This window comes from Lysobacter sp. 1R34A, assembly GCF_051217035.1.
Taxonomy (GTDB): domain Bacteria; phylum Pseudomonadota; class Gammaproteobacteria; order Xanthomonadales; family Xanthomonadaceae; genus Lysobacter.
This window is the reverse complement of the sequence record NZ_JBPKJP010000001.1, coordinates 113,633-171,303: the sequence shown is the minus strand read 5'-3', so window position 1 is coordinate 171,303 and position 57,671 is coordinate 113,633. Positions and strand designations below refer to the sequence as shown.

The window sequence follows — 57,671 nt, the reverse complement described above, 5'->3', positions numbered from 1 at the left end:
GCCGCCCTGCACGCGCGCCTGGCCGCGCTCGCCGCACGCCACGGCGCGACTGTGTTCATGGTCCTGCAGGCCGCGCTCGCCGCGACCCTGAGCCGGCTCGGCGCCGGCGACGACATCGCCATCGGTACGCCGGTCGCCGGCCGCTCCGACGCCGCCCTCGACGACCTGGTCGGTGTGTTCCTCAATACCCTGGTGCTGCGCAACGACACCTCCGGCAACCCGAGCTTCGCGGCCTTGCTCGGCCGCGTGCGCGAGACCGACCTAGCCGCCTACGAACACCAGGATCTGCCGTTCGAGCGCCTGGTCGACGCGATCAAGCCGGTGCGTTCGATGGCCCATCACCCGCTGTTCCAGGTGATGCTGTCGCTGCAGAACCACGCCCAGGCCGAGCTGGAGTTGCCCGGCCTGCGCAGCCGCACCGCCGAGTTCGATCTCGACATCGCCCAATTCGACCTGAGCTTCGACTTCACCGAGTTGCACGACGAGCGCGGCGCGCCGGCCGGCCTGCACGGTCTGATCGAATTCGCGGTCGACCTGTTCGACCCCGACACCGCGCGACGCATCGGTGCCTATCTCGAACGCATGCTGCGGGCGGTCGCCGACGATGCCAGCTGCGCCATCGGCGAGGTCGAGCTGCTCGATGCCGACGAGCGCGAATGCGTGCTGGCCGGCTGGAACGGCGCCCGGGTCGCATCCTCCGGCCGCAGCCTGCCGCAATGGTTCGAAGCCCAAGTCCGGCACACGCCGGACGCCGTCGCGGTGGTCTGCGGCGACGACGCGCTGAGCTATGCCGCACTCAACCGCCGCGCCAACCGCATCGCCCACGGCCTGATCGCCGCCGGCATCGGCGCCGAGGACCGGATCGCCCTGGCCCTGCCGCGTTCGCTCGACACCGTCGTCGCCATGCTCGGCGTGCTCAAGGCCGGCGCGGCCTATCTGCCGATGGACACCGAACACCTCGGCCCGCGTCTGCGCGAGCTCCTCGCCGAAGCCGCGCCGCGGATGCTGCTGGCCCACAGCGCCATCGCCGACGCGCTCGCGGTCGACCTGCCGACCTGGCGACTCGACGATGGCGAAGGGCAGCGACGCCTGGTCGAGGCGCCCGAGCACGATCCGGACGATGCCGAGCGTCGCCAGCCGCTGCATCCGCTGCACCCGGCCTACGTCATCCACACCTCGGGCTCGACCGGCAAACCCAAGGGCGTGGTCGTGACCCACGCCGGCGTCGCCAACCTGTTCGAGGAGCATCGCGAGCGCCTGTTTGCCGAGGTCGTGCGTCATTCCGGCGAAGCCCGCATCCGCTTCGCCCTGACCGCGACCTTCGCCTTCGACACCTCGCTGGAAGGTCTGCTGTGGCTGTGCGCCGGCCAGGAACTGCATCTGATCGACGACGACACCCGCCGCGAAGGCGAGGCCCTGCTCGACTACATCGTCAGCCGGCGCATCGACGCGGTCGACCTGACCCCGGCGCATTTCGAGCAATTGCGCGCGATCGGCCTGCTCGACGAAGGCCGCACTCACCCGAGCACGGTCGTGCTCGGCGGCGAAACGGTCGGCGAATCGCAGTGGAAGGTGCTGCGCGAGCACCCGGTGCGCGGCTACAACTGCTACGGCCCGACCGAGTGCACGGTCGACGCCAGTTATGTCGCCATCGACGAGATCGAGGAAGGCGACCGGCCCAGCATCGGCACGGCCCTGCGCAATACCCGCTTGTACGTGCTCGATGCGCGTCTGCGGCCGGTGCCGGTCGGCGTGGCCGGCGAGCTGTATATCGGCGGCGCCGGCCTGGCCCGCGGTTATCTCGGCCGTCCCGACCTCAGCGCCGAGCGCTTCGTCGCCGATCCTTACCTCGTCGGCGAACGCATGTACCGCTCCGGCGACCTGGTGCGCTGGCATCGCGACGGCCGCCTCGAACACCTCGGCCGCGCCGATCACCAGCTCAAGATCCGCGGTTTCCGCATCGAACCGGGCGAGATCGAAACCGCACTCGCCGCGCTCGGCTATGCCGGCAACGCGGTGATCGCCCGCGAAGACCGGCCCGGCCAGCGCCAATTGGTCGCGTACGTCGTGGCGCCGCAGCTCGATGCCGCGCAACTGCGGCGCGAACTCGCCGAGCGGCTGCCCGAGTACATGTTGCCGGGGGCCTTCGTCGCCGTGCCCGCCCTGCCCTTGACCGCCAACGGCAAGCTCGACCGCAAGGCGCTGCCGGCGCCTCAGGTGCAGGTCGATGTCTCCGCCGCGCCCGGCAGCGAACTCGAACAGCGCCTGGCGGCGTTGTTCGCCGAAGTGCTGGGGCTGGCCGCGGTCGGCATCGACGATGGCTTCTTCGCCCTCGGCGGCGACAGCATCAGTTCGATCCAGTTGGTCGGCCGCGCCCGCCAGGCCGGCCTGCGCCTGAGCGCGCGCGAGGTGTTCCAGCACCAGACCGTGCGCGCACTCGCCACTGTCGCCACTGCGCTCGAACAAGCCGTTCGACTGCCGGCGGTGTCCGCGACCGGGCCGTTGCCGGCGACGCCGATCCTGCGCGACCTGTTCGAACAGCCGGGGCCGTTCAAGCAGTATCAACAGTCGATGCTGCTGCGGGTGCCTGCGCTCGACGCCGCGCCCTTGCTGCACGCGATCCAGGCCCTGCTCGATCATCACGACGCCTTGCGTCTGACCGTGTCGCCGGCGCACGAACTGGAGATCGCCGAGCGCGGCCGCGTCCGCGCCGACGACTGCGTGTTCGCGGTGTCCCTGCATGGGCTCGACACGACCGCGCGAGAGGCCGAAATCGCCGCCCAGACCCGGGCCGCACAGGAACGCCTCGACCCGCAGGCCGGGCGCCTGCTGCAGGTCGTCTGGTTCGACCATGGCGAACACTCGCGGCTGTTGCTGGTCGTGCATCACCTGGTGGTCGACGGCGTATCCTGGCGCATCCTCGTGCCCGACCTGCGCGCGGCTTACGAACAGGCCGCGACCGGCGTCGACACGATCGCGCTGGAACCGGTGCCGACCTCGTTGCGCGAATGGGCGTTGGCGCTGCCCCAGGCGGCGCAACGGCGCAGCGCGGAACTGCCGTTCTGGCGTTCGATGCTCGAACACGCGTCGCCCGACGGGTTCGCGCGTCCACTCGATCCGCGACGCGACACCCACGCCAGCCTGCGCAGTCTCAGTCTCAGCCTCGATGTCGCCACCACCCAGCGTCTGTTGATCGAGGCGCCGGAACGCATCAACGGCCGGGTCAACGACGTGCTGCTGACCGGCTTCGCCCTGGCCGCGTTCGCCTGGCGGCGCCAGCGTCGCGGCGACGACGGGCTCGACGCGAGCAGCCTGCGTTTCGACCTCGAAGGCCACGGCCGCGAGACCGCGATCGTCGACGGCCTGATCGACGATGCCGACCTGTCGCGCACCGTCGGCTGGTTCACCAGCCTGTTCCCGGTATGCCTGCAGGCCGCCGAATTCGACCCGGCCGAGGCCCTGGCCGGCGGCAAGGCCCTGGAACGCGCGCTCAAGTCGGTCAAGGAACAGCTGCGGCAAGTGCCCGACCAGGGCATCGGCTACGGCCTGTTGCGGCATCTGCATGACGAGGCCGGCAGCGAACTCGCCGCATACCCGCCGCCCAGTCTCGGCTTCAACTACCTCGGCCGCTTCGCGGTCGGCGGCGCCGACGACGGCGCGGTGTGGAACGTCGCCGACGACCCCGGCGCCTTCGGCGGCGGCAGCGACGAGGCCCAGCCCTTGCCGCATGCGATCGACCTCAACGCCCTGGTCCAGGACGGCCCCGACGGTCCGCGCCTGTGCGCGAACTGGAGCTGGGCCGGCGAACTGCTCGACGAAAGCGAGGTGCGTGCCTTTGCCGAGGCCTGGTTCGACGCGCTGCGCCGCATCGCCGACTTCGCCGCGGCCGCCGACGCCTCGGCCCTGACCCCTTCGGACGTCCCCATGGTCGCGCTCGACCAGTCCGACATCGAACTCCTGGAATCGATTTATGCGCAACTCTCAGATTGAAGACCTGCTGCCGCTGTCGCCGCTGCAGCACGGATTTCTGTTCCACGCCCTCTACGACCATGAGGTGCAGGACAGCTATGTGGTGCAGATGGTGTTCGCGCTCGACGGCGCGCTCGATGCGGTGGCGTTGCAGGCAGCGGCGCAAGCGCTGTTGCGGCGCCATGCCAGCCTGCGCGCGGCCTTCGTCCACCACAAGATCAAGGAGCCGGTGCAGGTCATCCAGCGCGAGGTCGAACTGCCCTGGCGCGCGATCGATCTCAGTGGCTTGCCTGCGGATAAGCGCGCCGATGCACTGGCGCAGACGATCGCCGACGACCGGCAACAACGCTTCGAACTGACCCGTGCACCGCTTTTGCGCTTCGTGCTGGTGCGCGAGTCCGCGACCCGGCATTACCTGTTGTTCACCAGCCACCACATCCTGCTCGACGGTTGGTCCTCGCCGATCCTGCTGCAAGAGTTATTCGCGCTGTACCGCAACGGCGCCGACGCGCAGGCGCTGCCGCGGGTCACGCCGTATCGCGACTACATGCGCTGGCTGACCTCGCGCGACGCCGCCGCGGCACGCACGGCCTGGCGCGACGCCTTCGCCGGCTTCGAGGAGCCGAGCCGGATCGCCCCGGCGACCACCGCGCCGGCGGTGCCCGACACCTTGCGCATCGACCTGCCCGACGAACTCGTGCAGGCGCTGACCCGGCTCACCCGCGGCATCGGCGTGACCCTCAACACCGTGGTGCAGGCGGCCTGGGGCCTGTTGCTCGGTCGCCTGACCCATCGCCGCGATGTCGCCTTCGGCACCACCGTGTCGGGGCGGCCGCCGGAACTGGCCGGCGTCGAGCAGATGGTCGGTTTGTTCATCAACACCTTGCCGCTGCGCCTCCAATGGCGGCCGGACGAATCGGTGCGCGACCTGCTGCTGCGTCTGCAGCGCGAGCAATCGGCGCTGCTCGATCACCAGCACCTCGGCCTGACCGAGATCCAGCGCCTGGCCGGTCACGGCGAGCTGTTCGACACCTTGGTGGTGTTCGAGAACTTCCCGGTCGGCCAAGGCGACGACGACGCGCCCGACGCGTTGCGCATCGCCCTGCACAGCCATCACGGCGGCGACACTTCGCACTACCCGGTCGGCCTGGCCTTGATTCCGGGCCGGCCGTACCAGCTCAAGCTCAGCTACCGCCCCGATCTGTTCGCGCGCGACGAGGTGCTGCGTCTGGGCCGCCGTTATCAGCGTCTGCTGGAAGCCTTCGTCGCCGAGGCCGGGCAGCCGGTCGGCCGCATCGAGCTGCTCGATGCCGCGGAATCGACACAGGTGCTGCGCGAGTGGAATGCGACCGAGCATGCGGTGCCGGCACACACCTTGGCCGAGCTATTGACCGCGCAAGCCGCGCGCACACCCGACGCCATCGCGGTGGTGTTCGAAGGCGAGAGCTTGAGCTATGCCGAACTCGACGCGCGCGCCAACCGCCTCGCCCGTCGCTTGATCGCCGACGGCATCGGCCCGGAGGATTTGGTCGGCGTGGCCCTGCCGCGTTCGCTGGAACTGGTCGTGGCGTTGTGCGCGGTGCTCAAGAGCGGCGCGGCCTATCTGCCGCTCGACACCGATTACCCGAGCGACCGCCTCGCCCACATGATCGCCGACGCCGCGCCGGCGCGGATCCTGGCGCGCGGCGACGTGGTCGAGCGCTTGCCGGCGCACGACGGGCTGTGGCGCCTCGACGAGGCCGGCTTCGTCGCCTCGCTGGAGGGTTTCGCCAGCGCCACGCCCACCGACGCCGATCGCACCCGCCCGCTGCGGCTCGACCATCCCGCCTACGTCATCTACACCTCCGGCTCGACCGGCACGCCGAAGGGCGCGGTGATCCCGCACCGCGGCATCGTCAACCGCCTGGCCTGGATGCAGCACGAGTACGCCTTGCAGGCCGACGACGCGGTGCTGCAGAAGACCCCGACCAGCTTCGACGTGTCGGTGTGGGAATTTTTCTGGCCGCTGCTGCACGGCGCCCGCCTGGTCGTCGCCCGCCCCGACGGCCACCGCGACCCGGCCTATCTCGCCGGGCTGATCCAGCGCGAGCGCGTCACCACCGTGCACTTCGTCGCCTCGATGCTCGAGATGTTCGTGCAGGAACCGGGCGCGGCGGGCTGCAGCAGCCTGCGCCGCATCGTCTGCGGCGGCGAGGCGCTGTCGGCCGATCTGCGCCGCCGCGTCGCCGAACGCATCGGCCGGCCGCTGCATCATTCCTACGGCCCGACCGAGGTTTCGATCGGCGTCACCGCCTGGCCCTGCCGGGAACTCGAAGAAGGCCCGATTCCGATCGGCGGGCCGATCTGGAATACCCGCTTGTACGTGCTCGACGATGCGCTGCGGCCGGTGCCGGCCGGCGTCACCGGCGAGCTGTACATCGCCGGCTACGGCCTGGCGCGCGGCTACCTGCGCCGCGCCGCGCTCAGCGCCGAACGCTTCGTCGCCGACCCCTTCGTGGCCGGCCAGCGCATGTACCGCTCCGGCGACCTCGCCAGCTGGCGCGAGGACGGCGTCATCGTCCACCGCGGCCGCGTCGATCATCAGGTCAAGGTGCGCGGCTTCCGCATCGAGCTCGGCGAGATCGAGGCCGAACTCGCGCGCGCGGGCTACCCGCGCAACAGCGTAATCGTGCGCGAGGACCGGCCGGGGCAGAAGCAGATCGTCGCCTACGTCGTGTCCGGCCCAGACCTGGATCGAGAGGCCTTGCGCGAACGCGTGGGCGGGCGCCTGCCCGAGTACATGATTCCCGCCGCCATCGTCGTTCTCGACACGCTGCCGCAGCTGCCGAACGGCAAGCTCGACCGCAAGGCCTTGCCGGCTCCGGACTTCGTCCCGGCCAGCCAGCGCGCCCCGCGCAATCCTCGCGAACAGACCCTGTGCGCGCTGTTCGCCGAAGTGCTGGGCCTGTCCGACGAACACGCCGCCCAACTCGGCATCGACGACAGCTTCTTCGTCCTCGGCGGCCACTCGCTGCTGGCGATCCGCCTGATCAGCCGGATCCGCGCCGAACTCGACGTCGAGCTGTCGATCCGCGTCCTGTTCGAAACCCCGACCGTCGCCGGCCTGGCGGCCGCGCTCGATCCGAATCAAGACCGGCGCCTGGCGCTGCGGCCGATGCCGCGCCCGGAGGCCTTGCCGCTGTCGTTCGCGCAACGCAGGCTGTGGTTCCTACACCAGTTCGAAGGCCCCAGTGCGACCTACAACATGCCGCTGGCCTTGCGCCTGGACGGCGAGTTGAACGTCGATGCGCTGCGCGCCGCGCTCGCCGACCTGTGCGAGCGCCACGAAAGCCTGCGCACGGTATTTCCGGCCGGCGATGTGCCGTGCCAGCGAGTGCTCGAACACGCGGCGCCGGCCCTGGATCTCGTCGACAGCGACGAATCCGGTCTCGCCGCCGCTTTGTCGCAGGCCGCCTCCTACGCTTTCGACCTGCGCCGCGAGATTCCGCTGCGCGCCACCCTGGTCCGGCTCGGTCCGCAGCGGCACGCCCTGCTGCTGTTGCTGCACCACATCGCCGGCGACGGCGCCTCGCTGGCGCCGCTGGCGCGCGACCTGGCCGAGGCCTATGCCGCGCGGCTGGCCGGCCAGGCCCCGATCCGCGCACCGCTGCCGGTGCAGTACGCCGACTACACCCTGTGGCAGCAACAGTTGCTCGGCGACGAATCCGACCCCGCCAGCCTGATCGCGGCGCAGATCGCCTACTGGCGCGACGCGCTGGCCGGCTTGCCCGAGCAGATCGAACTGCCGAGCGACCGGCCGCGACCGCCACGCGCGAGTTATCGCGGCGGCCAATGCGGCTTCGCCCTCGATGCAGACACCCATGCGCGGCTACGCGCGGTCGCGCGCCGCCATCGCGCGACCTTGTTCATGGTCCTGCAGGCCGCGCTCGCCGCGACCCTGACCCGCCTGGGCGCCGGCACCGACCTGGCCATCGGCACGCCGGTCGCCGGCCGCCAGGACACCGCCCTGCACGAGCTCGTCGGCTTGTTCCTCAATACCCTGGTGTTGCGCACCGACACGAGTGGCAATCCGCGCTTCGGCGAATTGCTGGCGCGGGTGCGCGCGACCGATCTGGCCGCATTCGAGCACCAGGACCTGCCGTTCGAGCAACTGGTCGATACGCTCAAACCCGAGCGTTCCTCGAGCCATCATCCGCTGTTCCAGGTGCTGCTGGTGCTGCAGAACACCGAGCAGGCCGAGCTGCAGTTGCCCGGCCTGCGCGCACACGCGGCCGAGTTCGCCCTGGACGTGGCTAAGTTCGACCTCAGCGTCGCGTTCTGCGAACGCTACCACCCCACCGGGCAGGCCGGCGGCCTCGACGGCGCCCTCGAATACGCCAGCGACTTGTTCGATGCCGCCACCGCCGAAGCGATCGGACGGCGCCTGCAACGCATGCTGGTCGCCATCGCCGAGGACGACAGCCTGCCGATCGGCTCCGTTGAGTTGCTCGACGAGACCGAGCGCCAGCACCTGCTGCGCGCCTGCAACGATACGGCCCACCCGGTCGAGCTGGAGTCGGTCGCCACCGCGTTCGAACGCCAGGTCGCCGCGAGTCCGCACGCGATCGCGGTGGCCGGCGACGGCGTCGAGTGGAGCTATGCCGAGCTCGACCGCCGCGCCGAAGCGTTGGCCCACGAGCTGCGGCGCCACGGCGCCGGCGCCGAACGCGGCGTGGCCCTGTTGCTGCGGCGTTCGCCCGAGCTGATCGTGGCCGTGCTCGCGGTGCTCAAGACCGGCGCCTACTACCTGCCGCTGCACGAGCAGCATCCCGACGAGCGCCTGTCCCGGTTGCTGGCGGAAACCGAAGCCACGGTGTTGATCGCCGATGCCGGCATCGATGCACGCGACTTGAGCCATCCGAACTTGCTGCGCCTGGACCGCTTCGATTTCGACGCCCCCGCCGAAGCGCGCGCGCGCAGGCCGGCGATCCATTCCGAGCAGCTCGCCTACGTGATGTACACCTCCGGCTCGACCGGGGTACCCAAAGGCGTGGCCGTGCGCCAGCGCGACGTAGTCGAGTTCGCCCGCGACCGCCGCTTCGCCAGCGGCCACGAGACCGTCCTGCTGCATTCGACCCACGCCTTCGACGCCTCGACCTACGAGCTGTGGGTGCCGTTGTTGAACGGCGGCCGCATCGCGGTCGCGCCGGCCGAGGCCGGCGACGGCCGCGACTTCCAGCGTCTGATCGAGCGCTACGACGTGCGCAGCCTGTGGCTGACCGCCGGATTGTTCCACGAGTTCGCCGAATCCACGCCCGAGCTGTTCGCCGGCTTGCGCCAAGTGCTGGCCGGCGGCGACGTGCTCTCGACCGATGCGATCCGCCGCCTGCAGGCGCGGCATCCGCAGTTGCGCATCGTCAACGGCTACGGCCCGACCGAAACCACCACCTTCGCCCTGACCTGCGCCGTGCCGACTCTGCCGCCGGACGCGCGCTCGGTGCCGATCGGCGCGCCGCTCGACAATATGCAGGTCTACGTGCTCGACGAGGCGCTGCAACCGGTGCCGGCCGGCGTGCCCGGCGAGCTGTACATCGCCGGCGCCGGCCTGGCCCGCGGCTATCTGCGCCGCCCGGCGCTCAGCGCCGAACGCTTCGTCGCCAATCCGTTCGAGATCGGTCAGCGCATGTACCGCTCCGGCGATCGGGTGCGCTGGCGCGGCGACGGCCAGATCGATTACCTCGGCCGCGCCGACCAGCAGGTCAAGCTGCGCGGTTTCCGCATCGAACTCGGGGAGATCGAGGCCGCGCTCGCGCAAGCCGGTTACGCACGCAACGCAGTAATCGTGCGCGAAGACCGGCCCGGCCAGAAACAGCTGGTCGCCTACCTGGTCGGCGACGCCATCGACACCGACTCGCTGCGCACCGCGCTCGCCGAGCGCCTGCCCGAGTACATGCGGCCGGCCGCCTTCGTCGCATTGGCCGCGCTGCCGTTGACCGCGAACGGCAAGCTCGACCGCAAGGCCCTGCCGGCGCCCGACTTCGCCCCAAGCCGCCTGCGAGCACCGCGCAACGCCACCGAGACCGCGCTGTGCGCCTTGTTCGCGCAGGTGCTGGGGTTGGAGCGGGTCGGCATCGACGACGGCTTCTTCGCCCTCGGCGGCGACAGCATCGGCTCGATCCAGTTGGTCGCCCGCGCCCGCCGCGCCGGCCTGCGCTTCAGCGCCCGCGACGTGTTCCAGCATTCCTCGGTGCAGGCCCTGGCCCAGGTCGCGACGACGGTCGTCGAGGCCGACACGGTCGAGGTCGAAGCACCGGTCGGCGCCTTGCCGGCGACGCCGATCATGCGCTGGTTGCTCGAACGCCCGGGGCCGCTCGACCGCTTCAGCCAGTCGATGCTGCTGCGGGTGCCGGCGCTGCGCCTGCAGCCGCTGCAAGCGGCCCTGCAGGACCTGATCGATCATCACCACGCCCTGCGCCTGCGTTTGAACCGGGACGACAGTCTGGAGATCCTGCCGCTCGGCCGCATCGACGCCGCCGACTGTCTGCATCGCGTCGATCTCGCCGGCCTGGACGGCGACGCACGCGATGCCGCGATGCAGGCCGCGGCCGACGCCGCGCAGCACCGGCTCTGCCCGCGCGAGGGGCGCCTGCTGCAGGCGGTCTGGTTCGACCACGGCGACGACTCCCGCCTGTGGCTGGCGATCCACCATCTCGCGGTCGACGGCGTGTCCTGGCGCATCCTCGTGCCCGACCTGCAGGCCGCCTGGGAAGCACGCGCGGCAGGCCATGTCCCCGCCCTGGAACCGGTGCCGACCTCGCTGCGCCACTGGGCGCTGGCGCTGCCGAAGCTCGCCGCGGCGCGCCGGCACGAGTTGCCGTTCTGGCGCTCGATGCAGGACGGCCGTGATCCGCGTCTGAGTGCCCGTGCGCTCGATCCGCAACGCGACACCAGCGCGAGCCAGCGCGGCCTGTGGCTGCGTCTGGAAGCCGATACCACCCGGGTGCTGCTGACCCGCGCCAGCGAACGCATCCACGGCCGCATCAACGACGTGCTGCTGACCGCGTTCGCACTGGCGCTGGCCGACTGGCGCCAGCGCCGCGGCCTCGACGATGCCGACACGGTCCGCTTCGACCTCGAAGGCCACGGCCGCGAGGCCATCCTGGACGGCGCCGACCTGTCGCGCACGGTCGGCTGGTTCACCAGCCTGTTCCCGCTGCAACTGCGCTTGCCGCGCGGCGAACGCGAGGCCGCGCTGCGCGGCGGCGCGCCGCTGGAGCGCGCGCTCAAATCGGTCAAGGAACAACTGCGCCGCCTGCCCGACCACGGCGTCGGCTACGGCCTGCTGCGCTATCTCAGCGAGGACGGCCGCGAAGCCCTGCAGGCACTGCCCCCGTCGCAGGTCGGCTTCAATTATCTCGGCCGGTTCAGCGTCGCCGGCAACGGCGCGCAGGAGCCGCACTGGGCTCTGGCCGACGAGGCCGCGCTCGGCGGCGACGGCGACGAAGCGCGCCCGCTCGCCCATGCGCTCGACCTCAACGCCAGCACCGAGGACGGCGTCGAAGGGCCGGTGCTCTGCGCCGGCTGGAGCTGGGCCGGCGAGTTGTTCGAAGAGGAGGCGATACGCGACCTCGCCGACACCTGGTTCGCGGTGCTGCGCCGCATCGCCGAGACCGTCGCCGACACCGAGCGGCATCTGCTGACCCCGTCGGACTTGCCGCTGATCGCGCTCGACCAGACCCAAATCGAGGCCATCGAAGCCGTGCAACCGCCGCTGCTCGACCTGCTGCCGCTGTCGCCGCTGCAACACGGCTTCCTGTTCCACGCCGTCTACGACCAAGACGCGGACACGCCCGCGGCCGCGGCGAGCGACAGCTACGTCGTGCAGATGGCCTTCACCCTCGACGGCGCGCTCGACCCCGCCGCGCTGCACCGTGCCGCGCAGGCGCTGTTGCAGCGCCATCCGAACCTGCGTGCGGCCTTCGTCCATCACGACCTGCCGGCGCCGGTGCAAGCGATACCGCGCGATGCGGTGCTGCCATGGCGCGCAGTCACTCTCGAAGGCAGCGCCGAAGCGCGCCATGCCGCGCTCGACGCGCTGCTGCGCGAAGACCGCGCGCAGGGTTTCGATCTCGCCCGCGGCCCCTTGCTGCGCTTCACCCTGGTGCGCGAACACGAGCATCTGCATCGCCTGGTGCTGACCAATCATCACATCGTCTTCGACGGCTGGTCGCTGCCGATCCTGCTCGAAGAACTGTTCGCCCTGTATGCCAACGGCGGCGACATCGACGCGCTGCCGCGGGTCGCGCCGTATCGCGATTACCTGGCCTGGCTGGCGGGCCGCGACCGCGGCGCCGCGCAACGGGCTTGGCGCGACTATCTCGACGGCGTCGACGAAGCCACCCGGGTCGCCGGCGGCGCCCGCGTCGAAGCCCGCACCGAGGTGCTGACGCAGAGCCTGCCCGAAACATTGAGCCGCCAGCTCGACCTCCAGGCGCGTCGTCTCGGCCTGACCCTCAACACCCTCAGCCAGACCGCCTGGGCCGTGCTGTTGAGCCGCATCACCGGCCGCGACGACGTGGTGTTCGGCACCACCGTGTCCGGGCGCCCGCCGGAACTCGCCGGCATCGAACGCATGGTCGGTTTGTTCATCAACACCGTGCCGGTGCGGGTGCGCCTGCAGCCGCAGCAGAGCCTGGAAAGCCTGTTGCGCGCGGTGCAGGCCGAGCAAGCGGCCTTGCTCGAACATCAGCACCTCAGCCTGCCGGAGCTGCAGAAGCTGGCCGGGGTCGGCGAGCTGTTCGACACCCTGACCGTGTTCGAGAACTACCCAATCGACGAGACCGCATTCGGCGAGGACGGCGCCAGCCTGCCCGGCGCCGGCCTGCGCATCGGCCGGCACAGCCAGCACGGCGGCGACGCCTCGCATTACCCGCTCGGCCTGGCGGTGATGCCGGGCGAGACCCTGCGCCTGAGCCTGAGCTATCGCGACGACGCCTTCGACGCGGCCCAGGCGGCGCGGCTGCTCGGCGCCTATCGCTGCATCCTCGATGCGATCGCGCAGGCCCCCGAGCGCTGCCTCGGGCGCGTCGGATTGCTCGACGACGAGGCGCGCGAACGCGTGCTCGGCTTCAATGCCACCGCAGCCGAAACCACCGGCTTCGCCGGGCTGCATCAGTTGTTCGAAGCCCAGGCCGCGCGCACGCCGAGCGCGCCGGCGCTGATCGGCGACGATGGAGAACTCGACTACCTCGCCGTGGAACGACGCGCCAATCGCCTGGCCCATGTGCTGATGGCGCGCGGCATCGGCGCGGAGGATCGCGTCGCGGTGGCCCTGCCGCGTTCGCCCGAGGCGATCGTCGCCTTGCTCGCCGTGCTCAAGGCCGGAGCGGTCTATCTGCCGTTGGACCCGCAGCATCCGCCGGACCGCATCGGCCATATCCTCAACGATGCGCGGCCGGCGCTGCTGCTCGCCGACCAAGCCTTCGCCTCGCGCCTGCCGGCGCTCGGCCAGGCGATGCCGCTGCTCACGATCGACGCACCGGCGACGCGCGAGCTGATGCAGTTGGCCAGCGAACGCGCCCCGCGCGACGGCGACCGCCGCTGCGCCCTGCGCGATCACCACGGCGCCTACCTGATCTACACCTCCGGCTCGACCGGCCAGCCCAAGGGCGTGATGGTCGAGCATCGCCAGGCGCTCAATTCGATCCGCGCCCGCAGCGCACGCTATGCGCCGCACCGCAGCGCGGTGTTGCTGCCCTCGCTGGCCTTCGATGCCTCCCTCGCCGCGATCTTCGGCAGCCTCGCCATCGGCGCGAGTCTGGCGCTGCCGGCGGCCGGCCTCGAACACGAGCCGCAGGCCTTGGCCGCCCTGGTCCGGCAACACGACATCGAACAGTGGATCAGCGGCCCGAGCCTGTACGCGGCGGCGCTGGAGCATGCCGACACCCTGGCCTCGCTGCGCAGTGTGGTGCTCGGCGGAGAAGCGATTCCGCCGAGCCTGCGCCAGCGTCATGGCGAACACGCCCCGCTGGCGCGGCTGCATAACGAATACGGCCCGACCGAAGCGGCGATCTGGTGCGCCTCGGCCGACGTCACCGAGGCCGAGGGCAAGGCCCTGGCCTGCATCGGCGGGCCGATCGCCAATACCCGCTTCTACGTACTCGACGCGGCGCTGCAACCGGTCCCGGCCGGAATCGCCGGCGAGCTCTACATCGCCGGCGCCGGCATCGCCCGCGGCTACCTCGGCCGCGCCGGCCTCAGCGCCGAACGCTTCGTCGCCAACCCCTTCGAGCGCGGCACGCGCATGTACCGCTCCGGCGACCGGGTGCGCTGGCAGGAAGACGGCCGCCTGGCCTACCTGGGCCGCGCCGACCAGCAGGTCAAGATCCGCGGCTACCGCATCGAACTGGGCGAGATCGAGACTGCGCTGGCCCTGGCCGGGCATCCGCGCAACGCGGTGATCCTGCGCGAGGATCGTCCCGGGCAGAAACAGCTCGTCGCTTATCTGGCCGGCGAACGCATCGACGAGGCCGCCTTGCGCGAGTCCCTCGCCGAGCGCTTGCCCGACTACATGCTGCCGGCGGCGTTCGTGGTACTCGATCGGTTGCCGCTGACCCCGAACGGCAAGCTCGACCGCAGGGCGCTGCCCGCGCCGGACTACGCGACCGGCGCGCGCGAGCCGCGCAACGCCATGGAAACCCTGCTGTGCGAGTTGTACGCGCAGGTGCTCGGCCTGCCGCGGGTCGGCATCGACGACAGCTTCTTCGCACTCGGCGGCGACAGCATCGGTTCGATCCAACTGGTCAGCCGGGCGCGTCGCGCCGGCCTGCGCTTCAGCGCCCGCGACGTGTTCCAGCAGCAATCTGTGCAGGCCCTCGCCCGCGTCGCCGCGAGCATCGGGGGGCCGGACGCGGCGCCGGCGGAAGCGCCGGTCGGGGTGTTGCCGGCGACCCCGATCATGCGCTGGCTGTTGCAGCAGGACGGGCCGTTCGAACACTTCGCCCAATCGATGCTGCTGCAGGTGCCGCGCCTGCAGCGCGAGCCGCTGATCGCCGCGCTGCAGGACCTGATCGACCATCACGACGCGCTGCGGCTGCGCCTGAAACCCGGCGACGTCATCGAAATCGCCGTCGCCGGCAGCGTCGCCGCGGTCAGTTGCCTCAACCACGTCGAGCTGCACGGCCTCGATGCGCAGACCCGTGCCTGGACGATCAACCAGCACGCCCAGGCCGCGCAGCAGCGTCTGTCGCCGCGCGAAGGCCAGATGCTGCAGGCGGTATGGTTCGACGACGGCGACGCCTCGCTGCTGTTCCTGGCCCTGCATCACCTGGTCATCGACGGCGTGTCCTGGCGGATCCTGATCCCGGACCTGCAAGCGGCCTGGCAAGCGCGCAGCGCCGGCCGCGCCGCCGAGCTGGAAGCGGTGCCGACCTCGCTGCGCCACTGGGCGCTGGCCCTGCCGAAAGCGGCCGCCCAACGCAGCGACGAGCTGCCGTTCTGGCGTTCGATGCTGGAAGGCCAGGACCCGCCGCTGACCAGCCGCGCGCCCGATCCGCAGCCCGACAGCGCGACCGGCCGCGGCAGCCTCGGCCTGCGCCTGGAACCCGAAGTCACCCGAGTCCTGCTGACCCGCGCCACCGAACGCATCAACGGCCGCATCAACGACGTGCTGCTGTGCGCGTTCGCCCTCGCCGTGGCCGACTGGCGGCAACGCTACCTCGGCGTCGACCTCGATACGGTGCGCTTCGAGCTCGAAGGCCACGGCCGCGAGGCGATCGTCGAGGGCGCCGATCTCTCGCGCACGGTCGGTTGGTTCACCAGCCAGTTTCCGCTGCAGCTGTCCTTGGCCGAGCTCGATCGCGGCGCGGCGACGGCCGGCGGGAGCGAACTCGAACGCGCGCTCAAGTCGGTCAAGGAGCAACTGCGCCGACTGCCCGACCAGGGCATCGGCTACGGCCTGCTGCGCTATCTCGACCCGGCCGCGGGCGAGGCCTTGGCGGGCTTGCCGGCGCCGCAGATCGGCTTCAACTACCTGGGCCGTTTCGCCGTCGCCGGCGGTTGCGGGCAACAGCATTGGGCGCCGGCCGCCGACGTGCTGCTCGACGGCTCCGGCGAAGAAGCGCACGCCTTCGCCCATGCGCTGGACCTGAACGCCACCACCGAGGACGGCCCGCAAGGCCCGGTGCTGTGCGCCGGCTGGAGTTGGGACGGAGCGCGCTTCGACGAGACCGCGGTGCGCGACCTCGCAGAGACCTGGTTCGCGGTGCTGCGCCGCATCGCCGCCACCGTCGCGGCCGGCGAGCATCGCCTGCTGACCCCGGCCGACCTGCCCTTGGTCGCGCTCGACCAGCGCCAGATCGAAACCATCGAAGCGACCCAGCCGCGCCTGCTCGACGTGCTGCCGCTGTCGCCGCTGCAACACGGCTTCCTGTTCCACACCCTGTACGACGAGCAGGCGCAGGACCGCTACATCGTGCAGATGGCCTTCACCGTGAGCGGGCCGCTCGATGCCTCGCGCCTGCGCCGGGCCGCCCGGGCCTTGCTCGAACGCCATCCGAACCTGCGCGCCGCCTTCCTCCACCAGGGCCTGAGCGAACCGGTGCAGGCGATCCCCTGCGAGGTCGAACTGCCCTGGCAGGAACACGCGCTCCACGGCGGCGATGCGGCGAGCCGCGAGGCCGCCCTCGAGGCCCTGCTGCTCGACGACCAACGTCGCCGCTTCGAACTCGACCGCGGCCCGCTGCTGCGCTTCACCCTGGTACGGGATGGCGACGGCCATGCCATGCGCCACCACCTGCTGTTCACCAGCCACCACATCCTGCTCGACGGCTGGTCTTCGCCGATGCTGTTGCAGGAGTTGTTCGCGCTGTATCGCAACGACGGCGGCGGCACGGCGCTGCCGCCGGTCCCGCCGTATCGCGATTACCTGAGCTGGCTGTCGAGTCGCGACCGCGAGCGTTCGGCCGCGGCCTGGCGCGAGGCCCTGGCCGGTCTCGCCGAGCCGACCCGCCTGGTCGCGGCTTCGACCGCCGCGACGGTGCCGTCGGCGCTGTCGATGAGCCTCCCGGCGGCGCTCGGCGATGCGCTCGCGCTGCAGGCGCGGCGCCATCGGCTGACCCTCAACACCCTGGTCCAGGCGGCCTGGGCGATCGTGCTGGGGCATTTGACCCGCCGCGACGACGTGGTGTTCGGCGTCACCGTGTCGGGGCGCCCGCCGGACGTCGCCGGCATCGAACGCATGATCGGCTTGTTCATCAACACCGTGCCGCTGCGCCTGCAACTGCGACCGCAGGAAAGCCTGCTCGGCCTGTCGCAGCGCCTGCAACTGCAGCAGTCGGCCCTGCTCGAACACCAGCACGTCAGTCTGGCCGAGATCCAGCGCATCGGCGGGCTCGGCGAGTTGTTCGACAGCCTGCTGGTATTCGAGAATTTCCCGGTCGCCCCCTCCGCGGTCGGTCGCGGCGACGACGACAGCATCGAGATCGCCCTGCGCGGCAATCACGGCGCCGCGGCGACGCATTACCCGCTGGGCCTGTCGGTGACGCCGCCCGCACCGGGGCAGCCGCTGCACCTCGACCTGAGCTATCGCCCGGACCTGCTCGACGTCGCGCATGCACGCGCCATCGCCGGACGCTTCGCGCGCGTGCTCGAAGCGATCGCGCGGGCACCGGGCACCCGCGTCGCCGCGCTCGACTTGCTCGACGACGACGAACGCGAGCAGGCGCAGCGACGCAACTACACCGCGCGTGCGATACCGGCCGAAACCGCGATCGCCCTGTTCGAAGCCCAGGTCGCGCGCACCCCGGAAGCGGTCGCGTTGATGTTCGGCGAGCAGACCGTCGGCTATGCCGAACTCGACCGCCGCGCCGACCGTCTCGCCCGCCGCCTGCAGGCCGCAGGCATCGGCCCCGACAGCATCGTCGGCCTGTGCGTGGAGCGCTCGCCGGAGGCGGTGGTCGGCCTGCTCGGCATCCTCAAGGCCGGCGGCGCCTACCTCGCGCTCGATCCGGATTACCCGCCGCAACGCCTGGCCTACATGCTCGACGACGCCCGCCCGGCGGCGGTGGTCACTCAAGCGCCGCTGCGCTCGCGCCTGCCGCACTCCCCGGCGCGGCTGGTCATCATCGACGACGAAGACAGTGCGCCCGATGCGCCGGTACGCGGCACGCCGCATCCCGAGCACCTCGCGTACCTGCTCTACACCTCCGGTTCGACCGGACGGCCGAAGGCGGTGATGGGCACGCATCGCAACGTCGCCTCGCGCCTGCATTGGGACGTCGAACTCGACGGCGAGGTCGAGGAGATCTACGCGCAGAAGACCACGGTCAACTTCATCGACGTGCTGTGGGAACTGTTCATGCCGCTGATCCGCGGCCAGCGCGTGCTGATCCTGGCGCGCGAACAGGCCACCGACACCGAGCGCCTGATCGAGGCGCTGGCCGAGGCCGGCGCGACCCGCATCGTGCTGGTGCCGTCGCTGCTGCGGGCCATGCTCGATACCGGCATCGACCTCGCCGCGCGCCTGCCGAAGCTGTGCTACTGGTCGTGCAGCGGCGAAGCGCTGAGCTTCGAGTTGGCCAACCGGTTCAAGGCAGCCATGCCGCAGGCGCGCCTGCTCAACATCTACGGCACCTCCGAGTTCTGGGACGCGACCTGCTTCGAAGCCCGCGCCGACGACCGCGGCGAGCACGGCGTGCCGCTGGGGCGCCTGATCGACAATATGCGCGCCTACGTGCTCGATCCCTTCCTTCGGCCGGTTCCGGTCGGTGCGCCTGGCGAACTCTACGTAGCCGGCCTCGGCCTCAGCCGCGGCTATCTGCGCCAGGCCGGGCTCAGCGCCGAACGCTTCGTCGCCAACCCGTTCGAGCCGGGCGCGCGCATGTACCGCTCCGGCGACGTGGTGCGCTGGCGCGGGGATGGCGTACTGGAGTACCTGGGCCGCGCCGACCATCAACTCAAGATCCGCGGCTTCCGGATCGAGGCCGGTGAGATCGAGGCCCTGCTCGCAGCCGACGAGGCCGTCGCCCAGGCCACGGTCGGCGTGCGCGAGGATCGCCCCGGGCAGCGCCAACTGGTCGCTTATCTGGTGCCGGCCGCGGGCCGCAACCCGGACACGCAAGCGCTGCGCGACACCCTGGCCGCGCAGTTGCCGGGCCACATGCTGCCGTCGGCCTGGGTCGTGCTGGATCGCCTGCCGCTGCTGCCGAACGGAAAGATCGACCGCAGGGCTCTGCCCGCCGCGGAAAAGATCGACCGCAGGGCTCTGCCCGCCGCGGACGCGCCGGCACGCCGCGCCGCCGGCACGCCGCAGCAGCAGGCCTTGTGCGCGCTGTTCGCCGAAGTGCTGGAACTCGACGAGGTCGGCATCGACGACGACTTCTTCGAACTCGGCGGCCACTCGCTGCTAGCGCCGCGCCTGATCGGCCGGATCCGCAGCACGCTCGGCGCCGAGCTCTCGACCCGCATGCTGTTCGAGACGCCGACCGTCGCCGCCCTGGCGCAGCGCCTGGCCGAACCCTTGCAAGCGCTGTCGTCGCTGCAGCCGCTGTTGCCGATCCGGCCCCAGGGGTCGTTGCCGCCCCTGTTCTGCCTGCCCCCGGCCGGCGGCCTGGGCTGGTGGTACAGCGGTCTGGCGCGGCATATCGACCCGCAGCGGCCGATCTATGCCTTGCAGGGCCGTGCGCTCCTCGATGGATCGAGCGTGCCGCAGCGGCTGGAAGAGGCCGCCGAGGACTGCCTTGCGCAGATTCGTGCGGTGCAGCCGCAGGGACCGTATCACTTGCTCGGGTGGTCCTACGGCGGCGTACTGGCGTTCGAGATCGCGCAGCGCCTGCAAGAGGCCGGCGAACCGGTGGCGCTGTTGGCCTTGCTCGACAGCTACCTGCTCAGCGCCTTGCCGCAGTTCGACCCGGCCGCGAACGACAAGCCGCGCGAGCGCATCCTGCAGGAGTTCCTCGAACACAGCGGTTGCGACCTCGCCGGCTACGACGCGGCCACCCCCGACTATGCCCGCGCCGCGCAACTGCTCGACGGCAGCATCTATTCGGGCTTCGATGCCGGCCAGCTCGAGCGTTTCATCGCCGCGACCGCCAACGACGTGGCCCTGCTCGGCCGCTACGCGCCGCGCCGGCGACTGCAGGGCGAGCTGGTCTATTTCAACGCCTCCGCGGGCAAGGACGACGGCGCCCCCGGTGCGGCCGAGTTTCGCGCCCGGGTCGACGGCCGCGTCCATGTCCACGACATCGATTGTCGCCACGACGAGATGGCGCATCCGCAGCACCTGGCCCGGATCGGCCGGGTGCTCGCGCAGCGCTACCGGATCTGAGCGATGGCCTCCGCTTTCCCTGGATTTTCCCTTTGACCTGACGAGACAGCGCATCATGACGCGGTTCAATTTCAACGGTCGCAAGACCCTGCCCTCGCGCGGCCAGGCCTGGAGCGAGCTGCAGGAAGCCATGTCCGACCTGCGCAGCGGCGATGCCGACTGGCGCCACGGCCGCACGCCCCTGCACGTCTATTACGCCGGCGAGGACGTGCTCGACGTCGCCCGCCAGGCCTATGCGATGTTCATCAGTGAGAACGCATTGGCGCCGGCGGCATTCCCGAGCCTGAAGCGGATGCAGGACGACATCCTCGACATCTCGCTGTCGTTGCTCGGCGGCGGCGGCGATGCCGGCGGCACCATGACCTCGGGCGGCACCGAGAGCATCATGCTGGCGGTGCGCAGCGCCCATCGCGCCTTCCGCGCGCGGCGCCCGCAGGCGCGCCCGCACCTGCTGCTGCCGGCCAGCGCGCACCCGGCCTACGACAAGGCCGCCGACCTGATGGGCCTGGAGGTGGTGCGGGTGCCGATCGGCGTCGATTATCGCGCCTGCGCCGACATCCTCGCCCAGCACATCGACGACGACACCATGATGATCGTGGCCTCGGCGCCGTCGCTGCCGTTCGGCACCATCGACCCGATCGTCGAGATCGGCCGTCTGGCGCTGGAGCGCGGGGTCTGGCTGCACGTCGACGCCTGCATCGGCGGCTTCCTCGCCCCGCACGTGGCCAAGTTCATGAACGGCCTGCCGCGCTTCGACCTCAGCGTGCCCGGCGTGCGTTCGCTGTCGGCCGACCTGCACAAGTTCGGCTACGCCGCCAAGGGCGCCTCGGTGATCCTGTACGCCGATGCCGAAGACCAGGAGCACCAGTACTTCGAGTACTTCGACTGGCCCAAGGGCATCTACCGCACCGAAACCCTGACCGGCACCCGCCCCGGCGGCGCCGTCGCCGCGGCCTGGGCGGTGATGCACTACCTCGGCGAAGCCGGCTACCGCGCCCTCGCGCAACGCGTCATGCACATCCGCGACCGCTACATCGAAGGCATCGAGCGCATCCCCGGCCTGCACCTGCTCGGCCAGCCCGACCTCAGCGTGATCGCCTTCGCCTCCGACCGCTACGACATCCACGACGTCGGCGACGCCATGGAAGCGCGCGGCTGGTACGTCAGCCGCTTGTCCAACCCGGCCGCACTGCATATGACCGTGACTCCGGGCCACGATCAGGGCGTCGACGATTACCTGAGCGACCTGGAACGTTCGATCCCGCACGCGGACCGGCCGGCCCTGCGCTCGCAATCGCGGACCGTGGTCACGTACTGAGCAGGGCGACGCTGAGGATCATGCGCGGTCGGTCCGATCGGTAATGCAACAACGGCATCCTTCCACCCTCGGGAGCGGCGGCCCGCCCGGCTCGCCTCCCCTCATCGCAACCGCAACGCAGGAGCACGACATGAGCAATCCCTTCGACGACCCCAACGGCAGCTTCCTGGTCCTGGTCAACGACGAGAACCAGCATTCGCTGTGGCCCGAATTCGCCGAAGTCCCGGCCGGCTGGCGCAGCGTGCACGGCCCCGGCGCGCGCCAGGCCTGCCTGGACTACATCGAGACGAACTGGACCGACATGCGCCCGGCCAGCCTGATCAAGGCGCAGGAACAGCACGCGCATTGAAGCGCAGTGCGATCGGACGCTCCGGCCACCGGCCGGATGCGTCGCGATCGTGAGTGGCGAAAGAATGAAACGGCGACGGGCCGACCCGCCGGCAGGCGTTCGGCCCGCACGACACGCCCCGGACGACGTCCGGGCGGCGCGTCGGAACACGCAGCGGTTTTAGCTGCGCAGCTTCAGCGCCCGGTTGACGCCCAGCGCGGCCAGGGTGCAGATCGCGCCCGACAGCAGGTACACGCCGACGAAGGCCAGGCCGAAGTGCGCGCACAGGCCCAGCGCCACCAGCGGCGCGAACGCGGCGCCGATCAGCCAGGCCAGGTCCGAGGTCAGCGCGGCGCCGGTGTAGCGGTACTTGGAACCGAAGTTGGCGGTCACCGAGCCGGCGGCCTGGCCGTAGGACAGGCCGAGCAGGACGAAGCCGATCAGGATGAACACGTCCTGGCCCACTTCGCCGGAGCCGAGCAGGGTCGGCGCGAAGCCGCTGAACATGGCGATCGCCGCAGCCAGCGCCGCGAGCGTGCGCGGACGGCCGTAGCGGTCGGCGATCAGGCCCGAGACCACCATCGAGCCGCAGGCGAGCAGCGCGCCGACGATCTGCACGCCGAGGAACTGGCTGACCGACTGGTCCGAATACAGCAGGATCCACGACAGCGGGAAGATCGTGACGATGTGGAACAGCGCGTAGCTGGCCAGCGCGGCGAAAGCGCCGATGACGACGTGGCGGCCCTTCTCCCGGAACAGCTCGACCACGTCGGTGGGTTCGAGTTCGTGCTCGCCGAGTTCGCGTTCGTACTCGTGGGTCACGACCAGGCGCAGGCGGGCGAACAAGGCGACGACGTTGATCGCGAACGCGGCGAAGAACGGATAGCGCCAGCCCCAGTCGAGGAAGTCGCTCGGCGCCAGGCTGGTGTTGAGATAGGCGAACAGGCCGGCGGAGATGATGAAACCGGCCGGCGCACCGAGCTGGCCGAGCATCGCGTACCAGCCGCGGCGGTGCTTGGGCGCATTGAGCGCGAGCAGCGACGGCAGGCCGTCCCAGGAACCGCCCAGGGCGATGCCCTGGCCGACCCGGAACAGCGACAACAGCACGATCGACAGCACGCCGATCTTGCCGAAGCCGGGCAGGAAAGCGATGCCGGCGGTGCAGGTGCCGAGCAGGAACAGCGCGACGGTGAGCTTGGTGCTGCGGCCCCAGCGGCGCTGGATCCACATGAACACGACCGTGCCGATGGGGCGCGCGACGAAGGCCAGCGCGAACACCGCGAACGACCACAGCGTACCTTCGAGGCGGCCCAGGAACGGGAAGAACACCGTCGGGAACACCAGCGCCGAGGCGATGCCGTAAACGAAGAAGTCGAAGTACTCCGAGGCGCGTCCGATCACCACGCCGACCGCGATGTCGCCGGGCGCGACCTCGGCATGCGAACCGGTGTCGTGCACCGAAACGGTCATGGAGGAATCCGGGTTTGCGTGATTTGGCGTATGCATCGTCGATTCGGTGGTGGGCGCCGCGGCGCGGTCGTGGCGACCGGGCCGGGCACTGTGCCTAAACAGGCGGGTACGTTCAGTTAAAGCGCATCGGGCAACGACAGCACCGGAAACGACGCCCGCGGCCGCAAACGCGGCAAAGTACGGGCGCCCGGCAGCCGGGACGCCGCTAGCTTCCCACCACCGGCGCGGCGCTGCCATAGGACAAAACGTCCAATCGTCGTCACAGTCGCGCGCCACTACAGTGCGCGCATCGCCGCGACTGCCGCGGCCTCGATCGTGCAGCTGTACTGCCTAGATGACCGCCATCGAACCCCTGCCCCGCCGTGCCTCGCTCCCGAGGACTCTCCTTCGCCTGTGCCTGGCCGCGGCGCTGCTGCCGCTGGCCGGCTGCAACACGATCCTGCTGAACGCGCCCGGCGACGTCGCCGCGCAGCAGGGCGACCTGATCGTGGTGTCGACCGTGCTGATGCTGCTGATCATCGTGCCGGTGATCGCGCTGACCCTGTACTTCGCCTGGCGCTACCGCGCCGCGAACACCCAGGCCACCTACAAGCCGGACTGGGATCATTCGACCCAGCTCGAGCTGCTGATCTGGGCCGCGCCCCTGCTGATCATCATCGCGCTCGGCGCGATCACCTGGATGAGCACGCACACCCTCGACCCGTATCGCCCGCTCGACCGCATCGCCAAGAACCGCCCGGTGCCGGCGCATGTGAAGCCGCTCGTGGTCGAGGTGGTGGCGCTGGACTGGAAATGGCTGTTCCTCTATCCCGAGCAGAACATCGCCACGGTCAACGAACTCGCCGCGCCGGTCGATCGCCCGATCCAGTTCAAGATCACCGCTTCCACGGTGATGAACTCGTTCTACATCCCGGCCCTGGCCGGGCAGATCTACGCCATGCCCGGCATGGAAACCCAGTTGCACGCGGTGATGAACAAGCCCGGCAACTACGAAGGCTTCTCGGCCAACTACAGCGGCGCCGGCTTCTCGCATATGCGTTTCCGTTTCCACGGTCTCGACCAGGCCGGTTTCGACGCCTGGGTCGCCAAGAACCGCGCCAGCGGCGCGACCCTCGAGCGCGCCGGCTACCTGGAGCTGGAAAAGCCCAGCGAGAAGGAACCGGTGCGCCGCTACGGCGCGGTCGCGCCCGGGCTGTACAAGGCGATCCTCAACCGCTGCGTCGACAGCCAAAAGATGTGCATGGACGAGATGATGGCCATCGACGCCGGCGGCGGCCTCGGCCTCAACACCAACGCACTCGCGCCGCGTCGCAAGGGCGACCTGCGCGGCGGCCCGGTGGTGACCTCGGCGATGTGCCTGACCGAACCCTCGGCCGGCTCGACCCTGGGCCTGGCCACGCTCGCCCCCTGACCTCACGTAAACGCAATCACCGGGCGCGCCGAACGCGCGCCGAGTCCGCCCGCGGACTTCTGGAGTCGAGATGTCTGACCAATCCAACCTCGCCACGCTGATCTTCGGCCGGCTCACCTGGGACTCGATCCCTTTGCATGAGCCGATCCTGATCGCGACCTTCGCCATGGTCGCGCTGGGCGGCCTCGGCCTGCTCGTCGCGATCACCCGCTACAAGCTCTGGGGTTACCTCTGGAACGAGTGGTTCACCAGCATCGATCACAAGAAGATCGGCATCATGTACATCGTGCTGGGCCTGGTCATGCTGATGCGCGGCTTCGCCGACGCGATCATGATGCGCCTGCAGCAGGCGATGGCCTTCGGCGACAACGTCGGCTACCTGCCGCCGGAGCACTACGACCAGATCTTCACCGCCCACGGCGTGATCATGATCTTCTTCGTGGCGATGCCGCTGGTCACCGGCTTCATGAACTACGTGGTGCCGCTGCAGATCGGCGCGCGCGACGTCGCCTTCCCCTTCCTCAACAACTTCAGCTTCTGGATGACCGCCTGCGGCGCCGGCCTGGTGATGGCCTCGCTGTTCATCGGCGAGTTCGCCAAGACCGGCTGGCTGGCGTATCCGCCGCTGTCGGGCATCGCCTACAGCCCCGGGGTGGGCGTCGACTATTACATCTGGGCTTTGCAGATAGCCGGCGTCGGCACCTTGTTGTCGGGCATCAACCTGATCGCGACCATCGTCAAGATGCGCGCCCCGGGCATGAGCCTGATGAAGATGCCGGTGTTCACCTGGACCTCGCTGTGCACCAACGTGCTGATCGTCGCCGCCTTCCCGGTGCTGACCGCGGTGCTGTTGCTGCTCTCGCTCGACCGTTACGCCGGCACCAACTTCTTCACGAACGATCTGGGCGGCAACCCCATGATGTACGTGAACCTGATCTGGATCTGGGGCCATCCGGAGGTCTACATCCTGATCCTGCCGTGCTTCGGCATCTTCTCCGAGATCGTCTCGACCTACAGCGGCAAGCGCCTGTTCGGCTATGCCTCGATGGTCTACGCGACGGTGGTCATCACCATCCTGTCCTACCTGGTGTGGCTGCATCACTTCTTCACCATGGGCTCGGGCGCCAGCGTCAACTCGTTCTTCGGCATCACCACGATGATCATCTCGATCCCGACCGGGGCGAAGATCTTCAACTGGCTGTTCACCATGTACCGCGGCCGCATCCGCTTCGAAGTACCGATGCTGTGGACGGTCGGCTTCATGGTCACCTTCACCATCGGCGGCATGACCGGCGTGCTGCTGGCGGTGCCGCCGGCCGACTTCGTCCTGCACAACAGCCTGTTCCTGATCGCCCACTTCCATAACGTGATCATCGGCGGCGTGCTGTTCGGCCTGTTCGCCGGCATCAACTTCTGGTGGCCCAAGGCCTTCGGCTTCAAGCTCGATCCGTTCTGGGGCAAGTGCTCGTTCTGGTTCTGGATCACCGGCTTCTTCTTCGCCTTCATGCCGCTGTACGTACTCGGCCTGATGGGCGTGACCCGGCGCATGAACCACTTCGAGGACCCGTCGCTGCAGATCTGGTTCGTCATCGCCGCATTCGGCGCGGTGCTGATCGCCATCGGCATCGCCTGCATGCTGATCCAGTTCGTGGTCAGCATCCGCCGCCGCGAATCGCTGCGCGACCGCACCGGCGACCCCTGGCAGGGCCGCACCCTGGAATGGTCGACGTCGTCGCCGCCGCCGGACTACAACTTCGCCTTCACCCCGGTGGTGCACGACAACGACGCCTGGCACGACATGAAGCAACGCGGCTTCCAGCGCCCGACCGGCGGTTTCAAACCGATCCACATGCCGAAGAACACCGCCGCGGGCCTGGTCATCGCCCTGCTCAGCACCGTCTGCGCCTTCGCCCTGATCTGGCAGATGTGGCTGGTCGCCGGGGTCTTCTTCGCCGCCATGCTGATCGCCGCGATCGTCCACACCTTCAACTACAAGCGCGACTACTACATCCCGGCCGAGCAAGTGGCCGCGACCGAGTCCAAGCGCACGCAACAACTGGCCGCCGCCCATGTCTGACGCTCACGCCATCGCCACCCACTCGCCCGACGGGCGTCCGGTCTTCCTCGACCTGCAGGGCAAGCACCATCCGCAGAACGGCACCCTGCTCGGGTTCTGGCTCTACCTGATGAGCGACTGCCTGGTGTTCGCCTGCCTGTTCGCGGTCTACGGCGTGCTCGGACGCAGCTACGCCGCCGGGCCCTCGGGCGCGGACCTGTTCGACCTCCAACTGGTCGCGATCAACACCTCGATGCTGTTGCTGTCGTCGATCACCTATGGCTTTGCGATGATCGCGATGCAGAAGCGCAAGATCGCCGCGGTGCAGGGCTGGCTGGCGGTCACCGGCCTGTTCGGCCTGGCCTTCATCGGCCTGGAACTGTACGAGTTCGCCCACCTGATCCACGAGGGCGCCGGCCCGCAGCGCAGTGCGTTCCTGTCCTCGTTCTTCGCCCTGGTCGGCACCCACGGCCTGCACGTCACCTTCGGCATCGTTTGGCTGGTCACCTTGATGGTCCAGGTCGGCAAGCACGGCCTGACCGTCGAGAACCGCCGCCGCCTGCTGTGCCTGTCGATGTTCTGGCATTTCCTCGACGTCGTCTGGATCGGCGTCTTCACCTTCGTTTACCTGATGGGAGTGCTGCCGTGACCCAGCCCGCCACGCATGCCGCGCACGAGCACGGCCACGATCACGGCCACGACGAACACGACGACGGCGCCCACGGCAGCGTCGGCAGCTACACCATCGGCTTCCTGCTGTCGGTGGTGCTGACCGCGATCCCGTTCTGGCTGATCATGGCCAAGGTGATCCCGAACTCCGGCACCGCCGCGTTCGTGGTGCTGGCCTTCGCCGTGGTCCAGATCGTCGTGCACATGGTCTATTTCCTGCACATGAACACGAAGTCGGAGGGCGGCTGGAACATGCTCGCGCTGATCTTCACCCTGGTGCTGGTGGTGATCCTGCTGGCCGGTTCCTTGTGGGTCATGCACCACCTCAACGTCAACATGATGCCGATGGCTCCGCACGATATGCGCAACATGCCTTGACTCGGGACTCGGGACTCGGGACTCGGGACTCGGGACTCGGGACTCGGGAACAGCGTAAGCATCACCCGTCATCCCCGCGAAGGCGGGGATGACGAATGAAAGAGTCGTTGCGATCTTGCCTACCGTCGTTCCAGCGAGGGCGGGCTCCGCTTTACTTCGACGAAGCCGAACAACCAGGGCCCCAACGCGACATCGCTATGAACTCTCCGCGGTCCGTCAGGACGCATGGCGCCCTGGCGTTCATGGATACGCGAGCCAGCGCATCCACTCACCCCCGCCTTCGCGGGGATGCGAGCTGAGGAGTAGCGTAAGCCTCTGCACGAGCTTGAAATCGAGCAACACCGAACGCCCTATCGGCGATTCATGAAAAGGCCCCGACCATGACGAACACCGCCAAGCGCCCGCGCAGCCGTTTCGCCCTGGCGGCGCTGTCCTTGCTGTTCCTGACCGCCTTCCTCGGCCTGATCGCCCTCGGCAGCTGGCAGGTGCAGCGGCGGGCCTGGAAGCTCGACCTGATCGAGCGGGTCGACGCGCGCGTGCATGCGCCCCCCGGCGCCGCGCCCGGGCCGGCCGACTGGGCCGGGGTCAGCGCCGCCCGCGACGAATACCGCCATGTCCGGCTCGAAGGCCGTTACCTGCGCGGAAAAGACAGCCTGGTCCAGGCCGTGACCGCGATCGGCCCCGGGTTCTGGCTGCTGAGCCCGTTCCAGACCACCGGCGGCGATATCGTCCTGATCAACCGCGGCTACGTGCCGGGCCGGCGCGAAGCCGCCGCCGCGACTGCCTCGCTGTCGGATACCCAGGTCACCGGTCTGCTGCGCCTCAGCGAGCCCGGCGGCGGCTTCCTGCGCAAGAACGCGCCGCAGCAGGACCGCTGGTACTCGCGCGACGTCGAAGCCATCGCTGCCGCCCGCGGCCTGCAGCGAGTCGCGCCCTATTTCGTCGATGCCGACCGTCGCGATGGTGCGGCCGCGCCCGGCGCCGAGCCGGCCTGGCCGGTCGGCGGACTGACGGTGATAAAGTTTCCCAACAGCCATCTGGTCTACGCATTGACCTGGTTCGGGCTGGCCCTGATGGTCGCCGCCGCCGCATGGCGGGTGGCTCTGGAAGAACGTCGGCGCCGCCGCGCCGCCGCATCGCTCGACGAACCCCGCTGAGGAGCGCCGATGCAGGACCTGCCGCTGCCGCGCACGATCGACTCCCAGGCGCCCGCGTCGGCGGCCTCGCGCGACAGCGCCGGGGTCAAGAACATGCACCAGCTGATCCAGTTGCGCTGGATCGCGGTGATCGGACAGGTCGCGACCATCGTCTTCGTCCATTTCGCCTTCGGCATCGCCCTGCCGCTGGCGCCGATGGCGATCGTCCTGGCCTGCCTGGCCGCGTTCAACCTGGTCAGCCTGCTGCGTTGGCGGCACCGCGAGAAAGTCACCAACGGCGCGCTGTTCCTGGCCTTGCTGGTCGACGTGGTCACCCTGACCGCGCAGCTGTATCTCAGCGGCGGCGCGGCCAATCCGTTCGTGTTCCTGTACCTGCTGCAGGTCGCGCTGGCGGCGGTGCTGCTGCGCGCGTGGGCGAGCTGGGCGGTGGTGTTCGCGACCAGCGCCTGCTTCATCGCCCTGACCATGTTCGCCGGGCCCGTGGTGATTCCGGCCGACCCGACCCGCGGCCTCGCCGACCCCTATGTGCAGGGCATGCTGCTGTGTTTCGTCCTCAACGCCACCTTGCTGGTGGTGTTCATCACCCGCATCGGCCGCATCCTGCGCGCCCGCGACGCGCGCCTGGCCGACCTGCGCCAACGCGCGGCCGAGGAAGAGCACATCGTGCGCATGGGCCTGCTGGCCTCCGGCGCCGCGCACGAACTCGGCACGCCGCTCGCGACCTTGTCGGTGATCCTCGGCGACTGGCGGCGCATGGCGCCGTTCACCGAACAGCCCGAGCTGCTGCAGGAGCTCGACGAGATGCAGACCCAACTGCATCGCTGCAAGACCATCGTCACCGGCATCCTGCTCTCGGCCGGCGAGACCCGCGGCGAAGCGCCGGCGGAAACCACGGTCGGCGCCTTCCTCGACGACCTAGTCGAGGAATGGCGCGGCACCCGCCCGGTGCGCGGATTCGATTACGCCAACGGTTTCGGCGAAGATCTGCCGATCGTCTCCGATTCGGGCCTCAAGCAGATGATCTGCAACGTGCTCGACAACGCCCTGGAAGCCTCGCCCGACTGGATCGGCCTGGAAGCCTCGCGCGAAGACGACCGCCTGGTGCTCAAGGTCAGCGACATCGGCCCCGGCTTCGCCCCGGCCATGCTCTCGCACTTCGGCAAACCGTATCAGTCGAGTAAGGGCCGCCCCGGCGGCGGCCTCGGCCTGTTTTTGGCCCTCAACGTCGCCCGCACCCTCGGCGGCAGCATCACCGCGCACAACCGCAGCCCGCGCGGCGCGGTCGTCGCCATGACCCTGCCGCTGTCGGCGCTGACCCTGGTCGAGGCCGCCGATGAGCCCTGATCTCAAAAGTGAAGATCCCGGCCCACCCCGGGACGCGCCGCGCGAACTGCTGATCGTCGAAGACGACGCCGCCTTCGCCCGCACCCTGACCCGCTCGTTCGAGCGCCGCGGTTATCTGGTGCGCAATGCGACCGACCTCAGCGAAGTCGATGCCTTGCTGCGCGAACACTCGCCCGGTTTTGCGGTGGTCGATCTCAAACTGGCCGGCGGCGACTCCGGCCTGGCCTGCGTGCAGGCCCTGCACGCCCACGACCCCGACATGCTGATCGTGGTCCTGACCGGTTACGCCAGCATCGCCACTGCGGTCGAAGCGATCAAACTCGGCGCCTGCCACTACCTGGCCAAGCCCTCCAACACCGACGACATCGAAGCCGCCTTCGGCCGCGCCGGCGGCGACGCCACGGTCGAACTGACCGAACGCCAGACCTCGATCAAGACCCTCGAATGGGAGCGCATCCACGAGATGCTCGCCGAAACCGACTTCAACATCTCCGAGACCGCCAGGCGGCTCGGGATGCATCGAAGGACCTTGGCCCGGAAGCTGGGGAAGCATCGGGTGAAGTGAGTGCGCTTTCGAGATGCGCCCCGGCCGAGCGCCCTCCGCCATCGGGTAGCCCTCCCTCGCCTGCCCAGACCACCCAGACGCAGGCCCCCGCGAGACGCCCGACCGCCGGTCGGATTTTCCGCGATGTTGCGTCAACGAACACCCCGGCGGTGACCGGCGCCGGGATGGCGCCCCGTTGATCGTCGTGCAACACCTCGAAAAAACTCCGACCCGGCTTGGCGCCGCGATGGCGCCGCGCCGCGGCCGGCTGCGCAGGTCGAACGGACTTTCCCTGTCATGGAGGCGCGCGCGATGGAAGTCCCCCGTTGGGCCGTGGTTCCGCTCGGAAGCGCGCCTGCGGAGCTGCGCGAGGTGCTTGCGGCCTTGTCGGGTTGCGCCTCCATCGAGCTGTCGCCTTCGGGCTACCTGCAGGCCGCGATCCAGGGCGCCGACGGCATCGTCCTGGTGCCGGGCCTGGATGGGCGGGCCGCGATCGCCGAGTCGATCGCGGCGATCCGCCACGAACGGCCGCAGTTGGCGATCGTGGTCGCGACCCGCGACGCCGGCGACAACGAACTCGATGCGTCGGCCCTGGCCGGTGCCTCCGACTTCGTGTCCCTGCCCGCGACCGGGTCGGAATGGCGAGTGCGGCTGCATCGTGCGCTGCACGCCGCGGCGGCGCCGTGCCGCAGCGAACCGGCCCCGGAAGCCGAGCCGCATATCCGCGGTTTCGTCCACGCCAGCAAGGCCTGCGCGATGATCGCGGCGCGCCTGCCGACCCTGGCCCGCTGCGACGCCAGCGTACTGATCACCGGCGAGACCGGCACCGGCAAAGAGGTGTGCGCGCAGGCGATCCATTATCTGTCGATGCGCGCCGACCGGCCGTGGGTCGCGGTCAATTGCGGCGCGATACCGGTCGAACTGGTCGAGAACGAGTTGTTCGGCCACGTCAAAGGCGCCTACACCCATGCCCACAGCGCCTGCCCGGGGCTGGTGCGCGAAGCCGAGGGCGGCACCCTGTTTCTCGACGACGTCGACTGCCTGCCGCTGTCGGCGCAAGCCAAGCTGCTGCGCTTCCTGCAGGAACGCGAGTATCGGCCGGTCGGTTCCAACACCGTGCATCGCGCCGACCTGCGGGTGATCGCCGCGAGCAACTGCAACCTGTGCACGCTCTCGCAGAGCGGCGGTTTCCGCCAGGACCTGTATTACCGTCTCAACGTCCTCAACATCACTCTGCCGCCGTTGCGGCAGCGGTCGGAGGACGTGCCGATCCTGGCCCGGCACTTCGCCGCCCACTTCGCCCGCGAGTTCGGCCGCGCCCCGGCCGGCTTCGCTTACGGCGCGCTCGAACGCTTGCTGCGCCACGACTGGCCCGGCAACGTGCGCGAGCTCAAGCATGTGATCGAGCGCGCGGTCCTGCTGTCGAGCGGCAACGTGCTCATCGCCGAGGACATCGAGATCGAACCGACCTCGCCCGACCTGTCCCTGCCGCCCTCGTTCGACCTGGCCGCCGATTCGTTCCGGGCCGCCAAGCAGCGGGTGGTGGAGGATTTCGAGCGCGGCTATGTCGAGCACCTGCTCGCCACGCATGCCGGCAACGTCACCCATGCCGCCATCGCCGCGAAAAAGGACCGCCGCGCCTTCTTCGAGCTGATGCGCAAGCACCGCATCGAACCCAAGCGCTTTCGCGCCTACGAACCCCAGCTCGGCTGATCGCCTTCGCCTCTCACGACCGGGACGGCGCGGGCCGTGCCCGCGGCATCGCCGTGTCCGAGTCCGGGGCTGAAAACCCGATGCGGCCCGTCCGCATCGACAGCGCGGCGACTGTATCCGCTCGCCCGCAGGACAAAGCCGCGCACTGCAGGGACAAAAACATCCTGGTTGCGCAGCCTTGAAAACACGGCGTTTGCGCCCGCCGATGTGACCGCCGCCGGAGTCCTGCCCGGATCAAAACATCCGGCCTCGTTCGCTTCGATGCCTCTCAAAAGCCCGTCGTCGCAAGGATTCGCCTCGTCCGCCGCGGTTGGCACCGCTCTTGCATCGATCTGATGCGCAGAGGGTCGATCGCGATGGACGAAAGCTCCGCGGTATCGGCATGTGTCAAGGCATTGGCCAGCTATATGCGTGCCAATCCGCACGCGTGCGATACCGCTGAAGGCATCCATCGCTGGTGGTTCGGAACCGAGCACGAGGTCGCCATGGACGAATTGCAGGAGGCGCTGGACTGGATGAAACGCTGCGGCGTAATCGAAGAGACCGTGGCGGCCGACGGCCGCCGGCGCTATCGGCGGCTCGCCGGCGATGCACTGCTCGGCGCCTTGCTGACGCAGCGGCGCGAGGACTGAATCCGTGGCGAACTACCGCGCCATCGCCGCCACCAGTACCGCACTGGCCGGCCTGCTGCGCGATCGCTACCCGCGCGACGAATTCGGCGCCGGCCTCGACATCAGCCTGTATCAGGCGCGCGACTTCGAGTCGCCGATGCAGGACGGCTTCTCGATCTACCTGTTCCGGGTCGCGGTCAACGGCGCCATGCGCAACCTGACCCTGCGCCGTTCGCCCGACGGCCGCCGCTATCGGCCCTCGCTGCCGCTCGACCTGCACTACATGATCACCCCCTGGGCGCAGGACACCGAACGCCAGCAGCGCATGCTCGGCTGGGTGATGCGGCTGATGGAAGACACCAGCGTGCTCAGCGCCGGCCACCTCAACCACTACATGCCGGAGACCGACACCTTCGGCGCGCACGAAGGCATCGAAGTGGTCTGCGATCCGCTCTCGCTCAACGACTACCTGACCCTGTGGGACCGCCTGCGGCGCCTGCCGTCCTCGGCGACCTATGCCCTGCGCATGGTCCTGATCGACTCCGACGTCCACGTCGACGACGGCGCCGCGGTGCAGAGCCGCCGTTTCGAAGTGCACGAGGCGACGACGTGAGCGCGGTCCTGTTCGAACTCGAAGTGCTGCAGCGCAATGCCGCGCTCGGCCTGCGCTTCTGGGATATGGCGACCGCCAGCTCGGTGATCGACGGTCTGGCGGTCGAGGTCTACCCGCGCAACGCCCCGAATGCGCGCAAACGCGCCCTGCCCAATCCCAGCGGCATCTACGTCGCGCATCGGGTCGGCGGCTTGGTCGATTTCGAGTTCGACGCGCGCGAACCGCTCGAGCGACCCTGGACCGAGGCGCAGAACGCGTCGCCGCCGGCCTCCGGCTACCGCATCGAGGTCAGCGACCCGTTCGGACGCTTCCTGCCGCTGGCCTTCGATGCCGAGCTGCCGGCGCGCGGATTGTTCACCTGGCTGGCGCCGTGGATCTCGCCGCCGCAGCCGCTGGCCCTGCCCGGCACCGCCGGCTCGCCGCCGCAGTGGCTGATCGAACGCATTCCGCTGTTCTCGGCGCCGAGCCGCCCGCTGCCTCAGCCGCTCGCGGTGACCTATGCGCAGCTGCGCGAGGCCGGCACCCAGCGCGTGCCGGCCTGGAGCCTGCTCGCGGTCGACATCGACGGCGCGCCGCGCGGCATCGGCATGGCCGACCGCGACGGCCGGGTCGCGGTGATCTATCCCTATCCCGAACCGCCGCGCACGCCGCTGTCCTCGCCGCCGGAAGCGCGCAGCGATTTCCGCTGGACGGTCGAGCTCAGCGCGTTCTGGTCGCCGGGCTCGCCGCCGAGCGAACCGCCCGCCGTGCCCGACCTCGCACAGGTGCTGGCGCAACTGGCCACGCCATGCGCGGTGATCGATTCGTTGTCGTCGCCCGCGCCGCCCCGGCGCCTGGAGTACCGCCGGCCGATGACGGCCAGAACCGAAGGACAGCCGGCGGCGGACGCTTCCTGGCTGTTGGTATCCACCGCATGACCGCGCCGCGCGCCAGTACATGCGCCGTCTTAGGCAAGGAGAACTGCTATGTCTGAGTACCTGGCTCCCGGTGTCTTCGTCGAGGAAGTCTCCTTCCGCGCGAAATCGATCGAGGGCGTGAGCACCACCACCACCGGCCTCGTCGGTCCCGCCCGCTACGGTCCGCTCGACATCGAGCCGGAAATCGTCACCAGCCTGGTCGAGTTCGAGCGTACCTACGGCGGCCGCGACAAGCTGGTGTTCCAGGACGCCGGCGAGGTCGACAATTATCTCTGGCATGGCGTGCGCGCGTTCTTCGAGGAAGGCGGCAAGCGCCTCTACGTCAGCCGTGTGTTCACCCCGGTCGACGCCACCGACGAACGTCCCGGCTGCGCCCGCGGCGGCCTGCCCGGCAGCCCCTCGTCGATGATGGTCTACGCACGCTTTCCCGGCCGCGCCGGCAATGCGCGGGTCGGCTTCACCTTCAACGTCGGCCAGAGCCTGCTCTCCGACGTCGACGGCGTCACCTTCGCCAACTCGCTGCAATCGCGCGACGTGGTGTGGATCCGGCCGCGTCCGGGCGCGCCCTCGCCCGGCGTCGAGGACGGTTATTACCTCGCCCTGTGGGATGCAGGCAACGAAAGCTGGGCGTTCGTATCCAGCGGCGACGACATCGGCACCGCGCAGGCCAGCCTGACCGATCTGAGCGCCGCCAATTACGAGCTGCGCGTGATCAGCGTGACCGTGGTGGTGCAGCCGCTCGGCGGCGGCGATGCCTTCGTCGCCCCGGACCTGCCGCTGGACCCGCTGCATCAGCGCGCCGGCTCGCCGGACTCGCTGTTCGCCTACTTCGCCGAGTTTCCGGCCAGCCTCAGCCGCGCCCGCACGTTGCCGATCGTGATCCGCGGCGAAGACGTCGCCGCGATCGGCACCGGCACCGAATTGCTCGGCGCCTTTTTCGATGCCGACCCGAACGCCTCGATGTCGCCGCCGGCGGGGTTGCGCGCGGCCATGCAGGACTCGCAGAGCACACCGGCCGAACGCAGCCTCGCGATCCTGATCGAAGACGGCAACGACGGTCTGCGCCCGTTCGCTTCCGCTTACGAGGGCGAGGTCGACAGCGCCGACCGCAAGACCGGCCTGCGCCAGTTCGAGGATCTGGAAGACATCTCGATCGTCGCCGCGCCGGGCTCGACCTTCGGCTACGAATCGGGCTATGCGACGCATGCGCCGTCGATCGTGCGTGCGCTGATCCGCCATGCCGAACGCATGAAGTACTGCATCGCCGTGCTCGACAGCGGCGACAACCAGGCGATCAGCGAAGTGCGGGCGATGCGCGCCCAGCTCGATTCCAAGCACGCCGCGCTGTACTACCCCTGGGTGCGCGTACTCGACCCGCTGACCCAGCGCGAGACCCACATGCCGCCGTCGGGCTTCGTCGCCGGCATCTATGCGCGCAACGACGTCAACCGCGCGGTCTACAAGGCCCCCGCCAACGAGGTCGTCAACCTGGCCCTGGGCTTCGAGCGCTTCCTCAACAAGGCCCAGCAGGAAGTGCTGAACCCGGAAGGGATCAACTGCTTCCGATACTTCGAAGGCCGCGGCATGCGCCTGTGGGGCGCGCGCACGATCAGTTCCGACCCGGAATGGAAGTACGTCAACCTGCGGCGCTACTTCGCCTATTTGGAGCGCTCGATCGACAAAGGCACCCAGTGGGCGGTGTTCGAGCCGAACGGCGAACAACTGTGGGCCAACGTGCGGCGCACGATCGAGGACTTCCTGCTCAACGAATGGCAGAGCGGCGCCCTGCTCGGCGACAAGCCGGAGAAATCGTACTTCGTCAAATGCGACCGCTCGACCATGTCGCAGAACGATCTCGACAACGGCCGGTTGATCTGCCTGATCGGCGTGGCGCCGCTGCGGCCCGCCGAATTCGTCATCTTCCGCATCGGCCAGTGGACGGCCGACCGCAAAGTCTGATCGGAGAGCAACGCCATGGCCATCCTTCGCGACCGCCCGTACGTGCAGTTCAATTTCCTCGTCGACCTGGGCGATGGGGTCACCGACGGGCCGCAGGCCGGTTTCCAGGAACTCAGCGGCATCGGCATGGAAGTGACCGTGTCCGAGTACCGCACCGGCAACGCCAAAGAAAACAGCGTGATGAAGATCACCGGCATGAACAAGTCCACCGACGTGACGATGAAACGCGGGGTGATCGGTTCGCTGAACCTCTATCAGTGGCTCGACCAGATCCGCAACGGCGACCAGAAGGCCATGCGCACGGTGACGATCCATCTGCAGAACGAGGACCACACCCAGATCGTGCAGACCTGGAAGTTGCTGCGGGCGCGGATCATCAAGCACACCAGCGGGCCGTTCAACGCCAAGGGCACCGACGTGGCCCTGGAAGAGCTGACCTTGTCCTACGAACGGCTCGAGATGGAGTGAGGACCGTGGCGAACGCGCGCCGGCTGCCCGGCATCCAGGTCGACGTGGCGCCGCCGCTCGCGGCGGAGGCGCTGCCGCGCCTGGACGTCGCGGTGTTCGTCGGCTTCGCCTCGACCGGCCCGCTGCACCTGCCGGTCGCGCTGGAAAGCGCGGCGCAGTACGCGACCGCGTTCGGCGCCGACGCGCCGCTGGCCTGGGACGAACGCCGCGGCGAGCGCGTGCATGCGCACCTGGGGCCTTCGGTGCGCGCCTTCTTCGCCAACGGCGGCCGCCGCTGCTGGGTGATACGGGTGGCGCGCAGCGCCGCGATGGAACGCGTGCGCGCCGAGGTCGATCCAAATGCGGATCCCGAGCTCGCGGTCGCCGTCGCCAACCGCTTCGCATTGTCCGGGATGCTGTCGATCGCCGCGGCCCGCGGCGAGGCCGAGCCGGCGATCGTCGCCGCGCGTTGCGAAGGTTCCTGGTCCGACTCCCTGCGCGCCAGCGTGTCGGTGCAGTCGCGCGGTTTCGCCCTCGATGCCTGGTCCGGCGTGGATTCGCCGGCTTCGGGCCAATATCAATTCCTGACCCGGCAGCCGCTGCGCAACGGCGATCTGCTGCAGTTCGGCCGGCCCATCGGCGACTGCGCTTATGCCCGGGTCGACGCCGTCGCCGCAGGCCCGACCCCGGCCTCGCCGTATCGCGTTTCGGTCCGCATGCTCGCCGCGTTCGAGCGTATCCTCGCCGATGCCTCGCCGGCGGGCGATGTCGCCGGTGTCGCCCGTCTCGCCGGCGTCGAACTGCCGTTGACGGCGACGCTGTTGGCGCCGCCGGCTTTCGACGAAGATCCGGAGTCGGCCGCCGAACCGCCTCCGCTGAGCCTGCGCTTCGACCAGGCGCTGCCCGAATCCGCGTTCGAAATCGGCGCCTGGGTGCGTTTCGACGCGGCTGGCGCGGTCCACTGGTTGCGCATCGACGAAGCCGACCGCGCACCCGACCTGTCGGCGAGTCCGCCGACGGCGACCACCCTGCAGGTGCTCGCGACCGTGCACGGACCGGCCTGGCGCGAGGTCGAGCCGGCCGCCGCGCCGTTCGGCACGGTGAGTTCGGCGCAGGTGCTGGAGATCGAACTGCGCGCGACCACGGACCAGGGACCGCAGGCGCGGCTGCGCCAGTTGGGCCTGACCCCGGAGCGGCCCGGCAACTTCTGGGAGCTGCAGCGCGACGGCGACTTCTATCGCGTGCACGACGACCTCGCCGTCGCGGCGCCGGCGCAGTTGCAGCGCTTTCCGCTGGCGCCCGATGAAGCGCCGCTGCCCCTGGCCTGGCTGCCGCTCGGCGCGAGCGGGTTGTTCGGCGCGGCCGTCGGCCCCTTGCATCGCGAACACACCGCGCTCGAACGCGACGGCCTGGCCGTGTTCGACGCCGGATTATTCCTCGACCCGCAACTCGCCGACGACGGCGTCGACGCCCTGCTGAGCCATGCCGACGACATCCGCCTGATCCGCGAACGCACGCGTCCGCTGTATGGCCTGCATGCGGTGTTCGGTATCGGCGCCGGCGGCCTGTTCAACGAGGCCAGCCTGATCGCCGTGCCCGACGCCATCCACAGCGGCTGGCAACGGCGCGGCGAAGACCAATCGCAACCCGCGCAGGCACCGCCGTCGGCGACGCCGGCGCACTGGCGCGCGCATCGCGGCGCCTGCCTGGCGACCGTGGCCGCCGATTCCGTGCTGCCGGCGCCGGATTTCGGCCGCTTCCTCGACTGCAGCACGCGCTTGATCGAAGCGCCGCTGCTCGACGGCCCGGACGCGCCGGTGCCGCCCGGCACCTATCGCCTGAGCTGGACCGAGAGCGAGCCCGGCGCGGTCTATGCGCTGTTCGAAGCCGGCAGCGCCGATTTCAGCGACGAGCGCGAGATCTACCGCGGCGCCGACGGCGAATACGTGGCGATGAGCCAGCGCGAAGGCCTGTATCACTATCGAGTGTTCGCCTGGGTCGGCGACGAAAGCAGCCAGGGCTCCAATCCGGTCGCAGTGAGGGTGCGCGCCGACGACTGGGAACAGTTGGCGCCCGAATCGGCCGGCGACCTGCACGAGACCGACTGGCTGCAGGTGCATCGGGCCAGCCTGCGCCTGGCCGCGGCCTGCGGCGATCTGTTCGCGGTGTTGTCGATGCCGCGCCATTTCCGTACCGCGCAAGCGCTGCGCTATACCCAGCGCCTGCGCGCCGTGCGCACGCCGACCGATCAGGTCGAGCCGGGCGACCCGCAGGCACTCGGCTTCGACGAGGCCCGCGCGCTCAGCTACGGCGCGCTGTATTTCCCCTGGCTGCAGTCGGATGCGCGCGCGAGCGGCGCCGACCGCACCGGCCAGCGCCCGCTGCGGGTGGTACCGCCGGACGGTGTCGCGGTCGGCGTGCTGGCCAAACGCGCCTCGCTGCGCGGCGCCTGGATCGCCGCCGCCAACGAGCCGATGAAGGACGTGGTCGCGTTGACCCCGCCGATCACCGAGAGCGACCGCCAGGCGCTGCAGGATGCGCAGATCAACCTGCTGCGCAACGATCCGCGCGGCTTCTTCGCCCTGTCCGCCGACACCCTGGCGCTGGACGAGGCGCTGCGGCCGATCAACGTGCGCCGCCTGTTGATCCTGCTGCGCCGCGTCGCGCTGCGCCACGGCATCCGCTACGTGTTCGAGCCCAACGGCCCGGTGCTGTGGCGTTCGGTGCAGCGCGGCTTCGAGCTGCTGCTGAGCGAGCTGTTCCGCCGCGGCGCCTTCGCCGGCGCCACCGCCGCGCAATCGTTCCGGGTGGTCACCGACGAAGGCGTCAACACGCCGCAGTCGGTCGACGCCGGCCGCTTCGTGGTCGAACTGCGGGTGGCGCCGTCGCTGCCGATGCGCTTCATCGCCGTGCGCCTGGCCCAGAACGGCGAGCGCCTGGCCGTGATCGAGGAGCTCTGACCATGGCCGCCCAACCCTACCCATTCACCAATTTCAACTTCGCCGTCGAGATCAACCGCGGCGACGACGCCAAGCCGCTGGTCGCCGCCGCGTTCGCCGAATGCGACGGCCTGGAGATGAACATGGAGGTCAAGACGATCCGCGAAGGCGGCGCCAACGACCGCCAGATCCGCCTCAACGGCATGGTCAGTTACGGTCAGCTGACTCTCAAGCGCGGCATGACCGAGAACTTCGACCTGTGGCGCTGGTTCAAGGACAGCGTCGCCAATCCGCGTTTGCGCGCCAATGCCGAGGTGGTGCTGTTCGCCGCCGACGGCAGCACCGTGCGCGCGCGCTTCCTGCTCTCGCGCTGCGTGCCGGTCAAGATCAAGGCGCCGGCGCTGAACGCGCGCGACGGCCAGGTCGCGATCGAGGAATTGCAGGTGGCCTACGAGACCCTGGCGCTGAAGGAGCTCGACGCATGAAACGCGCGGAGGCCATGCCATGAGCCTGGAAAAAGCCCAACTGATCGAACTCGACCAGAGCTTCGCCAACGAAAAATCGGGCGGGCGCAAGGTCGCGGTGCAGTTCAATCCGGAAACGCTGAAGGTCACCTTCGCCAACCAGATCGTGCAGCCGCAGGGCGGCGACCAGGCCGCCGGCAACGCCGGCCGCCAGTTCGTCGGCGCCGGCACCACCAAGCTGGCCCTGCAGCTGTGGTTCGACGTCACCGCGATGGAGAAGGACGCGGTCGACGACGTGCGCCGGCTGACCCAGGACGTGGTCTATTTCATGACCCCGCAGAAGTCCGAAGAAGACCCGAAGAAACTCTCGCCGCCGGGGCTGCGCTTCCACTGGGGCACGTTCCTGTTCGACGGCATGGTCGAGGGCATGGAAGAGACCCTGGAGTTCTTCTCGCCCGACGGCAAGCCTTTGCGCTCCAGCATCACCATGACCCTGTCGCAGCAGAAGATCCTCGAAGCGAAATTCGAGGGCGAAGGCAAGGTGCCGAACCAGCCAGGCCAGGCGCCGCTGAAGAGCGCCAACGAAGGCGATTCGCTTCAGTCGATGGCCGGCAAGAGCGGCAAGCCCGACTGGCAGGGCATCGCCTCGGCCAACGGCATCGAAGATCCGCTGCGCATGTCGCCGGGCCAGCTCGTCGATCTCAATCTGTCCGCAGGCGCGTCGATCGGCGGCGGCATCGGTGGCGGCCTGGGGATCGACGCGGGCATCGGCGGCAGCGCTTCGCTGGGCGCCGGCTTCGGCAGCGGACTCGGTGGCGGCCTCGGGGGCGGCATTGGCGGCAGCGTCGGCCTCGACGCCGGGGCCGGCGCCGGCCTCAACGCATCCCTCGGCGGCAGCGCCGGCGGCTCGATCTCGTTCGGATAAGGAACCCGGTCATGGCGGTGGTCATCAACGAATTCGAAGTGCTGGCCGAACCGCGTCCCGCGGCGAGGTCGGACGGCAACACCGGCGCCAAGTCCGAGGGCGAGCCGCCGGAAAAACTCGAACCGCGCGACGTGCACACGGCGTTGCGCCAGATCGACCAGCAATCCCTGCGCGTCTGGGCGCATTGACGGAGCCATAGCCGAACCATGGGCGATACCGCGACATTGCCGATCAAAGCTTCGCGTCCGTCGGTGGAGATCGACGGCAAGCGCGAAGCCACGTTGACCAGTTCGCTGATGTCGCTCGACATCGTCGAGTCCGAGGCCGGCCTGGCCCGTTGCGAGTTGGTGTTCGGCAATTGGGGCGGCCCGGACAAGGGCGGCTTCCAGCATTTCGGCCGCGACCTGCTCGAGTTCGGCAAGCCGCTGACGATCACGCTCGGCGACGGCAAGTTGTTCGAGGGCCGGATCAGCGCGCTGTCGGCGAAGTTCCCCGACGGCGGCACGCCGCAGATCGGCGTCTGCGCCGAGGACCGCCTGCAGGACCTGCGCATGACCCGGCGCACCCGCGCTTTCGCCGACGCCAGCCTTGCCGACATCCTGCGCAGCATCGCCGGCGATCATGGCCTGCAGGCGCAGGTCGAGGTGCAAGGCGAAACCTATAAGTTGCTGGCCCAGGTCAACCAGAGCGACCTGGCCTTCCTGCGCGACCTGGCCCGGCGCGAGGACGCGCAGATCTGGGTCGAGGGCAGCCAGCTGAAGGCGGCGCAACGCGCGCAGCGCAACGGCCAGTCGCTGGAGCTGTCCTGGGCCGGGCCCTTGCGCGAGTTCGAAGTCTGCGCCGACCTCGCTCATCAACGCACCCGCCTGGTCGGCGCCGGCTGGAGCGTCGCCGACAAGCGCGTCGCCAAGTACGAGGCCGACGAAGCGGCGATCCGCGCCGAACTCAACGGCGGTCCCAGCGGCGCCGAGACCCTGCAACAGGCGTTCGGCGCGCGCGTCGATGCGCTCGCCCACGGCCTGCCGAGTTCCGACGGCGAAGCGCGCGCCCTGGCCGAAGCCAGCTTCCGCCACATGGCGCGGCGCTTCATCACCGGCCACGGCGTCGCCGAGACCAAGGACGCGTTGCGGGTCGGCACCAAGCTGAGCATCAAGGGCGTCGGCCCGCTGTTCGAAGGCGACTACACCGTGACCGAAGTGCAGATCCGCTTCGATCCCAAACTGGGCGTGCGCACCGAGTTCTGGTGCGACCGGCCCGCGATCGGACGGGGCTGAGCGATGCGCATCGTCGAGCTGCCGCCGTTCGAACAATTGCTCAGCGAACGCATGCCGAGCGGCTGGGGCGGACGCTGGTACGGCGTGCTGGTGGCTTTGGTCACCGACATCAAGGACCCCGACCAGCAGGGCCGCGTGCGGATCACCCTGCCCTGGTCGCCCGACGCCGGCGGCCAGCGCTACGAAGGCTGGGCGCGGTTGGCGACGATGTTCGGCGGCAACAACCGCGGCAGCTGGTTCGTGCCCGACGTCGACGACGAGGTGCTGGTCTGTTTCGAACACGGCGACCCGCGCCGGCCCTACGTGATCGGCGGCTTGTGGAACGGCCGCGACCAGCCGCCCGAATCGATGGACGGCGCCGGCAACAACTACAAGAAGGTGCTGCGCTCGCGCAACGGCGTGAAGATCACCCTCGACGACCAGGACGGCCGCGAACAGCTGCTGCTGGAAACGCCGGGCGGCCAGAGCTTCACTCTCAAGGACGGCCCGGGTGCGGTCGAGATCGAAGACGGCAACGGCAATTCGGTGAAGCTGGAAATGTCCGGCATCACCGTCACCGCCGCGGCCAAGGTCATCGTCAATGCCAGCCAGGTCGCGGTCAGCGCCGGCATGGTCACGGTCGACTCTGCGATGTCGCGCTTCTCCGGCGTGGTCCAGGCCGACACGGTGATCTGCAACAGCATCATCAGCGCTTCCTACACCCCCGGCGCGGGGAACATCTGGTGAAGCCGATGACCGCCATGCGCCGAGATCGCCGAGATCGCCACGCCCGCCCGCGGAGGAGGCCATGAACGCCCATCCCCTGCGCTGGCAGGCGCCGCAACCGCTGTGGTCGCGCTTCGGCGACGATGCCGCCGGCGCCGCGGCCACCCCGGAACAGGCGCGCCCGGCGATCCTGCGCTTCGCCAGCGACGACTTCATGGAGCAGTTGCTCGGTACCCTGGCGCGCGACCCGACCCGCATCGACAAACTGGTCGCCCGGCACGAGACCTGGCGCAAGCCGATGGTCGACCCTCCGGACCTGGTCGAGCGCGCGCCGATGCCGCAACTGGTGCAGGCTTCCCGCCGCGCCGCCGCGGCCAGGCAACCGAAGCCGCGGCTCGCCCCGGCCGACGCCGAGGCGCCGCCGCTGAAGCTGTACCAGCCCGCGCATCAGCGCCATTACCTCGCCACCGCGAGCCTGGTCTGCGGCATCCAGGGCCTGCCCGAACATGCGCTGGTGCGTGGCGGCGGCGAAGAGGTCGGCATGGTGCTGCGGCGGCTGATGCCGGTGCCCGGCGATGCCAGCGGAACGCTGCACGAGTTCGCTTATCTCAAAGATCTGCAGGGCGCGCGTTGGCAGCGCTGCAATGCGAGCAACGATTTCGTGCCCGGCGAGGAACGCCTGCCGGCGTTCGCCCTGAGTTTTCTCGACGACGGCCAGCGTCGCCGCGCGCTGTGGGCTGGCAGCGTCCCGGTCGGCCGGCGCGAGGAATACCTCGGCTGCCGCGTCGATACCGCACCCTCGCCGGCCTACGCGAGCGCCCAGCGCGAGCAGCTGTCGGCCAGCGTTCCGGCTCCGGCCAATTCCAAGCTCGCGCGCACCGCGCAGTTCCAGATCGACGTCAGCGAGCCGTGGAAGACCATGATCCGCTCGGCGTTCAAGCTCGCCGCCGCGCCGGCCTCCACGCCGACCATCGGCGACGAAGCCGAGCCGCCCGGCGACCGCGTCGCCCGTGCATTCAATTTCAACCTGCAACAGCAGAGCGCGTCGTGGCTGGTGCTGCTGGATTGCGCCGACCATCTGCAGACCTATCTGCCCGATGTCTGGAACGCGATCGACCATAACGGCGCCGGTTATGCGCAACTGTCGGCGAACCGCCGCGCCCTGTACGACTGGCTCGGCACGGTAGTGATGAGCGCGCCGCTGATCGCCGCGCTGCAGCCGACCGGGCAATACCCGGTCGCAGCCTCGATGCGCGCCGCCCTCAAGGCCATCCGCGCGCCCGGCGTGCGCGAAAAGCTCGAAGCGAGCACCGCGACCTTCGCCGCCACGCCCGACACCCGCGGACTGTCCGATTGGCCGCGTTTCAGTTTCTGCCTGGCCGGGGTCGAGCAAAGCCTCGCCGCGGCCGGGCCGTACACCGCGCTCGACAGCCTCGGCGAAGACGCCTCGATCGATCCCGACCCGGTCGCCGGCAACGTGCCCGGCCAAGACGTCGCGCGCAAGGTCGACCGTTTCACCGCGTTGTACGCGCGCGCACTCGAAGCCAGCGCCGAGACCGACGCGCCGCCGGTGCCGTTCGCGCTGCAGGTCAAGAACGCGCTAGGCAACAACCTCGGCGCCAACCTCGGCGACGGCGGCTGGTTCGTGCTGCGCTTCGTCCACGGCCGCCGCGATTGCGGCCCGCTGCATCCGCCGCTGTTGTCGGCGCCCAGCGAACGCTTCCGCCTGGCCAGCTTCTTCGACTCCGATGCGCCGGCGCGGCCGATCCGCATCTCGCTGCCGGCCGACACCAGCCCCGCCGGCCTGCGCAAGTATCAGAAGAACACCGCTTTCGTGCTGTCCGACATGCTGTGCGGCCAGGTCCAGCGCGCCAAGGGCATGGGCCTGGTCGACCTGGTGCTGTCGGTGCTGCCGTGGCCCTTCCACAAGGACCTTCCGGCCGGCGACGGCGCGCCCTGCCAGAGCGGCGGCATCAACATCGGGATGATCTGCTCGCTGTCGATTCCGATCATCACCATCTGCGCGCTGATCCTGCTGATCATCATCGTCATCTTGTTCGACCTGATCTTCCGCTGGCTGCCCTACTTCGTGATCTGTTTCCCGGTGCCCGGGCTCAAGGGCAAGAAGGACTCGTCATGAGCAGCATCTTCGGCCAAAGCCTGTCGTTTCCGCCGCGGGTCGGCGCCGACGGCCGGTTCGTCTGGTCCTCCGGCGAGGACAACATCCGCGAATCGATCGCGGTGATCCTCAAGACCGAACCCGGCGAACGGGTCGGCGTGCCCGAGTTCGGCGCCGGCCTGGCGCGGTTCCTGTTCGAGCCCAACAACCCGGCCACTCATGCGCGCATGCGCGATGCGGTGCAGCGCGCGCTGACCCGCTGGGAACGGCGCATCGAGGTCGAAGCGGTCGAAGTCGCCGCGCACCCCACGCAAGCCGAGACCGCAGTGGCCACGATCACCTACCGGCTGGTGGCGACCGCCTCGCGCGAACGCATCAGCCTCGCCATTCCGCTGGCCGTGACCTGAGGCCCGCACCATGCCGCTGACGCCCCCGCCCATCGACGATCGCCGCTTCGCCCAACTGGTGGAAGACACGCTGGCGCGGGCGAGCGTGCACACGCCGGAGTGGACCAACTTCAACCAGAGCGACCCGGGCGTGACCCTGGTGCAGTTGTTCTCCTTCCTCACCGAGAACCTGCTGTACCGCGCCAACCTCACGCCGGAACGCAACCGCCTCAAGTTCCTGCAGATGCTGCGCATTCCGCTGGCCAGCGCGAGCGCCGCGCAAGGCCTGGTGGCGATCGCCAACGAGCGCGGCCCGGCCAAGGTCGAGACCTTGCCGGCCGACCTGGAAGTGCGCGCCGGTTCGGTGCCGTTCCGCACCCAGCTCGGCCTGGACGTGCTGCCGGTCGAGGCGCGGATCTATTTCAAGCGCCGCCTCGACGATCCCTCGCAGGAACTGCTGGATTACTACCGGCTGCTGTACGCCTCCTACCAACTGCCGTTCCCGTCCGGGGTGCAGCTGTACAAGACCCTGGCGCTGGATCGCAAGGTCGTCGACAGCGTCGACCTCAATGCCGACACCGTCGACCGCTCGCTGTGGATCGCCCTGCTGGCGCGCAAGACCGACGCGCCCGGCGAGCCCGACGATCCGTGGAAGGCGCTGCGCGATGCGCTCGGCGGCCGCACCCTGACCCTCGGCCTAGTGCCGGCGCTGGACACGGTCGGCGCGCAGCTGCTGCCGGCCGGCAACGCCCAGAGCCGGCAACTGCTGCGCTTCGAACTGCCGAACGTGCCGGCCGACGGCCGCGTGCCGCGCGACGGCAGCGATCGTCCGGCGCCGAGCTATCGCCAACTCGAACCGCGCACCGAAGTCGACCTGCTGTCGGTGCCGGGCGTGGTGCAACTGGCGCTGCCGCCGGCCGCGCAACTCAAAGCCTGGCAGGACATCGACCCGCTCGAAGGCGGCGTCGGCGACATGCCGCCGACCCTCGACGACGCGGCCCTGGCCGGGCGCGTGATCACCTGGCTGCGCGTACGCGCCGACGGCGCGGCGCAGGCACGGATGCGCTGGGCCGGCATCAACGCCACCCCGGTGCGGCAGATCCAGCGCATCGCCGCCGAACCGCTCGCCGACGGCGACGGCCGGCCCGATCAAGTGCGGCGGTTGTCGCGCCGGCCGGTGCTGCGCCACTCGGTCAGCGTGTCGACCCGGGTCGGTGCGGCGGCGCCGCGACGCTGGAGCGAGATCGACGACCTCGCCGCGGCGGCGCCGGAAGTGCCGGTGTCCGACCCGCGTTCGAGCGCGCGCGACCCGGCTTGCGTCGACACCGGCCCGACCGAGGTGTTCGAACTCGACCCGGAAGCCGGCGAACTGCGTTTCGGCGACGGCCTGCGCGGGCGCCGCCTGCCGCTCGGCGCGCGGGTGTTCGCCGCTTACGAATTCTGTCTCGGCGCCCAGGGCAATGTCGCCGAAGGCAAGATCGACAACGCGCCGCAACTGCCGTCCGGCTTCGCCGTGCTCAACCCGGTGCAGACCTGGGGCGGCGCCGATGCCGAATCGGCCGACACCGGCGAGAAACAGGTGCGCCGGCATCTGCAGCACCGCGACCGCATGGTCAGCATCGACGACTTCGAATCGGTCGCCTACCGCGCCCCCGGCGTGCAGATCGGCCGCATCGAAGTGTTGCCGGCGTTCCATCCCGACCTGGCGCCGAACGAACCCGGCTCGGCCCCCGGCGTGGTCACCTTGATGGCGATCCCGCGCTCCGACCCGGCCCAGCCCGATGCGCCGCGCGCCGACCGGCTGTTCCTCAACGCGCTGTGCCGCCATCTCGATCCGCGCCGCCTGGTCACCACGGAGTTGGTCGTGCGCGGCGCCGACTACAAGGGCCTGTGGATTTCGGTCGGCATCGAAGCCGCCGCGGGCTACGCGATCGCCCAGGTCGTCGACGACGTCAAGCGCCGCCTGCGCGAAGTGCTCGCGCCGATCGGCCCGGCCGGCGCGATGCCGCGCAACGGCGCCCTGTTCACTCCGCGCGGCGCCGACCCCGCGCGCGGCTGGCCGCTGCGCACCGCGGTCGCCAGCCGGGTGCTGCTGGCCGAAGTCGCGCGCGTGCCCGGGGTGACCTCGGTCGCCGACGTGCTGCTCGCCGAGGGCGAGCTCAGCGCCAGCGACGTGATCGAGATGAGCGGGCTGGAGCTGCCGCGCATCCTCGGCATTTCGGTGGTCGCCGGCGAGGCGATGTCGCTGGACGCGCTGCGCGGCGGCGGCAACGCCGGCGGCGGCGGTTCCACCGGCACCGCGACGCCGCTGTTGCCGGTGCCTGTCGTGCCGGAGACCTGCTGATGAACGTCAATGGCGCCCGCTTCCAGATGCTGTACGGCCGCGACGATTGGGCGCGCTGCACCACCGCGGACACGGACGAGGCAGGCTTCAACGAGGCCGTCGTCGCGCAATCGCTGGCGTTCTGGTGGGAGCTGTTCGCCAGCCCGATGCCGGTGCCGCCGGCAACCCTGCCCGGCTGGGACCCGGCACGCAGCGAGATCACCTTGCAGCCGCAGGCGATCGAATTGCCGGCGACGCTCGGCGAAACGCCGCTGAGCCTGGACGCGCGCCGCCCGGCCGCCGCCGACCGCCACGGCAACGTCTATCGCGTCGCCGACGATGCCGCGTCCCTGCGCGTGGTGTCGAGCGAAGGCGGCGACGAAACCGCGTTCTGGCCGGCCGACCCGGCCGATTGCGCGCAGACGCGGCGCGAGCGACGCCTCGCCTTCGAGACCCATCAGGCCGCGCAGGCGCCCGCCGCCGACCGCTACTTCGCCGTGGTCGTGACCGAAGACGACTACCTCGTCGCCGCGTTCGCGCGCGGCGACCTGCGCGGCCTGATGAGTTTCGACCTGATCTCCGGCGGCCCGCCGCTGGAAACCGGCTGGCCGGCGGCGGTGCCGTTCGAGCCCTTCGACCTGTGCCCGCGCCATGGCGGCGGCGCCTGGGTGCTGGATCGCGCGCACCGGCGCCTGTGGGAACTCGACTGCACCCTGGCCGTGGTCGACCGCGGACAGACTGCCTCGGCGCTGGCGGCGGCGATGATCGACGACTTTCAACCCCATGCCGGGCCACTGCGCGAGCAAGCCGCGGTGAGGTTCCCGGCCGGCCTGGATCTGTCCGCGCTCGGCGTGCCCCTGCTCGATCCGATCGCGATCGAATCGACCGGCGCGGGCACGGTCCTGCTGCTCGATCGCGATGCGCCGCTGCAACGCTCGCGGGTGGTGCGGCTGCGCCGGGAAGGCTCGGCCTGGTCGGCGGATGCCTCGCAATGGCTCGACGCCCTGCCCGCGCTCGCTCACGACATGGTCCATGCCAGCGGCTTCGGCCATGCCGCGGCCGCCGAGCCGGCACCGCCGCGCTTGTTCATCGCCAGCGAAGTCGGCAACCAGGTCCACGCCTTCGAGGTGGCCGACAGCGACGGGCAGTTCGCCCTGCGCGCGCCGGCCGAGTTGTATCCGCTGCGCCGCTACGGCGGCCGCGCGCTGGTTTCGGTCGCGGGCAAGGCCCACTACGACTGCGGCCTGAGCCTGCCGCGCTGGACCCCGGTGGTACAGCAACACCGGCAACGCTACGCGGCGCAGGCGGTATTCGTTACCCCGGTGTTCGACAGCAACGAGCTCGGCACGGTCTGGGACAAGCTGCTGCTCGACGCGGCGATACCGCCCGACACCGCGATCGCCGTCGAAAGCCGCGCCGGCGACGAGCTCAGCGGCTGGTTCGACGGCGAAGCGCAACCGGCGACGGATGCGCAGGTCATCGGCAGTTGGCTGCGCGAACCGGTGCCGCGCTTGCGCGCAAGCGGCCCGGAGCTGCCCTGGCTGCGTCGCGAGGCCGCGCGCGCGACCCGCCGCGAAGCCGGCGCCGGCACCTGGGAGCTGCTGCTGCAGCAGGCACACGGCCGCTATCTGCAATTGCGCGTGACCCTGGTCGGCCGCAACGGCGCCGCCACGCCGCGCCTGCGCGCGCTGCGGGTGTGGTCGCCGCGTTTCTCCTATCCGCAGCGCTTCCTGCCGGCGCTGTACCGCGAGGACGGCGCCAACGGCGATTTCCTCGAACGCTGGCTCGCCAACTGCGAAAGCACCCTGACCCAGATCGAAGACCGCGTCGCCAACGTGCAGTCCCTGTTCGATGCGCGCACCGTGCCGCAGGACGCGCTCGCGTGGCTCGCCGGTTGGTTCGACCTGGCCCTGGACCCTTCCTGGGACGAACGCCGTCACCGCCTGCTGGTCCGCCACGCCATGGATTTCTTCCGCTGGCGCGGCACCGTGCACGCCCTGCGCGTCGCCCTGAGCCTGGCCTTCGAGCCCGGTTTCGACGCGGCGATGTTCGACGGCCCCGATCCCGGCGACGAAGGCGCCGGCCGCATCCGTATCGTCGAGGCCTACCAAACGCGTTTGGTCGAAACCCTGGTCGCCGAGGCCGCGCTCGCCGGCGCCGCACCCGGCGATGGTCTGCGCAACGTGATGCGGCAAAGCCTGTGGACGCCGACCGAAGGCAATGCCGGGCTGGTCGACCGCTATGCCGCCTGGCAGGAGCGCAGCGCCACCGCGCTGGAACAGATGACGCCGTTCTCGCTGGCGCCGCCGCCGAACACCGCCGCGCACCCGGATGCCGCGCAGGTATGGAAGGCGTTCTGCTCGGCCCACCTGGGTTTCGTGCCGGGCGCCGGCGCCGCCGACCGCGGCCGCTGGCAAGGCTTCCTGCTGTCGCGCTACGGCAGCCTGCAGGCTTTGAACCTCGCCCATGCCAGCGCTTATGCGCAGGTCGCGCAGATCCTGCTGCCGAGTGCGCCGCTCGCGCGCGAAGCCGCCGCCCAGGATTGGCAGGACTTCTGCGCACGCAACGACGGGGCGCGCGAGCGCAAACGGTGGCACGACTTCCTGGCCCGGCGCTATCGCCGCATCGAGCGTCTGCGCGGCGCGCACCTCGCCGCCTGGCCCGAGTTCGAACAGGTGCCGCTGCCCGACCGCCTGCCGGCGAGCCTCGCCGCGCAGACCGACTGGCTGCAGTTCGAGCGCCAGTTGCTGGCGATGCACCGCACCGCGCACCGCTTCTCGGTATTGCTGCCTGTGGCGAGCGTGATCGCAGACCCCTACCGCCTCGACGAACGCCTCGGACTCGCCCGGCGCATCGTCGAACTGGAAAAACCCGCGCACACCGTGTTCGACGTGCGCTTCTACTGGGCCTTCAACCGCGTCGGCGAGGCGCGGCTCGGGCTCGATACACAGTTGGGTGCCGGCAGCCGCGCAAGCGAGCTGATCCCCGATGCCGTGGTGGGCCGCGCCTACCTCGGAGCCAGCTTCGTCGGCGGTGCGCCGCGTCCTCAAGGGCGCGACCGGCTGTCGCTCGAATGCTGAGCCGCCAAGACTCCAGGAGCGAATCATGGGCTGCTGCAACGAACCGGTGACCACGCTGACGGGCCTGCCCGCAGACCCGACCCAGCATGTCAATTACGAGCGCGGCATGGTGCTCGGCGTGGACGACTTCACCCAGGAGTTCGCCTACCTGGCCGGACGCGACCAATGGCTGGCGCGCGAGGCGCTCGGCTACGGCACCTTGAACGGACTGCGCGTCCAATTCGAGAACGGCGGCAGCGAGGGGCCGCGCCTGCATGTCGCCGCCGGCTCTGCGCTGGTGCCGAGCGGCAGGCTGGTGTGCGTGCCGGCCGATCAGTGCGCGGTGCTCAACCGCTGGCTGGCCAAGCCGGAGAACGCGGCGCTGGTGAACCGGCTGCTCGATCCGGGTTCGCCGCCGCTGTCGCCGCCGTTGTCACCGCCTCTGTCCCCGCCGGCGGTCAGTTCGGGCGAGATCTCGTTGTTCCTGACTCTCTGCCATGCCGACTGCAAGACCCGGCCGGTGCCGATTCCCGGCGAGCCCTGCCGCTCCGAAGACGAGTTGATGAAACCCTCGCGCGTCGCCGACGACTTCCGCCTGGAGCTGCGCCAGCACGCCCCGGCCCAGGTCGAAGAAGACGCCTTGCGCGATTTCGTGCGCTGGCTGCGCCGCAACATCGCGGTGCTCGACAGCAGCCCGCCGCAGCCCGCCGATCCCGCCGCCTGGCTCGAGGCGATGCGTGGCGCGGTGCAGCCCTGGCTCGATGCGCAATCGATGTCGCCGCCGCTGTCGCCGCCGGCCTCGTTCGCGACCCTGGGCGATTATCTGTTCGACCTCGGCTCGCCGCGGCTGAGCCTGGCGCGCGAACGACAATGCGAATTCCTGCGCACCGCCTTCCGCTTCTGGGTGACCGAACTGCGGCCGCTGTGGACGGCGATGCGCTGCCATCGTCCGCAATACCCGGATGCCGACTGCGTGCTGTTGGCGCGGATCAGCTTCGAGGTGGTCTGGGTCGGCGGTTCGCCGAGCGGCGCCTGGCAGGTCGACGGCAGTCCGGCCGGCCTGCGCATCGACGAAGGTGCGCGTCCCTTCCTCGCTCATCTGCGCCTGCTGCAGGAGTGGGCGCTGTGCGGCTGCGATTGCGCCGGCAGCGGCGACGGCGCCGGCGACGGGGCCGCGTTCGGCGGACCGATGGCGATGGACTTCATCGCGCCGATGGCGATTTCGCCGATGCAGGTGCCGATCCAGTTTTTCGATCAGGACCTGGCGCTCGACGACAGCCAGTACCTGGTGATCGGCCGCAACGCGGCCAAGCTCGCCCTCAACTTGCCGGCCTCGGTGCCGGCGACCGCCGGGCGCACCTACGTGATCAAGAACCTCGACGTCGGCGCCCTGACCGTATTCGCCGACACCGTGGTCGGCGACGGCATCGACGGCTTGCCCGAGTTCTCGGTCAAGAAGAAGAAAGCCGTCACCCTGGTCGCCGACGGCGCCGGGCAATGGCATTCGATCGGGACCGCATGAGGCCGCCATGAGCACTCTCGACAACGTCCTGCAGTTGCAACAACCCGTCAAGGAAGGCGGCATCCGCAGCGTCAACTTCTTCAATGGGCGCCTGCTCACCAGCAAGGACCTGACCCGCGAACAACTCGCCCGTCGCGACGCCGATGCGCGGCTCGGACTGGCGCTCGGCGACGGCGTCGCCTTCGGCCTGGAGGCCACGCGCGACGCCGACCTCGACCAGGCCAACGCACCGGTGTTGCGGGTGCGCGCCGGCCTGGCGGTCAATCGCGCCGGCCAGACCCTGTGCCTGACCGCCGACACCAGCGTCGCCCTGACCCGGCGTTTCGACGCCGGCGAGGCCACGGCCTGCGACTGCGTGTTCGCCAACTGCAATCCGCTCGCCGACGGCGTCTACGTCGCCGGCGCCGGGGTCTACGTGCTGACCATCGCGCCGGCGCAGACCAGCGAGGGCCGCGCCCCGACCAACGGGCTCGACCCGGGCAACGTGCGCTGCAACAGCGATGCCACCGTCGACGGCGTGCAGTTCCGCCTGCTCGCCATCAACCCCTTGCGCTTCGCCGACCTCGATCCCTCGTCGTCGCAGTTCCGCAATCGCCTGGCCTACCGCTGCTTCGGCATCGAGGCGCGCGAGCGCAACGCGCTCGACCCGTGGCAGAGCGACCCGCCGGACTACGGCCTGGTCGACGAACTGCGCGACAGCGCGCTCAGCGACTGCGACGTGCCGATCGCCCTGGTCTACTGGACGAGCGCCGGCCTGAACTTCGTCGACACCTGGGCGGTGCGGCGGCGCCTGCTCGAGCCCGATGCCCTCTCGGGCTACGCCTTCCAGCGCAACCCGCTCGACCCGGCCGAACTGTCTTCGTTCGCGTTCCAGGCGCGCGCCCGCCGCCTGGTCGAAACCCATGCGATGTGCGCGCAGTTCCAACAGCACCTCGCCGACCTGCTCGCCGCGTCGGCGGCGCCCTCGGCCCTGATCGCGACCCAGTATTTCCGCTACCTGCCGCCGTTCGGGATCGTGCCGCTGCACAGCCTGTCCCTGCGCGGCTTTTCCGACACGACCTTTTTCACCGGCATCGTGCGCCGGCCCGCGCCGGGTTCCGGGCAGAGCACGCCGTTCGTCGACGCGCGCCTGCTCGGCGCACTGCAGGCGCAGGCCATGGCCTCGACGCCCACCGACGTGAACCAGAAGGAGTTCGTCTGGGTGTACCGCCCCTGGCAGAACCTCAAGGCCGCGCGCGAAGGCGAGCCGGTGCAGCCGATGCTGGTCTTCGCAAGCGGGCAACTCCCCGACATCGCGGTCGCGCGGTTCGACATGGCGCGCCTGGACTACAGCAACCTGGCCGGTTGCTGCGGCGCCCCATAGCCAGCACTCAGGAGAACTTCCATGGCACTTCCCTCACAGGTACAGCCCGGCGATGTGGTGTCGTCGGACCTGATCAACGCGATCCTGGATGCGCTCGCGCAACTGCAGGGCGGCCCCGGAGGCGGCACCCAGACGGTGCCGAACCTGTTCGGCTCGCTGCTGAGCGAGGCCCGCGCGATCCTGCTGCAACCCGGGCGCCAGCTCACCCTGGGCTTTACCCTCGACGTCGCCGGCGCAGCGGTCGATCCGCTCGCCGCGGCCAACGCCAACCTGGTGGTGCTCAACCAGAGCCCTCCGGCGCAGCTGCGCGTGGCGCCCGGCACGCCGATCAACCTGGTGGTGTCGCGCGCCGCCGGCAGCGTGCCGAATCCGGGCAACCAGCCGCCGACCATCTCGCGCACCGAAACCGTCAGCGGCGTGGCCTCGACCAGCTTCGCGGTGAATACGCCGCTGGCGATCGTCGGCACCAACTTCAGCGCTACCGCGGCGCAGAACACGGTGACCTTCAACAATATTCCGGCGGCCTCGGTGAACCCCGACCCGGCCGACCCGACCCGGCGCCTGCTGGTGGTGGTGCCGGCCGGCATTCCCGGCGCGCCCGCGACCGGCGGTGCGCCGCCCTTGCCCGGGGTCACGGTCCGCATCGTGACGCCGAACGGCACGCCGGCGACGACCCAGATCACCGTCACCGCACCGGTCGCGGCGCAGCCGACGATCAGCAACGTCGCGCCGTCCGCCCAGCTCGAAGGCAACAACATCACCATCACCGGCACCAATTTCACCGCCGCCGCGCAAGTGCGCATCCGCGGCACCAGCGCGGCGATCGTCAGCGCCAACGCCACCACCATCGTCGCCACCGTCCCCAACTTCCCCGACATCCCGCAGGGTCCCGTGGTCTCGGCGACCGTGATCGTCTCGGTCCCAGGTTTCAGCGACATCGCATACACCGGCACCTTCAACGTAGTGGGCGCCTGAACCAGGAGAGTTCCATGACACGCATGACACGTCCTATGCGTTTTCCCCGCGCCGCGTCTTGGCTGGTCGGCGGACTGCTGGCGATCGGCTCGTCCGCCGCGTGGGCCCAGACCCTGACCTTGCAGGTGCCTTCGCGCGGGCCCAGTCCGCCCACCATGCAGACCGCGATGTCGGCGATCGAGTTCGACGCCGCCTCGATCGGAGGCGGCTCGACGATTTCCGTCGACGGCACCAGCATCGCGGTCGCCGACGCCGGTTGCGCCGGGGTGGCCTGCAAGGCGGTCGGGGTCAGCCCGACCGGCGACATCGCCACGGTGACCCGCATCAGCGGCACTCAGCGCGCGCGCCTCGACATCAGCTACAAAAGCGTGTTCCCGGGCAACTTCTGCGCGCCGACCATCGGCCCGGGCGGCCTGTCGATCACCCTGGAACTCACCGGCTTCACCTTCGGCGCCGGAAAGGGCTATCGCATCACCAGTTTCATGGCGCCCTCGGATGCGTCCTGCGACGTGGCCTATGTGCGGGTGCCGACCAGCCGGCCGTCGATTTCCGGCGCCGGCGTCGCTTATATCGGCCGCCTGCCGCTCAACATCGTGCTGGTGCTCGACAAGTCGCCGAGCATGGACTGGGTCATTCCCGGTTCGCCGGACAAGCGCTGGGACCGGCTGAAATCTTCGGTGCAGCTGTTCGCCTCGGTCTGGGACGCGGTCGGCGCGCCGCCACCGCCGGCGACGGTCTCCTCCGAAGGCCATGCCGACGACAGGCTCGGCATGGTCCTGTTCGGCGGCACCGCAGTCGAATCGCCGCTCGACGGCGCCAATTTCTTCAAGCAGCGGCAAGCGATCCCCGCGCCCTGGGCCGGCCCGGTCGCGGCCGGCCTGGCCGACGACAGCTACATCGGCGGTACCTCGATCGGCGCCGGCACGACGATGGGACGCGCGCGCCTGGTTCCGGTCGAACAACTGGTCGGCGACACCGCCATCGTGCTGTTCACCGATGGCGAGCAGAACAACCCGCCGTGCATCTCGCGCCAGGGCGAGGTCTTGGCGCCGGTCGAAAAGCCCTATCCGGGCAAGCCGCCGGGCACCACCTACCTGGACAAATGCGCGGTCGCCGCGGCGATGCCGAGCAGCGCGCTGCTGACCTTGAACGGCGGCATCCTCGCCCGCGACGTGTTGCCGCGCGGCCCGGTCTTCACCATCGGCCTCGGCGAAGGCGGCATGGCCGCGAGCGCCGAGCTGCTCGACGAAATCGCCGGCGAAACCGCCGGCCGTTCGGCGTTCCCGAACAACGGCGTGGCGATGGACAACAGCTTCGTCGACAACCTGGTCACCCACCTCAAGGGCGGCACGGTGTCGCTGCTGGACCGCACCCTGGGCGAGCTGGCCGCCGGCACGCCGGCGTCGACGCCGTTCGGCTTCATCGTCGATCCCTCGCTGACCCGCGTCACCTTCGTGCTCAGTTGGGAAGGCAGCGCACGTGAGGCCGGGCTGGAGATCCGCCGCCCCGACGGGACCATGACCACCGCCATCCATAACGCCGCCGGGCCGAACTTCCGCGTCGCGACCGTCAATATTCCGCAAGCCGGCCCGGCCGGCGACTGGAAGGTCATGGTGCGCCAGTTCGGCACCGCCGGCCTCAAGTACCAGCTCTCGGCCTACGGCGTGGAAAGCCGCTTCGGCGCGCGCGTGACCGAAACGCCGCGCCTCGGCACCGCCAGCCCGATCGGCGTCGTCGCCGAAGTCGGCTGGGACCACGGCCCGCTCGCCGACCTGCCGGCCGGCGCGATCCGCGCGATCATCGAACGTCCCGGCGCCAACCTCGGCACTTTGCTGCACGACGCCGGCGCCCAGGCCATCGCCGGCGAGGTCCGCAACGATACCTCGCCGCTGTCGATGAAACTCGACCAGTTGATCCGCAATGCCGGCCTGCTCGACAAGATCGAACCCAGGCCGGTCGGCGAAGCGATCGAGCTCAAGCATGTCGGCAACGGCCGCTACGAAGGCAAGTTCGACGCCACCAACGTCGGCGGCCGCTATCGCATCCGCATCGAGTACGACTGGAACGACCCGCGCACCGGCACGATCCGCCGCCGCGACCTGGCCGAGCGCCAGGTGCCGGTGATCCCGACCGCCAAGGACTCCGCGGTACGGGTGCAACGCGAGCCGCGCAGCGAAAATGCGTTGATCGTGATCACACCGCGCGACCAGTTCGGCAACTATGTCGGTCCCGGGCATGAGGGCGGTTTCAACGTCAAGATCGACGCCGGCACGATCGCCGGCGCGCCGGTCGACCACGGCCTCACCGGCGAATACACGATCAAGGTAGGCGGACTCGCACCGGGCGACGACCCCAAGGTCAGCATCGTGTTCGCCGACCAGACCCTGCGCGACGGCCCGTTGTCGAGCCT

The 57,671-nt window shown here is 69.9% G+C and carries 32 protein-coding genes (2 of these 32 running past the window's edge); 31 read left to right on the top strand and 1 reads right to left on the bottom strand.

The genetic code is table 11. The features are described 5' to 3' along the window. From ACSAMQ_RS00595 to ACSAMQ_RS00580, 4 genes are all read left to right on the top strand, one after another. Positions 1–3,990, top strand: the 3' portion of a protein-coding gene (locus tag ACSAMQ_RS00595) for a non-ribosomal peptide synthase/polyketide synthase (protein WP_435393767.1). It extends 23,850 nt beyond the left edge of the window; the window shows 3,990 of its 27,840 coding nt (coding positions 23,851–27,840); the start codon falls outside the window, past its left edge; it ends in the stop codon at positions 3,988–3,990. Then, positions 3,971–20,272 carry an amino acid adenylation domain-containing protein gene (locus tag ACSAMQ_RS00590; protein ID WP_435393766.1) on the top strand — a complete coding sequence of 5,434 codons (16,302 nt, stop codon included), beginning with the start codon at positions 3,971–3,973 and terminating at the stop codon, positions 20,270–20,272. The genes ACSAMQ_RS00595 and ACSAMQ_RS00590 overlap by 20 nt, the downstream gene beginning before the upstream one ends. 55 nt (positions 20,273–20,327) lie before the next feature. Then, on the top strand, positions 20,328–21,590 hold the full coding sequence (locus tag ACSAMQ_RS00585; RefSeq protein WP_435393765.1) for a pyridoxal phosphate-dependent decarboxylase family protein: 1,263 nt from the start codon (positions 20,328–20,330) through the stop codon (positions 21,588–21,590). Between the two features lie 130 nt (positions 21,591–21,720). Continuing rightward, entirely contained in the window at positions 21,721–21,939 is a 219-nt protein-coding gene (locus ACSAMQ_RS00580; protein ID WP_031372417.1) for an MbtH family protein, read from the top strand. A gap of 159 nt (positions 21,940–22,098) precedes the next feature. Here ACSAMQ_RS00580 and ACSAMQ_RS00575 read toward each other — a convergent pair whose 3' ends face one another. Beyond that, on the bottom strand, positions 22,099–23,388 hold the full coding sequence (locus ACSAMQ_RS00575; RefSeq protein WP_435393764.1) for an MFS transporter: 1,290 nt from the start codon (positions 23,386–23,388) through the stop codon (positions 22,099–22,101). A gap of 334 nt (positions 23,389–23,722) precedes the next feature. Here ACSAMQ_RS00575 and cyoA point away from each other — a divergent pair, with 334 nt between their 5' ends. The 27 genes from cyoA to ACSAMQ_RS00440 form a co-directional block, all read left to right on the top strand. Further along, positions 23,723–24,799, top strand: a complete 1,077-nt coding sequence (cyoA, locus tag ACSAMQ_RS00570; RefSeq protein ID WP_435393763.1) for a ubiquinol oxidase subunit II — start codon at positions 23,723–23,725, stop codon at positions 24,797–24,799. A 100-nt stretch (positions 24,800–24,899) separates the two neighbouring features. Continuing rightward, positions 24,900–26,876, top strand: coding sequence for a cytochrome o ubiquinol oxidase subunit I (gene cyoB / locus ACSAMQ_RS00565; RefSeq protein WP_435393886.1), 1,977 nt, complete (start codon positions 24,900–24,902; stop codon positions 26,874–26,876). Then, positions 26,869–27,504 carry a cytochrome o ubiquinol oxidase subunit III gene (gene cyoC, locus ACSAMQ_RS00560; RefSeq protein ID WP_435393762.1) on the top strand — a complete coding sequence of 212 codons (636 nt, stop codon included), beginning with the start codon at positions 26,869–26,871 and terminating at the stop codon, positions 27,502–27,504. Before cyoB ends, cyoC begins: the two co-directional genes overlap by 8 nt. Beyond that, positions 27,501–27,902 (top strand): cytochrome o ubiquinol oxidase subunit IV, encoded by a 402-nt coding sequence (gene cyoD / locus ACSAMQ_RS00555; RefSeq protein ID WP_435393761.1) that lies wholly within the window; start codon positions 27,501–27,503, stop codon positions 27,900–27,902. Before cyoC ends, cyoD begins: the two co-directional genes overlap by 4 nt. Before the next feature lie 380 nt (positions 27,903–28,282). Further along, complete coding sequence (locus ACSAMQ_RS00550) at positions 28,283–29,059, top strand: SURF1 family protein (protein ID WP_435393760.1); 777 nt, start codon at positions 28,283–28,285, stop codon at positions 29,057–29,059. Between the two features lie 9 nt (positions 29,060–29,068). Continuing rightward, the gene (locus ACSAMQ_RS00545; RefSeq protein ID WP_435393759.1) at positions 29,069–30,403 is read left to right on the top strand and encodes an ATP-binding protein; all 1,335 of its coding nucleotides are present in this window, start codon (positions 29,069–29,071) and stop codon (positions 30,401–30,403) included. After that, positions 30,393–30,968 carry a response regulator transcription factor gene (locus tag ACSAMQ_RS00540; protein ID WP_435393758.1) on the top strand — a complete coding sequence of 192 codons (576 nt, stop codon included), beginning with the start codon at positions 30,393–30,395 and terminating at the stop codon, positions 30,966–30,968. Before ACSAMQ_RS00545 ends, ACSAMQ_RS00540 begins: the two co-directional genes overlap by 11 nt. Before the next feature lie 291 nt (positions 30,969–31,259). Further along, positions 31,260–32,660, top strand: coding sequence for a sigma-54 interaction domain-containing protein (locus ACSAMQ_RS00535; protein ID WP_435393757.1), 1,401 nt, complete (start codon positions 31,260–31,262; stop codon positions 32,658–32,660). Between the two features lie 356 nt (positions 32,661–33,016). Further along, positions 33,017–33,292, top strand: a complete 276-nt coding sequence (locus ACSAMQ_RS00530; RefSeq protein WP_435393756.1) for a hypothetical protein — start codon at positions 33,017–33,019, stop codon at positions 33,290–33,292. A 4-nt stretch (positions 33,293–33,296) separates the two neighbouring features. Further along, complete coding sequence (locus tag ACSAMQ_RS00525) at positions 33,297–33,884, top strand: DUF4255 domain-containing protein (RefSeq protein ID WP_435393755.1); 588 nt, start codon at positions 33,297–33,299, stop codon at positions 33,882–33,884. Beyond that, positions 33,881–34,801 (top strand): hypothetical protein, encoded by a 921-nt coding sequence (locus tag ACSAMQ_RS00520; protein WP_435393754.1) that lies wholly within the window; start codon positions 33,881–33,883, stop codon positions 34,799–34,801. The genes ACSAMQ_RS00525 and ACSAMQ_RS00520 overlap by 4 nt, the downstream gene beginning before the upstream one ends. 48 nt (positions 34,802–34,849) lie before the next feature. Further along, positions 34,850–36,760, top strand: coding sequence for a phage tail sheath family protein (locus ACSAMQ_RS00515; protein WP_435393753.1), 1,911 nt, complete (start codon positions 34,850–34,852; stop codon positions 36,758–36,760). 15 nt (positions 36,761–36,775) lie between these two features. Beyond that, positions 36,776–37,228 (top strand): phage tail protein, encoded by a 453-nt coding sequence (locus tag ACSAMQ_RS00510; protein WP_435393752.1) that lies wholly within the window; start codon positions 36,776–36,778, stop codon positions 37,226–37,228. Positions 37,229–37,233: 5 nt separating this feature from the next. Then, on the top strand, positions 37,234–40,167 hold the full coding sequence (locus tag ACSAMQ_RS00505) for a hypothetical protein (RefSeq protein WP_435393751.1): 2,934 nt from the start codon (positions 37,234–37,236) through the stop codon (positions 40,165–40,167). Positions 40,168–40,169: 2 nt separating this feature from the next. Then, entirely contained in the window at positions 40,170–40,631 is a 462-nt protein-coding gene (locus tag ACSAMQ_RS00500; protein WP_435393750.1) for a phage tail protein, read from the top strand. Positions 40,632–40,650: 19 nt separating this feature from the next. Beyond that, positions 40,651–41,535, top strand: coding sequence for a CIS tube protein (locus ACSAMQ_RS00495; protein WP_435393749.1), 885 nt, complete (start codon positions 40,651–40,653; stop codon positions 41,533–41,535). A gap of 11 nt (positions 41,536–41,546) precedes the next feature. Continuing rightward, positions 41,547–41,723, top strand: a complete 177-nt coding sequence (locus ACSAMQ_RS00490; protein WP_435393748.1) for a hypothetical protein — start codon at positions 41,547–41,549, stop codon at positions 41,721–41,723. Between the two features lie 18 nt (positions 41,724–41,741). Continuing rightward, entirely contained in the window at positions 41,742–42,809 is a 1,068-nt protein-coding gene (locus tag ACSAMQ_RS00485; protein ID WP_435393747.1) for a phage late control D family protein, read from the top strand. 3 nt (positions 42,810–42,812) lie between these two features. Continuing rightward, a complete protein-coding gene (locus tag ACSAMQ_RS00480) occupies positions 42,813–43,535 on the top strand; it encodes a phage baseplate assembly protein V (RefSeq protein WP_435393746.1) in 723 nt (240 codons plus the stop codon). Between the two features lie 61 nt (positions 43,536–43,596). Continuing rightward, positions 43,597–45,654: a hypothetical protein gene (locus tag ACSAMQ_RS00475; protein WP_435393745.1), complete on the top strand. Its 2,058-nt coding sequence runs from the start codon at positions 43,597–43,599 to the stop codon at positions 45,652–45,654. Next, positions 45,651–46,040, top strand: coding sequence for a GPW/gp25 family protein (locus tag ACSAMQ_RS00470; protein ID WP_435393744.1), 390 nt, complete (start codon positions 45,651–45,653; stop codon positions 46,038–46,040). The genes ACSAMQ_RS00475 and ACSAMQ_RS00470 overlap by 4 nt, the downstream gene beginning before the upstream one ends. 10 nt (positions 46,041–46,050) lie before the next feature. Then, entirely contained in the window at positions 46,051–48,363 is a 2,313-nt protein-coding gene (locus ACSAMQ_RS00465) for a baseplate J/gp47 family protein (protein ID WP_435393743.1), read from the top strand. Beyond that, positions 48,363–51,422: a phage tail protein gene (locus ACSAMQ_RS00460; protein ID WP_435393742.1), complete on the top strand. Its 3,060-nt coding sequence runs from the start codon at positions 48,363–48,365 to the stop codon at positions 51,420–51,422. The genes ACSAMQ_RS00465 and ACSAMQ_RS00460 overlap by 1 nt, the downstream gene beginning before the upstream one ends. Before the next feature lie 25 nt (positions 51,423–51,447). Next, the gene (locus ACSAMQ_RS00455; RefSeq protein ID WP_435393741.1) at positions 51,448–52,923 is read left to right on the top strand and encodes a hypothetical protein; all 1,476 of its coding nucleotides are present in this window, start codon (positions 51,448–51,450) and stop codon (positions 52,921–52,923) included. A gap of 7 nt (positions 52,924–52,930) precedes the next feature. Beyond that, positions 52,931–54,286 (top strand): hypothetical protein, encoded by a 1,356-nt coding sequence (locus tag ACSAMQ_RS00450; RefSeq protein ID WP_435393740.1) that lies wholly within the window; start codon positions 52,931–52,933, stop codon positions 54,284–54,286. A 21-nt stretch (positions 54,287–54,307) separates the two neighbouring features. Further along, complete coding sequence (locus ACSAMQ_RS00445) at positions 54,308–55,261, top strand: IPT/TIG domain-containing protein (RefSeq protein ID WP_435393739.1); 954 nt, start codon at positions 54,308–54,310, stop codon at positions 55,259–55,261. 35 nt (positions 55,262–55,296) lie between these two features. Next, on the top strand, positions 55,297–57,671 hold the 5' portion of the coding sequence (locus ACSAMQ_RS00440) for a vWA domain-containing protein (protein WP_435393738.1). The gene runs 109 nt beyond the window's last position; the window shows 2,375 of its 2,484 coding nt (coding positions 1–2,375); its start codon is at positions 55,297–55,299; its stop codon lies beyond the right edge, outside the window.

Excerpts from the sequence above, each read along its gene's own strand:
- cyoC (WP_435393762.1), top strand. The coding sequence starts at position 26,869 with ATGTCTGACGCTCACGCCATCGCCACCCACTCGCCCGACGGGCGTCCG.
- ACSAMQ_RS00580 (WP_031372417.1), top strand. The coding sequence starts at position 21,721 with ATGAGCAATCCCTTCGACGACCCCAACGGCAGCTTCCTGGTCCTGGTC.
- ACSAMQ_RS00445 (WP_435393739.1), top strand. The coding sequence starts at position 54,308 with ATGGCACTTCCCTCACAGGTACAGCCCGGCGATGTGGTGTCGTCGGAC.
- ACSAMQ_RS00515 (WP_435393753.1), top strand. The coding sequence starts at position 34,850 with ATGTCTGAGTACCTGGCTCCCGGTGTCTTCGTCGAGGAAGTCTCCTTC.
- ACSAMQ_RS00575 (WP_435393764.1), bottom strand. The coding sequence starts at position 23,388 with ATGACCGTTTCGGTGCACGACACCGGTTCGCATGCCGAGGTCGCGCCC.
- ACSAMQ_RS00530 (WP_435393756.1), top strand. The coding sequence starts at position 33,017 with ATGGACGAAAGCTCCGCGGTATCGGCATGTGTCAAGGCATTGGCCAGC.
- ACSAMQ_RS00455 (WP_435393741.1), top strand. The coding sequence starts at position 51,448 with ATGGGCTGCTGCAACGAACCGGTGACCACGCTGACGGGCCTGCCCGCA.
- ACSAMQ_RS00510 (WP_435393752.1), top strand. The coding sequence starts at position 36,776 with ATGGCCATCCTTCGCGACCGCCCGTACGTGCAGTTCAATTTCCTCGTC.
- ACSAMQ_RS00550 (WP_435393760.1), top strand. The coding sequence starts at position 28,283 with ATGACGAACACCGCCAAGCGCCCGCGCAGCCGTTTCGCCCTGGCGGCG.
- ACSAMQ_RS00545 (WP_435393759.1), top strand. The coding sequence starts at position 29,069 with ATGCAGGACCTGCCGCTGCCGCGCACGATCGACTCCCAGGCGCCCGCG.
- ACSAMQ_RS00590 (WP_435393766.1), top strand. The coding sequence starts at position 3,971 with ATGCGCAACTCTCAGATTGAAGACCTGCTGCCGCTGTCGCCGCTGCAG.
- ACSAMQ_RS00500 (WP_435393750.1), top strand. The coding sequence starts at position 40,170 with ATGGCCGCCCAACCCTACCCATTCACCAATTTCAACTTCGCCGTCGAG.
- ACSAMQ_RS00460 (WP_435393742.1), top strand. The coding sequence starts at position 48,363 with ATGAACGTCAATGGCGCCCGCTTCCAGATGCTGTACGGCCGCGACGAT.
- ACSAMQ_RS00470 (WP_435393744.1), top strand. The coding sequence starts at position 45,651 with ATGAGCAGCATCTTCGGCCAAAGCCTGTCGTTTCCGCCGCGGGTCGGC.
- ACSAMQ_RS00495 (WP_435393749.1), top strand. The coding sequence starts at position 40,651 with ATGAGCCTGGAAAAAGCCCAACTGATCGAACTCGACCAGAGCTTCGCC.
- ACSAMQ_RS00540 (WP_435393758.1), top strand. The coding sequence starts at position 30,393 with ATGAGCCCTGATCTCAAAAGTGAAGATCCCGGCCCACCCCGGGACGCG.
- ACSAMQ_RS00535 (WP_435393757.1), top strand. The coding sequence starts at position 31,260 with ATGGAAGTCCCCCGTTGGGCCGTGGTTCCGCTCGGAAGCGCGCCTGCG.
- ACSAMQ_RS00480 (WP_435393746.1), top strand. The coding sequence starts at position 42,813 with ATGCGCATCGTCGAGCTGCCGCCGTTCGAACAATTGCTCAGCGAACGC.
- cyoA (WP_435393763.1), top strand. The coding sequence starts at position 23,723 with ATGACCGCCATCGAACCCCTGCCCCGCCGTGCCTCGCTCCCGAGGACT.
- ACSAMQ_RS00465 (WP_435393743.1), top strand. The coding sequence starts at position 46,051 with ATGCCGCTGACGCCCCCGCCCATCGACGATCGCCGCTTCGCCCAACTG.
- ACSAMQ_RS00450 (WP_435393740.1), top strand. The coding sequence starts at position 52,931 with ATGAGCACTCTCGACAACGTCCTGCAGTTGCAACAACCCGTCAAGGAA.
- ACSAMQ_RS00485 (WP_435393747.1), top strand. The coding sequence starts at position 41,742 with ATGGGCGATACCGCGACATTGCCGATCAAAGCTTCGCGTCCGTCGGTG.
- ACSAMQ_RS00475 (WP_435393745.1), top strand. The coding sequence starts at position 43,597 with ATGAACGCCCATCCCCTGCGCTGGCAGGCGCCGCAACCGCTGTGGTCG.
- ACSAMQ_RS00585 (WP_435393765.1), top strand. The coding sequence starts at position 20,328 with ATGACGCGGTTCAATTTCAACGGTCGCAAGACCCTGCCCTCGCGCGGC.
- ACSAMQ_RS00490 (WP_435393748.1), top strand. The coding sequence starts at position 41,547 with ATGGCGGTGGTCATCAACGAATTCGAAGTGCTGGCCGAACCGCGTCCC.